The sequence below is a fragment of the Mobiluncus sp. genome (genome assembly GCF_034180645.1).
Classification (GTDB): Bacteria; Actinomycetota; Actinomycetes; order Actinomycetales; family Actinomycetaceae; genus Mobiluncus.
Window position 1 is genome coordinate 1 of record NZ_JAXFNY010000014.1, and the last position, 57,671, is coordinate 57,671.

The following is a 57,671-nucleotide window of genomic DNA, read 5'->3' on the forward strand; positions in this document are numbered from 1 at the left end:
GATTCCCAGCTGTATCCGCGTGAACGCCCGGCCTGGTCTAAGTATACCAAGGATTATGTGAACTGATTCCCAGCGCTTTTCGAGTGGCTCAGGGACGAAAACTAAGTATACCAAGGATTATGTGAACTGATTCCCAGCGTCAGCCCGGAATGGCGAAGCCCGTGGATAAGTATACCAAGGATTATGTGAACTGATTCCCAGCTGTCCGGCTATCTTGTCCCGGTGTGTGGTAAGTATACCAAGGATTATGTGAACTGATTCCCAGCGTATCCATCGTGTTATCGAACGGCACGATAAGTATACCAAGGATTATGTGAACTGATTCCCAGCCACATACAATCCGTAACAGCCCGAAAGATAAGTATACCAAGGATTATGTGAACTGATTCCCAGCGCGCGGCGGTTTTAGAGACAAGAACATTTAAGTATACCAAGGATTATGTGAACTGATTCCCAGCCGATGATTTCGGTGAGTGGCGGTACTATTAAGTATACCAAGGATTATGTGAACTGATTCCCAGCGTTTGACGGACGTGACCACATAGCCCTATAAGTATACCAAGGATTATGTGAACTGATTCCCAGCCGTGGTTCTGTCATGATCGCCTTGGATATAAGTATACCAAGGATTATGTGAACTGATTCCCAGCGAGCGCGGACGCTTTCAACTCAGCCTCATAAGTATACCAAGGATTATGTGAACTGATTCCCAGCCCGAACACGGTATCCAGGGCGCCAACTGTAAGTATACCAAGGATTATGTGAACTGATTCCCAGCATGCCCATTGCCTTATTTACCGTTTCAATAAGTATACCAAGGATTATGTGAACTGATTCCCAGCCTTATCGCGGCGGAGGACTGGGACGACCTAAGTATACCAAGGATTATGTGAACTGATTCCCAGCGCCGCGAACCTTTTGAAGAAAGGCCACATAAGTATACCAAGGATTATGTGAACTGATTCCCAGCCCCTGCTTGACGCGGCGTAAAAGCTCCCTAAGTATACCAAGGATTATGTGAACTGATTCCCAGCTTGCGTCCCACCAGGGGTTTCAAGGGGGTAAGTATACCAAGGATTATGTGAACTGATTCCCAGCTATGGGCGGAGCCGCCGCCGATATGCAATAAGAATATATGAGATTATGCTGAATAATACTCGACGGCGCTGGCGGTTACGTATGTATTATCCAGTGAGTGTTGTGAACCCAACCCCCGGGGAGCCAAAGTATCGGCTTTCGGAAAGGGACAAAAGTTAGGGGAGCTCCACCATCTTGTGCAGGGAACGGGCCGCTTCCGTGATGGTGCCGGAGATGGAGGGGTAAATCGTGAAAGTATTAGCAAACTGATCGACCGTCAGGCGATTCTTAACCGCGAGGGTAAGCGGAAAAATGAACTCCCCGGCATACTGCAGGCAAATGACTGCCCCGGCGATAGTCCGGGTGCGCCGACGGGCTAACAGTTTCACGAAGCCCTCGTCAATGCCGCGCATCCGGGCGCGAGCGTTGCGGGCAATCGGGAGCGTCACGCTCACACAATCGACCTCACCGGAATCGACTTGTTTCTGGGTCACTCCCACGGCCGCAATCTCGGGGTTGGTGAAAATATTGGAGGAGACCTGGTCCAGGTTCAGCGGCTCCACCGCGTCGCCCAAAGCATGCGCAATCGCAATCCTCCCTTGTGCAGAAGCCACTGAAGCGAGCAAGAACACGCCGGTGCAGTCCCCGGCGGCGTAGATACGATTCGCAGTCGTGCGCGAGACTCGGTCAATCTTAACGAACCCGCGCTCGTCGAGCTCCACACCGGCTTCCTCCAGACCCATCTGGTCCGTGTTCGGAATCGCCCCGACCGCCATCAACACGTGAGAACCTTTCAGCTCTCTGCCATCGCTCAACGTGACGACCACCCCGTCGTCGACCACGCGGGCAGCTTCGGCTCGGGAGTTGGCGCAGATATTGACCCCGTTCTTGGCGAAGACTTCCTCGATGAGCCGCGCCGCATCCGGGTCGTCATTGGGCAGCACGTGTTCGCGAGAACTCACCAAGGTGACCTTTACGCCCACCGAGTTGAACGCCGAGGCAAACTCGGCGCCGGTAACGCCCGAGCCGACCACGATGAGGTGCGACGGAACGGTCTTGAGAGAATAAATCTGTTTCCAAGTCAGGATGCGTTTGCCGTCCGGCATGGCTTTGGGAAGTTTACGCGGGCGCGCCCCGGTAGAAACAATGACCGCGTCGGCTTCGAAGCGACGTTCGCCCACCGTCACGATTCGCCGTCCATTATCAGCGGTTTCCGGCGAAATCGAGCCGCGTCCGCGAATCAGCTCCACCCCGGCTTCGCTCAGGCGGTGCGTAATCTCGGCGCTTTGTGTCCCCGCCATGCGTCCTACCCGGTCAAAAATACCCAGCACGTCAGCCGTGTAGGAGCTGCCTTCCTCCACAATGTTGAGTTCTCCGGCACGCCGCACGTTATCCATCCACACTGAGGAGGCAATCAACGTTTTCGAAGGAATCACATCGGTGAGAACCGCGGAACCGCCGGGACCCTGTTCCTCAATGAGAATCGTGCGAGCCCCGTGAACACGAGCCTGAGCTGCAGCTTCGTAGCCGCCAGGACCGCCGCCGATGATAACCACTGTTTGATCTTTACTGGACATGGTTTCATTGTCTCAAAAATCAAATGCGTGCGTGGCGCCAAACCGCGCAAACCTGTTTGACGGGGTGGTAATCCAGACAAGCGCTAGGCTTTGGATTTTTCGGTATTTTGAGTGCTGATTGTAAAGGTACGTGCATGAGCGACCGATTTCAGGGTGGGAGTTGTATTTTTGCCGACATCATATTTTGTAAAGATGCAGGTGAGAGTAATTTGGGTTTTAAAGAATCGGGTGCGAGTGAAGTGAAATCGGTCCTTCGTGCAACTTGTCTCTGATTCAGGCGCTAGAGAGTCCGGGTGCTTGCAATCCGCCGTTTTCACGGCGGCTTGCGCACCCTCCCTCGTTTTGTCACTAGGTCCGGGTGCTTGCAATCCGCCGTTTTCACGGCGGATTGCGCACCCCTTAGCCGAAGCGGCAAATGCCTTGCGGCTTTTTCGTGGCGGGCTTTGCCCGCCGCGCGCCTCTCTCAACAAGCCGCTTACGTAAGCAAGCTTACGACGCGCTTGTCGAGAGAGGCTCCGCCTGCTGCGCAGGCACGAAAACGCCGGTCAAGGCATGCGCCTTGACCGGCGTTGGGGTGGCTGACGAGATTCGAACTCGCGACATCCTGAACCACAATCAGGTGCTCTACCACTGAACTACAGCCACCATCGCTTGCGAAAAGCAACCCCACTATCGTACCGGATTTTGGCGCCCAGGCGAAACTCGTGCCCCGCCTACTGAGGAATCCGCCATTGGCGGCAACCTCACCGAACGTGCTTGTGCGCAAACACCATCCGTTTACTTGAAAGGCGAAGTCTGCACAATCCGGGCGGCCGCGGCCTGCAGTTCCTCCGTGCTGGGGCCCTCGCCCGCCGGCATCAGCACCGAACGGTAATAGCGCAGCTCATTGAGTGAATCGATGATGTCTCCCAAAGCCCGGTGATTGCCGGTCTTTTCAGGAGCCAAACCGTAAACCTTCGGATACCAGCGCATCGCCAGCTCTTTCAAGGTGGACACGTCAATAATCCGGTAGTGCAGCCAGTTGATGAGTTCCGGCATCTGTTTCGCCAGGAACGCTTTATCAGAATGCACTGAATTACCTGCCAGCTGCGCTTTTCCGGGTTCGGGGACATAACGTTTCACGTACTCCAAAACTTGGCGGCCGGCTTCCTGAACGCTCAAACCACCGTCAAGCTCGGCCAGCAGTCCCGACTTAGTGTGCATTTCACGCACGAATTCCCCCATGTGATTCATTGCGGTGGCACTGGGCTTTATCAGCAAATCAATACCAGAATCCAGCGGGTTCAATTCGGCGTCCGTGACGATCACGGCAACTTCAATCAGCTCGTCAACGTCCAAATCGAGCCCGGTCATCTCGCAGTCAATCCACACCAAAGAGTCGGTTTTTTTGTTTCCCATACTGTACTAATCTCCCATTCATTAATCGTATCCGGCGGCGAAATTTTCACCCACCGACCAAAGGCTCAGTTGCTTTCGTCATATAAGAATCGCTGCAAAATCGCGTCAAGATCCACCATCGAAACCGCTTTCGCCATGGCGCCGCGCAGGGGAGCAGACGAACCCAAGGCGCTCAAATGCAAGGTGGCGTCGGCTGCGCAATCGGGCAGGGCGATTTCGTTAATGGTCTCACGAACCTGGTTTAAGAAAGCCTCGCCCGCATAGGACAGCTCACCACCGATGACAATCATCTTTGGGTTTAAGATGTTGCACACTTGTGCCAGTACGTAGCCGATAGCGCGGGCGGCCTCGTGAATGCGTCGAGTAGCACGCACATCGCCTTCCTCGATGAGTCGATAGAGGTCATTCAATGTGTGCACCGGCATCCCCAGGCTGCGCAGCGAAGCCATAATCGCACTGGCAGAGGCCGTCATCTCCAGACAACCGCTGCCACCGCACTTGCACAACTCATGATGGTTCGGAATCGGGAGGTGCCCGATTTCACCTGAAATCCCGCCGGTTCCGTACAGGATTTTGCCTCCTGCCATGATGCCCGCGCCGATACCGGAAGAGGCCTCAATATAGACGAAATCATCGACGTCCTTCGCGGCTCCCCACATGTGCTCAGCCAAAGCACCGGCATTCGCGTCATTTTCAGTCAGAATCGGGAAAGGAGAAACCTCTTGGGCAATGTCCTCCAGGTTGATTCCGCTAAGCCCCGGAATCATAGCGGTGTAGTTGGACAAGCGGCCATCCGAACGAACCGCGTCGGCAACGACGATGCAGCCAGCCACAATCTGAGCATTTTTTAGCCCCTTGGCGGCCATCATCGAGTCAAACAGGTCAACCGCCATTTCCTTGTTGATGTCGGCGGTAGTTTCGGGCGGCAGCGGGATGACTCGCGTGTCTACAATCTCGTGATCCAGGGTAACAATCCCAACCCGCACCTGTTCGCGTTCCAGCGACACGCCCATGGCATAGCCAATATTAGGGGCAAACGCAATCGTGTTGCCGCGCCGGCCGGAAGCGGCTTCTGCCAGGCGTAAAATCTCGGCTTCAGTCAGTTCGCGAACGATGTTAGACACGGTTGCTGGAGCCAGCCCGGTGCGGCGGCTGATCTCGGCCTGAGATATCCCCCCCGCATCGATAATGGCAGCTAAAACGCGCTTTTGGTTTGCTACGCGCAGTGATGAAGGGGAACCGGGGCCTACAAGGTTTTCCATAGTCACGAGCCCCATTTTAGTAATTTTTTTCCTTTAAAAGGTTAGCCTTCCCCAGCAAATACACCTTTGGCTTCGTTTGTGTGCTAGCGCCCTCGGTGGGACTCGAACCCACATTGGGCGGTTTTTTAGACCGTTGCTATTCCGCTAAAAAGTCGAGTTTTCGTTGGTATTCCTTGCAAATGCCATATTTCCATGATACTGTAGAAACACGTTAAAACGCAAGATTTTACGGTGGCTTATGTCCTGTGTATGTCCTGCGAAAACCGGACTTTTGAGCAGCAAGGAGCGGAAAAGTGGCGGGCAAGGTCAGAAAAAACAGCTTTGGAAACGTGGATAAACGCCCCTCTGGCAATTATCGAGCGCGATACGCTAACCCGCGCTACGGGCTAGACGATAGCGAACCGCAATACATTAGCAGGACTTTCACCCATAAAACCAGCGCTCACGACTGGCTACACCAACAGAAAGCAGACATAGACCGGAATGTTTGGTTATCCCCCCTGCAAGCCCAGCAGCGCCTAGAACAAGAACGCCGGGAACGGGAAAGCAGTGAACGCAGTTTCGCTAGCTATGCGACCCAGTGGCTAGAGTTCAAGAAAACCGACTGGAAAAACAGTACGTCAGCCAGATATGAATGTGTTTTCCGTGACTATGTGTTGCCATATTGGGGCAAGCGGACAATCAGAGGAATAACTAAAGCTGACGTGCGCACCTGGATAGCCAAAGGCATCTCTAAAACAGACAAAGACGGTAAACAAGTCACCTATCCGAATAGCGCTAAGAAAGCCTATGAAATGTTCCGTGGCATTATGCTAGCCGCCGAATCAGATGAAGTAATCGACCGTGCACCATTAACCCCGGACATGATAAAGGTGCTGATTAAAAACGAACGTGAGTCACCTAACAGGCGTTCGCAGCGTGCCCTGACAGGCGAAGAACTCCACCTACTGGCGTACGGCAAAGACACTATAAACCAGGACGGCGAAAAGGTTCATATCAAAGGCTTACCCCCGCAATACGCCCTGTTTACCCTGTTTATGGCAGTCACCGGGCTACGTATCGGGGAGGCTGTAGCGCTACGCCGTAGTGACTTCAATTTCAAAACCAACACTTTCAAGGTTTCCAGGCAGTACACGCGCAACCAGATAGACACCCCTAAAACGAAAACCAGCGCTAGAACCATGCAAATGGCAGACGAACTAGCCGAAATGATGAAACAACACCTAGCAGCGCTACCGATGACCGGGAAAGACGGCCTAGTATTCCCCGGGAAAAACGGGGGTTTTATCGTCAGTAATTCTTATATTGAATCCCTGGACTATGCCACCAAACGCCTAGGGTTGGAAAAGTTCAGACCGCACGATTTACGCCGTACAGCGATAACTAATCTGCTGCAACAGGGCGTGTCGTTGAAAGACGTGCAAGACTTTTCCAGGCACGAAACACCCTCTCTCGTGTTACGCTACGCACAGGCGAACACGGCACAACACAAAGCGACCGCAACTATCGCATTCCAGGCCGCGCTAGCCACTACAGACAGCAACGTAACCCAGCTACCAACCGCGGCGAACAACTAGAGAATGAAGGACGATGGAGTATTCAACGATAACCCTTGTGCATAGTTACAAGGACAGGGAAAACACGTGGCATTTTAAGCACGGAAAAACAGTCATAGCGACCTTGAAAAAGCTTACAGCACTATACCCAAATGAAGAGGTGGGAATGTTCAGGGATGGGGAAATTTTTGAAGTATATCAGTTGCCTATAGAGATTGAACCTGTGCCTGGATTGTCGGAGTTGGCAAAAACCCCACGGTTAGAGACGCTAAAAACAGCCTCAGAGCTAAATCCAGACCTGACAGAATACGTTGCGGAACTGTTAGCGAAACAAGAAACGTGGATACCGAGAACCGGGGGCAAACAACCAACCCAGGAAGCAGGCAATTGGGGTTATGAACGTAAGAGAATGCCGCCAAGGTATTCAACGCTCACCAAGCAGAGAGAGAAGATCCAAGCAAGACTATTTGATGACGGGCTAGACCGGGCAAAAGTATCAGTGACCGTACCCGATTATGGAACCGTCGATTTTGACTTGCAAACGGTAGATACCCTGCACGTCACCTGTAAATGTGGGTTTGAAGTAATCCACCCTTTAGACGAATACAGAACGCGAATGATGGAAGATTACGGGAAAATCTACGCACAAGAACGCGAAATACCGCTTTTCTAAACACGCGAAACAACATTGGTGTAATATAAGAACGTAACCGCGTAACCCGGTGGCGGAAACTAACCGGGCGTGCTCATAAAATCGCGTGGCACGAACCCCCCAGCGTAACCGCGTAACCCGGTGGCGGAAACTAACCGGGCGTGCCTTTCAGCGCATGAACCCCCCCTAATGACGGGTGAAGTGTGCGCATTTTCGGCAATCTAGCAAGCATCTATCATTAGGTGTTCTTTTGCGCACGCGGAATGCAGAACAATGTCTACTAATCAGACAGCAACACTCACCCCCAAGGACTCTGTTCCTAGGGCTATGTACTCCCTGAAAGAAACAGCCCAAATATTGAATGTTTCTTACCGGGCTATCCAAGATTGGCAATATGCGAACCGTATCAAGACCGTGAAACTGGGTCGGCGTGTCATGGTTCCAGCCGCGGAAATCGACCGTATCGCTGTAGAGGGGGTGAAATAATGCGTTACAAATTCACTCTTTCCGACTCGATAGGCACTCTCGTTAGCGTCGATGCTACAGACCAGGCAACTACCGCGGAGGTTTTACATTGGCTCAAATCCTCACCCCTTGCACAGGTTCGTTGCATGGTTAGGGAACTCGAAACGGCAATCCTGGAAGATGAAGCCCACGGGTTAGAGTCGTTCGTCCTGACTCTCGAAAACGTTGAGGGGGACGAATAGATGAACAACGAAACGAACACCCCCGCCGAACAGTCAGCGGGGGCTATAAAAGAATTTTCGCTATACTCCAAGGCTACCACGATGCGGGCTGTAATATCGCAAAATACCGCGGCCGCGGAATGCTATATCAGGCAGGGTTGGAGGGTAACACCGTTCCTAGACGGGTTCAACACGGCAACCCTTAACGCTGACCAGGTTAGAGGTTATGGCAACGATTGGGGTAACGGTGTTTACGGTGTTCCACCAAAGGGGACGCTAATAATCCATGTAGACCCCCGTTGTGGCGGTTGCCTTAAACAGTTAGCGGATATTTGTGGCGGGCGTATTCCTCGGACGCTTATAGCGAAATCTGGAGACTTCGGTTTTTCCTGTTATGTGTTTTTCCGGTGTGACCCAGGTGTTAAACCGAATCTGCACCCGGTAACACAGTTAGGTGAGGTTTTCCCTGGTTTGCACCTATATAAGGGCGGGGAATGTTTAATACCTCTTCCGCCTACGATGTTTCCTAAAACCCTTGTGTCTGGCAGTTGGGACACGGGCAAACCTAACACCGTAGGGATACCCAATAATTTGGCTTCCTATATTGGTTCAGCCTCTGGGAGCCTTGTGGACGCTGTAGAGGGGTATTCAAGGCTGATGGATAGATATGTTTGCCGAGATGACCGGGTTGCTCCTTTTGACGCGGCTAATGCGCGGCTCATTGAGGCAACACAAGGAACACCTGTAGCGGGGATACAGATAGGCCGGGCGGTTGGGGACGCGGTGGCACGCAACCGGGCGGGGCAAGGTGTGGGCTTGAGACCCGAACAGGGGGCGGCTCTGGCTTGCGGTTTTCCCGCGGACTATTTGCCTAGCCTCTACCGTGAGGGGGTGCAGCTTTGAGTAAGAGCATACAGAATAATCAAGAGGTTTTCGAACAACCTGAGACACCGCCGAAACGGTACAGCTTGAAATGCATGGCTGATATTCAGATGGAACAGCCGCGATTCTTTTGGGACGGTTTTATTCCCGCTAACACGGTTGGTTTTATTGCCGGTGCGGGGGGTTGCGGTAAATCCACTTTTGTCTCCTGGATAGTTGCTAAGTTTACGCGAGGCACGCTACCGGGAGCCTATGAGGGCATACCGGGGCGGGTGTTGATGGTCAGCCCTGAAGATTCGCCCGCGGCTACCACAAAGCCTCGGTTGGAAGTGAACGGTGCTGATTGTACACGGATACAAATGCTGACGACTAAAGTGTTTGCCGCCGGGAAAGAACACGAGCGGGAACTAACGCTCCCTAGAGATATGCCAGACATTACTCAAGCGGTAACCGATTTTCGTACATATTACCCTGACGAGCCTTTACTGGTTGTTTTAGACCCGATAACAGCAGTCATGAGTGGGGACGAAAACAAGGCTCCAGACGTGCAAGCAGTTGTCTACCCGCTCAACGCTTTAGCTCAGGACTACGGTGTGACGATTATAGGAATCAAACACAACCGTAAGGGGGTGGGAATCGCTAGCGAGATGATGGCAGGGGCGAAAGACTGGCAGACAGCCGCGAGATGGGTGATAGCCGTTGCAAAACGGACAGACCTACCCCCTGGCTCAACTGACACTAGCGTGTTTCAGGTTGCGAAACTCAACAGTGCAAAGAAGCCAGAAACCGCTTACGAGTTCACTATCACCAGCGAGATAGCTGGTGTTGATGAGTCAGGAAAACCGGTAGAGTCGAGCAAGGTTAGCGACCCGGTGGAATCTCAAACAACTTTCGAAGAGGCTATCTGTTCCGAACGCGACATTTTGATAGACGGGGAAACCCAAAACGAGAGGCAAGAAATCGCCGATTACATTAGGGAACGCCTCCAGGCTAAGGGTGTGGTTTTAGCCATGGAACTAACCAAAGAATGTGTAGAGGTTTTCCCAGTAACCGATAAAACTGTAAGACGTGCGTTCAATCAGTCAGGAGCAAAACGCTACCGGACTAAGGAAGTGCCTCCGAAAATAGTTTGGTATTTGCCGGAAATGTTTTCCTCGGAGGAACAGCTGAAACAGTATCTATCCGGGAACACAAAAGTTGAACCGCCTACCCTTATAGATGAGGGGGGTGTCCGTACTGGGAAAAATAGCCCCGAAAACGGGGTAAATGCCCAGGTGGTTCCTGAAAGGACAGGGGGTGTCCTTACTGGGAAAGATTTAAAGGGAAAACAGGGTAAAACCCCAGGTCAGCCCAGCAAGGACGGGGTAAAAGGTAAAACCCCAGGTCAGCCCAGCAAGTCCAGCACGGACACTCATAGCCCTAAGGAGGATATTGGGAACCTCACCCCTCTACCCTTTGAGGAAATAGAAAACTAGCAACCAACGAACAACCCCCCAAGCGGGTTCCGGCCAACCAAACTAAGAGGGCTGAACCCGCTGAGGGGCGTTCGACAAAACAAATACCTACAGGCATAAAACCCGTACAAACTCCGTGCGCCTATACGCGGAAGCGGTCTTGCTTGGGTTTGGGGTAAGCCCCCCTGTAGGGGTTGCCCTCAAGATTGACCCCGCCGGTGAGGATAGAATTTTGATATGGGAAACGAGGTACCGCGGCCGTGGGAAAGGCTACCAGGGGAAACGAATACCGCCTGGGAGGCTTTTCAAACGTATCTCGGTCTAGGTGAACAACGCACCTATGAACAGGCCGCTAAGAAACTGGGTAAGTCCGTAGGCACTTTGCAGCATTGGACAAAACGGAACCGGTGGAAAGAACGCGCCTGTGAGTTCGACTGGTACAACTGGAAACTAGAGAACCCACAAGGTGAGAACAGTCTGCTATTCCAAGAGGGATTTTCACGTGGCTACGCCAAGGGTGTTAGGGACGGCAACCGTGAGAGGGTGAACCTGTACATGACAGACGAAGAATTTGAGCTGAGCAGAAAACTAACCGCTGTTCAGGTGAAAACCTACCGCGGTAGAAAGCCCCGTTGCAGTTTCCTAACATGGCTGGAAATACAACAACGACTCGAAGAGGAAACCCTAGCGCGAAAGATTATAAACATGGGGCTAGGGCATCTAATCGGGGTGAACCCCGAAACAGGGGAACAAGACCCCGAATTTATTGGCTAGATTCAGTTCGACACAAAACGTTGCGCTAGAGGCAAAAATACCGCAACTAAAACCCGCTTAAATGGCGTACCCGGAACCAGGGAGTAAAACGGTAGATACGACAGACCGAAAACCCAGGAAAACAGCTACTCTTTGCAACAGGGAAACCGGCCGCGGGCAACGCTTAAATCATGGGGTAAAAACCACCCTAAAACTACACAAAAGTTCAGTTCCAGAAAAAACCCTGTGGACAGGGGCAAACAGACCTCTCTCGAACCGTATCACGAGGGGCGTAGACGAAAACAGACCCGTTAGCGGCCACAAGGGGCACGAGTGCCCGTTCACACCGTAGAACAGCCACCGCCGCTCTTGTGGAGGCAATGCCGGGGGTAGGGGATACCCACCAGGGAGGTCGTGGAGCGGTGTGGTGAAATGCCACCCCCTTGTAATGGTGATACCTAGGGTTTCAAGGGGGTAACGAAACGTAACCCCCTTTTTTTCTAGTGTGGGTCTGATGAGGGAACGAAACAGTCCCCCTTGGTTGCTGGTTGCGCTACTTGCGCTATAGACAGGCCGGTTAGGGAAACAATCTCAGCTATTAGTTTCAGGTTAGGTTCCGTGGTGCCCTCCAGGCATTGCGCTAGATAGTTTTCGTCAGCGTCTAACAGGCGTGCCACTTGGCCGATGTCGTGGAGGTTATGGGCGCGTTGAATATGGTGCGCTATGCCAGGGTTGAGTTTCACACCGGGCACGGGGCGGGCTACTTCAGAGTTCAGGTAGTCAGCGTTAGCACGGTTTGGGGCATTGTGGTCTTGCGTTCCTGTGGTGGCTTTGACTGTTTGCGCGCGTACCGGCCGGGTGTAGGTAGTTGTGGTATCGGCCGCGGTAGGGGCGGCGGGTGTGAGTGTGTTCATTGTCGTTTTCTTTCCGTTGTTTAGGGACGGAACACCGTAGACGAAAACTGTTTCGCTTATGTCCTGGGTATGTCCTGACAGGGTATCCAGGTTTATCTAAACATGACTTTCTAGCGTTATTGCAACGTTTATAGTTGCGCCCTCGGTGGGACTCGAACCCACAACCTACGGATTAGAAGGCCGTTGCTCTATCCATTGAGCTACGAAGGCTGGCCGGTTAACCAAAAATCTGCTAACTCGACCAGTTTAGCTTATTTCCGGCATTCTCGCCCCTGTGAATAAATGGGTTATCCACAGGTAAAAAAATCTTGTCTTGGACCATTCGAGTCTTTGCGAAACCCTCGAACTGAGAGCTGTTCTATCTGGCAGCTATCAACAGTTACGAACGCCGGGGCGTTCGGGAAAGGAAAACAATAATGAGCTCCATGACAGTAACAGTAAGCGGGTATTTGGGAAATACTCCTGTCTTGCGCCAGACCTCCGCCGGCACCCACTGGGTCCGGTTCTCTCTGGCCTGCAACGCCAGTTATCGTGACGCCAACGGCAACTGGACCAGCGGGGAAACCACGTGGTTCAACTGCAAAGCCTGGGGGACTTTCGCTGTCAACATTGCGGAGTCACTGCACAAGGGCGATCCGGTCGTTGCCCAGGGACGTTTAGTTCCCGGTACTTACGAACATACCGACCAGACGACCGGTGTCGTTGAAAAACGGCCGGAACTCGCTTTGCACCTGACCCATATTGGGGTTGACCTGGTGCGGACCACTTCGATAAACATCAAGTATGCCAAGGAAATCGCCAGTGATGAGAACTGTGCAAAACCGAGCAAATTCGATATTTCCGCGGACTCTCTGAATACCGTGAAGGGCGCGGAATTCGCGCAGACGGAGTCGGACCTCGTCGAGAGCGCGGAAAGTCTCGACGAACTAGACGTTGAAATCGAAGCCGCCGATGAGGAGTCTTTGGTCGGCGCGGGGGCTGATGGGGTTCCGTTCTGAAAAAGATTCGCGATTTCCGTTAGCATATTGGGGGTGCGGGTATTAGACCCCACCCCCAATAGACCTCCGGGCCAGATGCTGCTCGGCTCATCGAAACTGTAAGGAAGTTGCATGTCAGAGTACATTTATTCAATGCTGAAGGCCCGTAAGAAGGTCGGCGATAAGCTCATTTTGGATGACGTAACGATGGCTTTCCTGCCGGGAGCCAAGATTGGCATGGTGGGTCCCAACGGTGCCGGCAAGTCGACAATCCTGAAAATCATGGCTGGTTTGGACGAGCCCAGCAACGGTGAAGCTATCCTCAGCCCAGGGTATTCGGTCGGTATCCTGCTGCAGGAGCCCCCGCTCAACGAGGACAAGGACGTGTTGGGCAACGTCGAGGAAGGCGTGTGGGAAATCAAGGCCAAACTGGACCGATATAACGAGATTTCAGCCCAAATGGCCGACCCGGACGCGGATTTTGATGCCTTGATGGAAGAAATGGGTCAGCTCCAAGAAGCCATCGATGCCGCAGATGCTTGGGACCTGGATAATCAGTTGGAACAGGCGATGGACGCGCTGCGCTGTCCACCGGCAGACGCGGACGTGAAAACGCTCTCGGGGGGGGAGCGCCGCCGAGTCGCCTTGTGCAAGCTGTTGCTGGAAGCTCCGGACTTGCTGCTGCTAGACGAGCCGACCAACCACCTGGACGCCGAGTCGGTGCTGTGGCTGGAGCAACATTTGAGCCAGTACAAGGGGGCAGTCATTGCTGTCACCCACGACCGTTATTTCCTGGACCACGTGGCGGGGTGGATTGCGGAGGTCGACCGTGGCCACCTGTACCCCTATGAGGGTAACTACTCCACCTACCTGGAAAAGAAACAGGAACGTTTGGAAGTTCAGGGGCGTAAAGACGCCAAACTCCAAAAACGGTTGAAGGAAGAGCTCGAATGGGTGCGCCAATCCGCTAAGGGGCGTCAAGCCAAGTCGAAGGCCCGTTTGCAGGCTTATGAAGCGATGGCTGCGGAAGCCGAGAAGTCTCGGAAACTTGATTTTGAAGAAATCCAGATTCCGCCGGGGCCGCGATTGGGCACGTTGGTACTGGAGGCGACCAACCTCAAGAAAGGTTTTGGGGACCGTACTTTGATTGACGGCTTGAGCTTTAGCTTGCCGCGAAACGGCATCGTGGGAGTTATCGGGCCTAACGGGGTAGGGAAAACGACCCTGTTTAAGACCATTGTCGGGTTGGAACCCCTCGACGGCGGCGAGCTGAAAATCGGGGAAACCGTGAAGATTTCTTATGTCGACCAGGCTCGTGCGGGCATCGACCCGGACAAGACGCTGTGGGAGGTCGTCTCGGACGGGGCTGACTATATCGAGGTCGGCAAGGTCCAGATGCCGTCGCGCGCCTACGTGTCCGCTTTCGGGTTCAAGGGCGCTGACCAGCAGAAACCCGCGGGCGTCTTGTCAGGTGGGGAACGCAACCGCCTCAACCTGGCTCTGACCTTGAAAGAGGGCGGAAACCTGCTGCTGCTGGACGAACCGACGAACGATTTGGACGTGGAAACCTTGGGATCGCTGGAAAACGCCCTGTTGCAGTTCCCCGGCTGTGCCGTGGTCGTCACCCACGACCGCTGGTTCCTCGACCGAGTAGCGACCCACATCTTGGCTTATGAGGGTACCGAGGAAAACCCGGCCCAGTGGTTCTGGTTCGAAGGCAACTTTGAAGGCTACGAAGCCAATAAGGTCGAGCGACTGGGACCGGAAGCCGCCCGCCCGCACCGGGTGGTTTACCGGAAACTGACTCGCGGGTAAGGGTAGCCATACCGGGGAGATACAGAAAAATGTTATAGCATCCCGCGTGTTTGCCCGCTATCAGGCCGGAGCGGTTAGAATTCGTTAAAGTAAATCGTCTGGCGTCGGATTTCGGCGTGTGGAGAAAAGCAAACGGATTTTTGAGGATTCGATAAAGTGGCCGAAACAACGCACTATCTTGAAGGTTATTTTCCCCAAGTCCAGGACTTAGCCCGTCGGCTGGGGGTGGATACGGACTATTGGGATTTTGCGGGAAACTACCACGAGGTGCCGCAGTCGACTCTGGTTCGGGTCATCGACGCTCTCGGCTTCACGTTGCAAAGCAGCGATGATATCGGGCGTGCTTACGAGTCGATGGACCGGGAATACTGGTTTTCCACCCTCCCGAAAGGGTTGGTGGTGCGCCAGTCCCAAGGGGCGAATATCCCGGTTCACGTGCCTGACGGTACCAGCTTGGAAGTCTGGTTGGAAACCGAGAACGGTGATACTAGGCCGCTGGAACAGCTTGATATTTGGGTCCAACCCCGCGATTTTGGTCCCGAAGGCCGGCGCGGCGAGGCAACGTTCCGACTTCCTGAAGGCACCGAGTGGGGCTACCATACCCTGCACGCCAAGACAGTCGAAGGCGAGTTTGCTCAGCAGGTTGCGGTCGTCCCTGACCGGCTGCCGCTGGGGAATTTAGAGCATTCCCGCTCCTGGGGCGTAATGACGCAACTGTATTCGGTGTCCTCCCGCGGTTCTTGGGGGATGGGAGACTTCCACGATTTGGGTCATATCGCCGAAATCTTCGGACGCCAGGGCGCTGACTTCGTGCTGACCAATCCGTTGCATGCGGGCGAGCCCAACGTGCCTATCACGCCTTCCCCTTACCTGCCCGTGTCGCGGCGCTTCTTGAACCCGCTTTACATTCGCCCTGACGACATCGCGGAATATAACCAGTTGGACTCCACCTCTGAATCCCTGGTGAAAGTCGCTTTTGCCCAGGCCTCCAATGAGCTTTTCCCGGTCGATACCGCGAAGCAGATTGACCGGGATCGCTCCTGGAAAGCCAAACGTGAAGCCTTGGAAGTCATTTTCAAGGTCAAGCGCAGCAACTCCCGCGAAGCCGAGTTCCACGACTTTACGGCATCACGCGGCCAGGATCTGGAAAACTTCGCCCTGTGGTGTGCCCTGTACGATCGTTTCGGTCAAGGGCCGTGGGACGACGATGTTGCCGATGTCTCCAGTCCTCGCGTGGCGGCGTTGCGGGAGGAGCTTGCCGAGCAGGTTGAGTTCTATTGCTGGCTGCAGTGGATTGCCTCTACCCAGCTTCACGCCGCCCAGGAATCTGCGACAAATGCCGGCATGACGATTGGCATCATGAATGACCTAGCGGTTGGGGTGCACAAGTACGGTGCCGACGTGTGGTCCACCCCGGATGCTTACGTGAAATCCATGAGCGTGGGGGCTCCGCCGGATATGTACAACCAGCTGGGGCAAGACTGGACCCAGCCGCCGATGAATCCGCGCTATATGGCCACCCACGATTGGGAACCCCTGCGGGGGATAATTCACCGCGCTTTGGCTAACTGCGGCGCTTTGCGTATCGATCATGTGATGGGACTGATTCGCCTGTGGTGGATTCCGCGGGGAGCTGACCCCAACGAGGGTACCTACGTTCGTTACAACCACGAGGCCACCGTGGGCATCATGCTGTTGGAAGCTGCCCGAGCCCACGCCGTAGTGGTCGGGGAGGACTTGGGCACAGTCGAGGACTGGGTTCGCGATTACTTGCGAGACCGCGGTATTCTGGGCACTTCGGTGCTGTGGTTTGAACGCAACGGTAGTGATTTCAGACCTCCGGACCAATACCGCGAAATGTGCATGGCTGCAGTGAACACTCACGATTTGCCCCCTACCTTGGGATTCCTCCGCGCGGTACACCTGGAAGTCCAAGATCGCTTGGGAATCTTGCCCCAGCCTTTGGAACAGGCCAAGGACGCGTTGTATGACGATGTTGCGAAGCTGGTGGAACAACTGCGGAACATGGGGCTGCTGGAAAACGATTATCCGACCGAGTCTGAACTTATTCTGGCGCTGCACCGTTTTATCGGCAAGACCAGGGCAAAGCTGTCCGTGGTCAGTTTGGTTGACGCGGTAGGAGACCTGCGGATGCAAAATCAGCCCGGTACCAACAACGAATACCCGAACTGGCGCATACCGCTGTCGGACTCCTTGGGACGCTCGGTCAAAGTGGAAGAATTGGAATACTACGTGGGTGTGGGCGAAATCTGTGAAGCGATGCGCGAACTGGTGAATCCGCAGCTTCCAGAGGACAGCGAAAGTTAGCTCTGTCTGAGGGTAATCGCCCCGAGAGTTGTATCCTCGCTCAGGTGAGGGCAAATCCCAGCACCTGGAGAGGCTCCTGATTGCCACGTAAAACACGTTTCCTGCGCTGAATTTATGGCAAAATTGAAAATGATGTTGGCTGAGGTATCTGTGACTACAGTCTGACCTGGAGATGCTGAGGAAAGGAAGTGCCAGCGTGGCGGGCAAGGGCAAAGCAGCCAAAGCAGTGGTCGATGCTGAGTCAAATCGCATCTCCGCTGCTCAGCGCCGGGCCGACAAAGCTAAGAATAAGTCCGAAAGAGCCCGTGAAGTGAATAAACCAGCAAAGCGTCCGAAAGAAGCAAAACCCCCTCGTGATGCTGTAAAGCGGCAGCGTTTCGCTCGTTTCCTGACGCCGGGGTGGTACGAACGTTTCCTGCAGTATTTGTTCGTAGCGCTGTTGCTGCTGTGCGCCGCAGAATTGTCCCTGCGTTTGGGGCAGGGGCATATCCTTGGCGACCAGGGCTTAGGCAAAGTTTTTCCTGCGATTTTGCCGGTGGCGGATATTTTGTACTATGTCGGCACCACAATCGAGTCGTATTTTCCTTTGATTGTGGCATTTATGTTGGCTTTTGCAGCGGCTAAGCGCCCCAACGCGGCCATCGGAATAGCGGTATTGGCGGGTTGGTCCGGTTACCTTGGCGCCACGATGGCTCTGTCTCGCTACAGTACCGCATCTTCCCAAGGGGAAGTTTCCGGCGTTGACTTGGGGCTGATGGGCGGCGTTTTGGTGGGATTCCTGGTCGCTGGTTGCTGGAGTGAGTTCCGGTTCCGCAAAGTCGTTTCTTGGGCTCGAATGGTCAGCGGGATTCCCTTGGTCGTGGTCATTTGCGCGACTGGCGGAGTGGTTCTCGGCATTGTGGTTGGCGTGGTTTATCAGCTGTTATACCTGATTATTACCGTGGCTGTCGGCACGGCGATGATGGCGGCACCAGGCCCCTTAGGGGCGGCACTCTACGGTTTGCTTCACCCTATTGCGGAAGTCACTGGAATCAGCTCCCTATTGAACATCGTGCCTTACAACGTATATGGAAGTTGCCAAACCACCCAAGGCGACACTCTCAACGGTTCTTACCGCTGCTTCGTGTACGGCGGTACGCAGATGGAGGGTCAGCAGGCCTTGTTCCTGTCCGGCGGGTATCCGGTGGTCGCGTTTGGGCTGGCAGCGCTGTTCTTGGTGCTGTTGTTGCAGCTGAAGGGAAGCAACCGTCAATACTGGCGCATTATGTATTGGTTCCTGATTGCCAGCACGTTCGCCGTCGGAGCCGAAAAACCGGCACTGTATCTGCTGTTTTTTGCGGCTCCCGCCCTGTTGCTGGTACACGCTGTCGCCTCGGCATTTTCTTACGCTATCACCGCCGTCTTAGGCGTCACTATTGGCTGGGCGGGAGGCCCTGGCGTGGTGGATCTGCTGCGGTGGATGGGAACCGGAGAAGGCATCCTCGTGCTGCTCATCATGGGGGTGCTGTATGCTGCCATTTACGTCATGATTGCCACTTTCGTTATAAAGATCAAAGGGAAACGGTTGAATCTGGGTGGATTCGGTGTGCCCTATATCACCAAGCCGTTTATGGGCATCCCCAACAACTCGGGGGACGTGAAGTTTGCCCCTGCTCTCGCGAGCCCGAAATCGGACAATGCCAAGGACACCCTCGAGACTGGTGAGTCGACTTCGGCTCGGGACGAAACCCCCGTTGCTTGCCCTGCTCCGGAAAAAACTGTTCCGGCGCAACCAGCTTTGGTTGAACCAGTTGCCGCCGACACCGCTTCGGATCAGCCCGTCATTGCCGAACCTGTGACCGCTGAACCTGTTTCAGTTAATCCTGAATCGATACCTGAGCAGCCGCTGGTGCAAACTGAACCAGTAAACGAGTCCACTGCCCAGCCATCGCAGCCCGTAATACCGTCGCCTGAGGCTTATCCAGAGACCTACCCTGAGGACATCGCCGCGCCAAACCCCGCTTATCCTCCGCAGGGATACGCCCAGAACCCCTATGGTTGCCAAGCACCAGGCTATCCCGAAGCATACCCGGCCTATCCCGAATACAGACCAGAGTACGGCGGCGGATATAACCACCAGCTCTATGGCTACCAAGGAAACGCCTACGGTTATCCCGCAGCCTATAATCCTGCAGCCATGCCACAGCCCAACCCGGCCGTTCAGAATTTTTCCGCACCCCAGCCTCCGGTCGTCCCGCCGGAAATTCCTTCCGAGCCAGACTCTCGGCCGCGCCCACAGTAACCGTTCGCAGCGTCAGAACCGTCACAACTGCCCGGCACAGCGGGCAAGAGGATAAAACCAGAGGTCCCAGGAGCAAACAGCTACTGGGCTAACGGTGTCAGCGAGCATCCTTCGTACGGTTGCGCAGGCTGAGATTCCCGCAGGGCTTTACCCCTCGCGGTCGCGCTGCTGAGCTTTCGCGATGCGTTCGGCGCCGGATTGATTCTCGCGCATCATCCGCAGCAGTGCCGCGGGAGCGTCTGCATTATTCGAGAGCCATTCCTGGGTGAGCGTCAGCACGTCCACGCCGCTGGACTCCAAGCCCACCAGCGCGGCAGGATACATGCCTTCGATGAGCTGTTCACCAATCTCGTGGGTGCGTGTATCGTAGGTCTCCCGTAGCGTCTCAAAGTAACGCTGTGCAAAAGGAGCTAGCAGCAGTGGATCTTGAGCCCGGTTGAAACCGGCAATGATGGACGCCAGTTGGTCGTTGGTCAGAGCGGTGTCGCTGTATGCACGGTCAAAGAACTCGGCTTTTACCGCAGGATCAGGCAGCGAAGCTGCGGCCTGCAGGACACGTTCGCGCCCATTTACGGTGTCGTCATTATTTAGTTCTGCCTCGACAGTGGCGCGGTCTACGTGTCCCACTGCCGCCAAAGACGTCAATAGGTTCCACCGCAACTCCGTGTCAATCCGCAGACCCGTGAGGGTTTCGCTGCCATTCAGAAGGGCGGCGCTGGCGGCGATGTCTTCGGGCGTCCGTGCCCGGCGAGCGGCGGCGCGCACCAGCTGCAGCTGCGTATCCGAGTCAGCCTTGGCCAGGCGGGACAGCATCCGCAGACGTGAGGAGACGTTTCGGGCTGCAGCTTCGCGATTTTCTACGGCCAGGTAGCTTTCGATGCAAGTGTCCAGGTTACGCAAAGTGACCGAAACTACCATGGGGTGAGTCTCTACCATGAGAGCCTGCAGGGCGGCATCAACGTAGTGAGAGGCGCCAACCTCGCCGTCACGTACCATGTCCCACAGAATGGACAGAATCTGGGAACGAGGCAGCGAATCGGTGAATGCGTCGATGTGTTCGCAAGCTGTGCGCAGAGACTGCTCGTCTAACCGAACCTTGCCATAAGCCATGTCTCCGTCGTTGACCAAAATGACATCGGGACGCGGCCCGTTAAAACCGGGAAGGTTGTATTCATCGGCCTCCATGTCAAATTCCTCGCGGTGACCGGGAACAAACACGGTCTTGCCATCGCGTTGTTCCAGATTGTAGGCGCATACCGCCATATGTTGAGGTCGCGGGGTAGCGTCGGCATTGAAATGCTCCTGGACAATGCGCAGGGAAGTAATCGCCCCGCTGTCGTCCGTTTGGATTTCAGGACGCAGCCACGTCATTCCGGCTTCTTCCAGCCACTTGCGCGACCAGGCTTTTAGGTCCCTACCGGAAGTTGCCTCCAGTTCGGTCAACAGGTCCGTCAAGGTGGCGTTGGACCACTCGTGTTTGGCGAAGTATTCCTTAATCCCCAAGCGGAAGTTATCCCAACCCACGTACGTTACCAACTGGGACAGCACGCAGGCACCTTTTGCGTAGGTGATGCCGTCAAAGTTGACTTGGACATCTTCCAAGTCGTTGATGGTGGCCACGACCGGGTGAGTGGAAGGCAGTTGATCCTGGCCGTAGGCCCAAATCTTTTCCGAACAAGAGAAGGTCGTCCAGATGTCTTTCCACTCAGTCGCTTCCGCTGTGGCTTTGGTGGACACAAACTCGGCAAAGGATTCGTTCAACCACAAGTCGTTCCACCATTTCATCGTGACGAGGTCGCCGAACCACATGTGAGCCAGTTCGTGCAGAATGGTCACGACACGGCGTTCCACCCGGGTTTGCAGGGGACGGGACCGGAACACATATTCGTCACGGAACGTCACGCAGCCCACATTTTCCATGGCTCCGGCGTTATATTCGGGAACAAAAATCTGGTCATATTTACGGAAAGGATAGGGGCGCTCAAAGGAGGTTTCGTAGAACTCGAAACCGGCGCGGGTGATGTCCATGACTTCGGCGGCATCCAGGTGTTTCAGCATGGAGGCGCGGCAATAGACGCCGAGGGGAATTCGTCTGCCATCGCACGAGGTCACTTCGCCGGTTTCTCCCACGTATGGGCCCGCGATGACGGCGGTCAGGTAGGACGAGATTTTTTCGGTGGGGCTGAAACGGTACGTGCGCACACCGTCAGCGGCGATTTCAGGCTCCGGGGTGGGTGAGTTGGAAAACGCGTTCCACTCGGGAGGAACCACGAAAGTAAAGGTAAAGTCCGCTTTGATGTCGGGCTGTTCAAAAACGGCGTAGACGCGGCGAGAATCCGGCACCTCGAACTGGGAGTATACGTAAGACTTGCCGTCCTCGGGGTCTGTGAAACGGTGCAGTCCCTCGCCGGTGTGCATGTAGACACAATCAGCTACCACCCGCAGATTGTTGTGTTCCTGCAGATCTGGCAGGAAAATCCGGGAATCTGCGTAATTCGAGAGGTCCAGTGCTGTCCCGTTCAAGGTCACTTCTGTGACGGAATCGGCAATGAGGTCGATGAAAGTCGAGGCACCGGGTTGGGAGGCAAAGTCAACTTCCGTCACGGAATGAAAGATGCGCTCTCCTTGGGTCAAATCGAGATGTACACGGTAGTGGACATCACTGACGATTCCCGAGCGCTGCTCGGCTTCGATGCGGGTGAGGTTAGTTCCTGGCATTTACGCTCCTTTGAGTTTGCAATCGGTATATATTCTTCCATGTCTAAGCCCTTTTCGATGAAGTTTCAGCGTAAAGATTGTAGTTAAACTAGACTTAAGTTATGGTTCATGCGCCAATGACGAGGGGAGGTATCTGCGTTGAGACGGAATACCGTGTGCAGCTCTAGCTCTCAACTCTCAGCCTCTAAGCTCCGCCGGTTGCGGCGTTCCCTGGTGGGAATCCTCTTAGGTGCCGTGGCGCTGAGTGGGTTGAGTGCCTGCGCAAAGGAAGAAACCAAGACCCCCACTCAGTGGAACGCTACCATCGTGACCACGCCTGCTCCGGAGGGCTGGGTTAACGGCAAAGACGGAGCTTTTCGGGTGCAGATTCCGCCATCTTACCTGGATGCTTACGAAGCTATTAGCGGTTCCAAACTGCCTGACGCGCAGGTGGTGCTGTCCCTCCCTTCTGATAAAGCCCTGAACGGCTACGTTCCTGTCATGGTCATTGACCACGCGAAAGCGACTTCCGACCCTGACGAGGTGGAAAAGAACCTGAAACAAGACCCCATCTACAAGGGCTACAAGAAGTTTACGGTGCTGAACCCGACCCAAGTTGAGGGCTTGAACGTGCTGGAGATGAAGTGGAACTACGTCTATCAAGAGGTCGAGATGACGGCCTTCATGACTTTGGTTTCGGGGAACAATCACGCCTATGCCCTGAAACAGGACGTGCCGGATTACGCGTTGGAAACCTACCAGCCGATTATTGATTCTGTGCTGAAAAGCTGGACTTGGAACGAACCGGTGAAGGGGACCAAGCCGAAGCCAAGCCCTTCAGCTACCAAATCCTGACTCTCTGGTCCGGTTCCAACCACAGGGCGTCTCCAGGCTTGGTTTGGAAAGTCGCCGCAAACAGGTCGAGGTTCGCTACCACCCCGTTGCAGCGGAACTCCGCCGGGGAGTGAGGGTCAATCGAAATGAGTTGTTTGGCCATTTCCGGACGCACCTTCGTCTGCCAAGATAGCGCCCAGGACAGGAAGAACCGCTCGGCTGCACTGAGTCCCTCGATGACCGGGGCATCTGCCGGGTCGTCAATGCCCTGCTGTTTGAGCTCCAACAGGTAGGCTTTCCACGCGATGTCTAGTCCGCCCAGGTCGCCGATATTTTCTCCGATGGTCAGCGCGCCGTTGACATGGAATTCTTCGGGCAGCCCCTGGGGGACGAACGCGTTGTACTGGTCGATAAGCGCGTGGGTACGTTTTTCAAATTCCGCCAAGTCCTGGTCGGTCCACCAGTTTTCGACTTTGCCAGTGCCGTCAAACTTGGCGCCCTGGTCGTCAAAACCGTGCCCGATTTCATGGCCGATAACCGCCCCGATGGAACCGTAGTTCACTGCCGCGTCCGCGTCCTTGTCAAAGAAAGGAGGCTGCAGGATAGCAGCGGGAAAAACGATTTCGTTTTCGGTCGGGTTGTAGTAAGCATTCACGGTTTGCGGGGTCATATGCCAAATCGTGTGATCGACTGGCCCGCCCAGCTTGTCAATCCAGTAGTAGGTGCCAAAAATACTGGCATTGTGAACCTTGTCAACTAGCGTTCCGTCTCCGAGCTGGAGTTTCTCATAATCCCGCCACTTGTCGGGGTAGCCGATTTTGGGTGTAAACTGGCGCATTTTTTCTAACGCTTTGTTCCGTGTTTCCGGTCCCATCCAATCTAAAACCGCGATGGAATCCTGGTAAGCCTGAATCAGGTTCTCTACCAGGTGGCTCATCGCCGCCTTGGCTTCGGCGGGGAAGTGACGCTTCACATAAAGTTTACCCAAGGCTTCGCCCATCACTGAGGATGCCAGGGAAACCCCGCGCTTCCACCGTTCCCGCAGCTGTTCCTTGCCCGCCAGCTTTTGCCCGTAAAAATCGAAGTCCGCATTCACGATTTCGCTGGATAGCAGGGAAGTATGTCCGTTCAAGGCATGCCACAGCATCCACCACTTGAGCGTCTCAAAGTCGGTGGAATCCCACAGCTGGTCCATGTTTTCGAGGAAATCCGGTTCGCCTACGTTGACTTCCGTAAACATTTTGTCGGGCAGCCCGGAAGCCTTCCGCCAGGCTCCCAGGTCAAAGCGCGTCAGCTTGGCCGCCAGTTCGTCCCATGTCATCGGGTTGTTTGTCGCGTCCGTGTCGCGAGTTTTCACGTTATCCCAATGCAGCTGGGCTATCTCGGTCTCGAAGTCAACGATTTTACCGGCCACGTCCGGGGCTGCAGACTGCGAAGCATATCCGGACAGGGTGAACATGCGGGCGATGTGTTGGCGATACTGTTCCAACAGGTTCGCGTGCTTTTCCTCCAAGTAGTAGGCGCGTTCGGGCAGTCCCAGACCGTCTTGGCCGAAATAGTTGACGTAGCGTTCGGGATTGTTCACATCGATGTCAATGCCGGTATCGAAAAATCCTTCGTAGGTGCCTTCGGCAAAAGTCCGGGCCCACAGGTCGCGCAAATCTGCTTTGCTGGTGGCCTGGTCCAGAGGAGCCTTTAGCTGCTGTAGGCTGGGGGCGCTATCCGCTTCCACTGTGGCTTCATCCATAAAAGAGCCGTAGAGGGAGGCGACTTTGCCCGCCAGGCTGCTCAGTTCCCCGGTGATTCGACCCGCGACACAATCTTCGATAATGGTGCGCACCTGTTTTTCTGCTTCTTCAGCCAAGAGGTGAAATGACCCGTAGCTGGCCTTGTCAGCAGGAATTTCGGTGCGGGCCAGCCACTTGCCGTTTACGTAACGGTAAAGGTCGTCCTGCGGGCGGATAGTTTCATCAAAGTCAGCGGGATCCAGCATCCCCAACAGTGGGTTCTTTGTCATGGGTTCAACCCTACCGTGCTGCACCAAAAATTTCCGAGCGACCCTGACGGCGCAACCAAACCCTCTTGTGACAGGGGTTCCGCTGGGTTTAGCGCGTGGAAAACCCCAAGGCGTCGTAGAGCTGCATCGCCTCGGGGGCGGCGGATATATCCAGTTGCAGGGTCAGGGCCTCGCGACCCAACGCGTCCACGGCTCGTGAAGCGTTAATGACCAGCCCCGAACCGATACCTTGACGGCGATAGTCGGGATCCACAAACAGGTCAGCAATGTAGGGCTGGTCGCTGTTGCCGTCCGTGATGCACCATTCATCGGGAGCCTGGTCCAACACGATAACCACGCCGACCAGTTTGTCCTCGTGCCACGCTCCGAGAGTCGCCTCGGACAACAGCGGACCGTAGGCGCCGTCCCAGAACAAATTCAGCTGGCTGGCAGCACTCGATCCGGCATCCCGATAAGCAACCGCGTGCAACTGGGACATCTGGACCACGTCGTCGCGGGTAATCGGACGGTAGGTAATCTTGATTTCCGGGTCTGGCTCTGCTTCCGTCAACTCATCGGTGGACGGGGCCTCTAAGGACAGCTTGGACATACCTCGATTGTCCCATGTTTCGTACCTGCTGGGAAGCCTTTGAAGGCTATTGAGTCGAAATAAGTCTGGCGGTGTGGGTCTGATAAATGTTGAGTCGCTATCGACCTCGGGCGAGAACAGAGTGAGACCAGACCTTCTATTCTGTGCGAGTTTGCCAGGGTCGGTAACATGGTGGGGTGGAAAACAAGTATGAGGACACGCATCGAGACCGTCACGCGCACGAGCATCAACGCCCGGCGGTGACCTCCGAAGATTTGTCGGTAGACCCGGATTTGATTCCCTACCTGTTCGCGGCCCGAACCCCCGCCGAGCCAGAGGACAACGACAATCCAACCGGGGAACCTTTGGACCCAGAAAACCCCGCCGACTCCCGGAAAGGTCCCGTTGATCGCTTTGGCACACCATTGAGCCCCGAACAGCGCGAACTCGTGGACGAACTGGGCGAACGGCAACGCCCGACCTCGGCCTTGGGCCCATCCACGATGGAGGACCCGAAAGCCCGAGCTATCTATGAGACTCTGCTGACGCGCCGCGCCGAACACCAGATTGAGCCCAGCTTGGAACCGGTGCGGGGCGTGCTAGACTACCTGGGCAATCCCCAGGAGCTGTTCCACTCCATTCACATCACCGGCACAAACGGCAAAACTTCCATCGCCCGAATGATTGAGGCGCTGCTGGCGGAACTGGGGTATCGGACCGGGCGTCTTACCTCCCCGCACCTGGTAGACGTGCGCGAACGCATCTCAGTGGACCAAACCCCCCTGACCGTCGAACAGTTTGTCCAGGCTTATGAGGACGTGGAAGCGCAGCTGGCGCTGTGGGAAAACGCTCACCCCGAACACCGGCTATCGTTCTTTGAGGTCATGACCGTCATGGCATACGCCCTGTTCGCAGATGTGCCGGTGGATGTGGCGGTGGTTGAGGTCGGCATGGGCGGACGCTGGGACGCTACCAATGTCATCGATGCAGACACGGCCGTCATCGGGCCGATCAGCTTGGAACACGAACAGTGGCTGGGCCGAGGATTGGCCAACATTGCGCGGGAAAAAGCGGGGATTATGCGTCCCCAGCGAGTGGCGGTGGTGGCGAAACAGCCCGATGAGGCTCTCGCGGTCATTCGTGACGCTGCTCATGCCGAGGACGTGACCCTGCGCTATGAGGGGGACGATTTCGAGGTGCTGCAGCGGGTCCCGGCAGTCGGGGGGCAAGTCATCGATATTCGCACGCCCGCGGCTATCTACCGGGATATTTACCTGCCCCTGTATGGGGAATTTCAGGCCGAGAATGCAGCGCTGGCGCTCACGGCGGTGGAGGCGCAGCTGGGCGGAACGGCGCTGCACGGGGAATCTGTGGAGCGTGCCTTTGGCGGGGTTCGTTCTCCCGGACGCCTGGAAGTGTTGCACGCCACCCCGATGATTGTGGCTGACGCGGGGCATAATCCGGGTGCGGTCGAGGCCCTGCGCCGGGCGATAGAGGACGATTTTCGTTTTCAACACACGGTGGGGATTTATTCCGCCATGGCCGATAAAGACATTGAAACTGTGCTGGGGATTGTGGAGCCGACCATTGATGAGTTGATTGTGACCCAGATGCCCGGTGAACGCGCGGCGAAGATGGAAGATATCCAGGTCGTGGCCGCGGAGGTGTTCGGTGACGATCGTGTCTACGCTATTGATTCCCTGCCCGAAGCGATTGCAAAAGCCGGGGAAATCGATGATTTGCAGGGGGGAGTTCCCGGATCCACCGGAGTCGTGATTTTCGGTTCCGTGGTACTCGCCGGAATGGCACAGGACGTGCTGGGCAAAGACAAACTACAATGAGCACGACCGGCCTCACACGGCAAGACCTCGGCCGGATTCGACCGCGAAAGTTTAGGTCAGTCAGAAAGGAGCAGCTGTGAGTTTGAATACACAATGGGTGCTGCGCTGGATGGATGGCTGCGCTCGAGTTCTGGAACAAAACCGCGAAATGTTGGAAAGTTTGGATGAGGTCATCGGGGACGGGGACCACGGGGACAACATTTCACGAGGCTTCTCTGCCGTGGACCAGCGGTTATCCGGGATTGTGGTGGAGAGTCCGAAGCAGGCGCTGCGGGTAGCGGCAAATACTTTGCTGGCGGCAGTAGGCGGAGCTTCGGGGTCTTTGTATGGCACGGCATTTTTGCGGGCGGCGCGTTCGGTGAACGTGGAGAGTCTAGAGTCGCAGGATGTGGCGATGCTACTGGTAAAGGCGGCTGAGGGAATCGCGGAACGCGGCGGAGCCCAGCCGGGGAACAAAACCATGCTGGACGCGTGGTATCCGGCCGCCACCAACGCCGCTGCTGCCGTGGCGAAAGGTGCTGACCCGGAAGAAGTCTTGCGTGTTGCTGCTGACGCGGCCGCAAAAGGGGCGGAAGATACGGTTTCGATGAGCGCCGCAAAAGGGCGGGCATCGCTTTTGGGGGAGCGTTCCATCGGCCATAAGGACCCCGGTGCCGCCTCCAGTGCACTCATTTTGGCTGAGGCGGCGAAAGCTGCTGAGTATTGAGTACTACTTCGGAAAAACCTTGGTGAAATCCGGTAGGATGCACACGTATTTACAAAACTTGGAGTTGCGCTCGGTGTCGAGCGAAACTTTTGGCGAAAGGAAAGTCAATGGCTGACTGCCACATCCCCTACGATCCGCAAGAAGAACACACCCTGGTCATTATCAAGCCTGACGGCTACCGGCGCGGACTCATCGGTGAAGTCATTAGCCGGATTGAACGCCGCGGATTTAAGATTGTGGGTTTGCAAACCAAGACTGCGACCCGGGAAGAACTGGAAGAACACTATTTCGAGCACAAAGACAAGCACTTCTTTGAAGATCTGGTCGAATACATGATGAGCGGCCCCATCGTGCTGATGGTTATCGAAGGCTCTCGGGTCATTCAGGCTTTCCGCAACATGATGGGAGATACCAACCCCGCGGTGGCTATGCCCGGGACGATTCGTGGAGATTTGGCTCGGGATTGGGGTCCGGACGCACAGATTCAAAACATCGTTCACGGTTCGGACTCGGCACAGAGCGCCGACCGGGAAATCGCGCTGTGGTTCCCCTACATGATTGACTAAAGGACGGTAGCGAGGCGTTTCTCCTGGCGTTGTTTCTCTGCGTTGCCCAAGGCCGGGAAGGCTGTTTTTTAGGGTTCGGGGGGTTGCGCTAGGGTAAGTGTGTGTATTTAAAGTCCCTGACCCTGAAAGGCTTTAAGTCTTTCGCGAACACGGTTCACATGAGCCTAGAACCGGGGGTGACCTGTGTCGTTGGCCCTAACGGTTCGGGCAAATCGAACGTGGTCGATGCGCTGGCTTGGGTGATGGGTGAGCAGGGTGCCAAAAATCTGCGCGGCTCACAGATGTCGGATGTCATTTTCGCCGGCACCAAAACGAGGGCTCCGCTGGGACGTGCGGAAGTCCAATTGACCATTGATAACACCGATGGTGCGCTGCCTATCGAATACTCTGAGGTGACGATTTCGCGCACCATGTTTCGGGCGGGCGGTTCCGAGTATGCCATCAACGGAACCCCGGTGCGCCTGTTAGATATTCAAGAGCTGCTTTCCGACACCGGGATGGGTCGGGAAATGCACGTCATTGTGGGGCAGGGGCAACTCGATCGGATTTTGAGTGCCTCCGAACTGGAACGGCGCGCTTTCATCGAGGAAGCTGCTGGAGTGCTTAAGCACCGGCAGCGTAAAGATCGGGCGTTGAAAAAACTGGACAACTTGGCGGTCAACCTCTCCCGCGTCCAGGACCTCACTAATGAAGTCTCGAAACGGTTGGGTCCCCTAGGTAAACAGGCCGAGGCGGCCCGGAAAGCCGCCCGAGTCCAAGCCGAACTCGCTGACGCGACCGCCCGTTTGATTGCAGACGCGGTGGCGCAAAACAAAGAAAAAGCCGGGTCGCAAACCGCCTCCAAGGAACAAATTTCGGCAAAAATCGCGGATTTGGAGACCCGTCTGCAAGAGGTAAACACGAAGCTGAACGTGGCGAAATCGAGTTTCGACGAGGTTAGCCCGGAGCTGGAGAAACTCACCCAGACCTGGGCTGAGCTGAGCACCTTGGCGGAACGTTTGGAATCTTTGGCGAACCAGGCCCGAGAACGCGCCAATGCTTTGGAAGAAACTGCGGAACTAACCCGGACTGCCGACACCACCGAGCTGGAAAAACGGCTCGAAAAAACTCGTGAGGAGATTACCGAAAAACAAGCCGCCGTAGCGAAAGCCGACGATGCGGTCACCCAGACCAAAGCAGCCGAAGTGCGAGCCAAAGAGCGCGAATTCGCGGTGCGCTCTCAGATTGAAAAAGTGCAGCGTGCCCGGGCGGACAAGAGAGAAACTCTGGAGCGGCTGCGCGGAGCGGTCACTACCGCCGCCTCGCTTGCAGAGGAAGCGGCGGGGAACCTCAGCCGGATGGAAGAAGCCCTCCAGGCCGCCGCGCAACGCGAAACAGCTTGCGCTCAGGAACTCAGCAAGGTTGAGGCGGAACTTCCTCCCGGGGTGGCAGACGGAACTTTGGCAGCTCAAGAGGAAAAGCTCGCTACGGCCGTGGCGACAATCCAAGAGAAAGTCTCGCAACTGACCAAAGAACTCGGCGAAGCCCGGGAAGAGGCCGCTTTTTGGGAGGCGAAACGCGAGGTTTTGGCGAAAACCTTGCAACCCGAAGACGCCGCCGGCGCAGTAGTGAAAGCGGGGCTGAACGGCGTCAACGCGGCGCTTTTGGAAACAATCCTGGTTGATGCTGGATGGGAAGACGCGATAGGGGCCGTGTTTGGACAGTGGTCTAAAGCGCTGCTGACCTCGGGGGTCGAATCAGCCGCGGACGCGCTGCGTTTTGTCCGTCAGCAGTCCGCGGGTCAGGTTCACCTGCTGGTCGCGGACGGTTCAGAAACTTCATTCGGAGCTCAAGGTTCGGATAGCCTGGAGAAAGCGAAACTTCCAGCCGAGGTGTGCTGGGCAAGGGAGCTGGTCAATGCCCGGAAAGGGAACACTTTGCCCCCGGTGGTGGCGACTCTCTTGGCGGGGGTGGCGGCCTGTCCGGATTTGTCAGAAGCTCGCGATTTGGTGTTGACCGGGAAGGTTGCCGCGGCGGTGACTCAGGCAGGGGATTTTCTTTCGTCTACCCGGATTGTCGGTGGCGGGGATCCCGATGCGGGGATTTTGCGGCGCGCCTCGGAATACGATGCGGCGGCGGCACAGGCTGAAGCGGCGGCTGTGGCGGCTGATCAGGCCGATGGTCAGTTGGCTCGAGCGACGACCGAACTGGCTGCGGCGCGGGAGGAATACGATGCGGCGGCGGCACAGCTCAAAGCTCAAGATGCGGCAGCAGCAGCAGCAGCTGCAGCGGTAGCGGCTGCCAAAGCGAAGCGTGGGGCGGCCCAGGCAGAAGTCGAACGTGCCGGGAAACACCTGGAACAGGCTCGTGCGGAAACAGAGAAACGCCAGGAGGCTCTCAAGCAAGCACAGGATACTTTGGACGCCAGCCTGAAAGCCCAGGACGAAGCTGGGGAGGATGAGCCGGATTTTTCCGCCGAACTGCAAGCCGCAATCGAAGCGGTATCGGAGGCGCAAACCGCGAAGTCGGACGCTCATATCGCGGCGCATGTGGCTCGTCAAGAACTGGAATCACTAGAATCGCGCGCCGCCTCGCTGCAGCGTAACATTGCGGCAGAACAAGCCGCCGCTCAAGCAGCAGCCAGCCGGGCGTTGGTGCGGGAACGGCGCCGGAAACGGTCTGTCTACGTGATGGAACAGGCTGAAGCTGCCCAGCGGTTGGCTCACGTGGCGGCGGCCAGTGCTCAAGCCCAGCGTCAGGCCAGTACCGCCAGCCGGGAACAGCTGCAAACTGAGATGGAGACGCTGCGCGCCGCCGTGGACGACCTGAGTCGTCAGCGTACCGACCTCAAGGATGCTTCCATGCGCGATGAGGTTGCTTTGGCGGAGGTTAACTCCAAGTTGGCACGATTGCTGGAACAAGCCCAGCAGGAGTGCGGTCTGGATGAGCCCACTCTGCTGGCCGAGTACGGTCCGCACAATCTGGTTCCCGTATTCGACGAGTCTGGTGAAACCATCGAGCACGTTCCCTTTGTCCGAGAGGAACAGGTAGAACGCAAAGCCCAGGCACAAACCGAACTGAAACGGATTGGCAAAGTGAATCCCTTGGCGTTGCAAGAACACGAAGCCTTGGTGGCGCGACACAAATTCTTGGCTGACCAGCTGGCTGACCTGAAAAAGTCTCGTGACGACCTGATGAATGTGGTGGCGGAAGTTGATCGCCAAGTCGAGGAAGTATTCGGCAAAGCGTTCGCAGACGTTTGTGCCGCTTTCAAAGATATTTTCCAAGTCCTGTTCCCCGGTGGGGAAGGCAAGCTGACCTTGAGCGACCCGAAAGACCTGTTGAATACCGGCATCGAGATTGAAGCGCGTCCTGCGGGCAAGAACGTGAAACGCATGTCCCTGCTCTCGGGCGGGGAACGTTCCCTAGCAGCGTTGGCTTTTCTGTTCGCGATTTTCCAAGCCCGACCCTCACCGTTCTATGTGCTCGATGAGGTCGAGGCCGCTTTGGACGACGTAAACCTGTCTCGGCTGCTGGGGGTTTTCGAAATTTTGCGTGAAAACTCGCAGTTAATCATCATTACTCACCACAAACGTACGATGGAAATTGCGGACGCGCTGTACGGGGTAACGATGAAGGAGGGAACAACGGCGGTCATTTCGCAGCGCCTGGTGAAAAACCCCGGCGCCAACGAGTGACAAATCCTGCGAGATGCAGCCGTGAATTAGGTAAACCTACCGAAGTTAGAGATAGGATAGCACCGAATGTTCAAGCGGATGAGAGACGTTTTTACGCGGTGCTACGAGAGACGTTTTGGATGGAATCAATGAATATCCTTAGTACAACACTAAATAATTCACAGGGTCTGGAAGGCTACACTGATCCGCTCATTTTTATGATTCCGTTGGCTATTGCTTTCGTGGTTATCGTTATCGTTGCCAGCGCCTCTCAAATTGACTCGAAGCAACGCAAGATTCGCAACGAGGATCGCCTGTTGGACACGTTGGAGCGGATTCGTGATGACAGCAGTAAGGACGGAGAAAACTCTGACGACGCACCGCCCATCCAGCTGCAACAAGGTGAAAAAGAACTGAGAAATATCGTCGAAAAGACCATTCGAGCCAATGGTCACAGCGATAATCAATCCTCTGATGATGACGTAGAACTCGAGCCGACTACCTCTGAGACTGACCATTTTGCGGATGTGGGCGCGGATGACGTTGGCCCGGATGATGAAGACGACTTGGTTGAGGCGCAAGGTGACTGGGGCGAGGAGGATGATGACTTCGATGCGGAAGAAGTCATCATAAAGCCTGATGGTGTCTATTGCGACCCGGACGGGCTGTGCTTCAAACCGCTTCCCGGTCAGAGCGTAGAAGAAGCCCGCGCCGCAGCTCGAGCCGCTATGGAAGCGGCGGAAGCGGCAATGACAGCGGACGCAGCAGAGGAGGACGCCACTTCGGAAACGGAGTCGGAGCCGGAATCTGCAGCGGCAGTCTCTGAGGAACCAGAACACTCCGAGACACCGGAGGACGCCGCGGATTCCGAGACTGCAGAGGAACCCGAGCCAGACGCACAGACTGATCAGTCAGTTTCTGACACTGCCGAGCAGACCGAATCCGAGGTTGAGGAAATCGAAAAACCGGAATCCAAGACCTCCCGGATGCGCCGCTTGAAGGAGCGCTTGGCCGGTAAGGGCAAGTTCGGGCGGGCCATCCTCAATGTGTTGTCCAGCGCTGATTTGGAAGACTCTGATTGGGAAGCGATTGAAGACGAACTGTTGGCTGCCGACATGGGCGTTGAGCCGACCGTGGAACTCATTGGCAAACTCAAGGTAAAACAAAAGGTCGCGGGTGAAAAAGACGCTACACAGGTGCGGCGTATGGCCAAGCGGATGCTCACCGATATGCTCGACCGGAAAGCCGAACGTAGCCTCAACCTGGAAGTTCCCGAAGGCTCTCCCACCAAGACCGCCGGTATCTTAATGGTTGGTGTTAACGGCGGCGGTAAGACGACCACCGTGGGTAAACTCGCTCGCCTGCTGGTGGCTGACCGCAAGACTGTAGTGTTGGGCGCGGCCGATACGTTCCGTGCAGCCGCCGGGGAGCAGCTGCAAACTTGGGGCGACCGAGTCGGCGTGCCGGTGGTGCGCGCCGAAAAGGACCAGGCTGATCCTGCCTCCGTGGCTTTCGACGCGGCGAAAACTGCTCGTGAGGCCGGTAGTGACGTGGTTTTGATTGACACCGCCGGACGCTTGCAAAACAAAGTCGGTTTGATGGACGAGCTGGGCAAAATCAAGCGCGTAGCTGAAAAACAGGTTCCCATCACCGAAGTCCTGCTGGTTATCGATGCCACTACCGGGCAAAACGCTTTGAACCAGGCAAAAATCTTTACCGAAGCGGTGGGCGTGACCGGTATCGTTTTGACCAAGCTGGACGGTTCTGCCAAAGGCGGAGTCATCGTGCCTTTACAGCGGGAACTGGGGATTCCGGTGAAGCTCGTTGGTTTGGGTGAAGGCCCCGACGATTTGGCGCCCTTCGTGCCCGGCGATTTCGCCGACGCCCTGCTGGATGCCTAGATTCGCCTGGCAGTTTCCGGTTCTTTCGGAAGATAACGGCGTTTACCGCCGGTCTTTTTCGCCAACGTGTCCTCCGCGGCGCGCCCCAACCCCCACTTTTGCCCGAAATCTTGCCTCACTATAAAATCAACGTGTGTTCAATAATCTGCAAGACCGCCTGACAGAATCGTTTAAGAACCTTCGCAAGAAAGGCAAGCTCAAAGACTCCGACGTTGACGCCACCGTCAGCGATATCCGCCGCGCCCTGATTGAGGCTGATGTGGCCCTGGAAGTCGTCAAGGATTTCACCGCCACCGTAAAGAAAAAGGCCTATGGGGCGGCCCGGTCTGAGGCTTTGAACCCGGCCCAACAGATTGTGAAAATCGTCAACGACGAGTTGATTAACATTCTGGGCGGCGAAGACCGGGAACTGCATTTCGCTAAGCCCGGCAAAGGCCCGACCGTATTCATGCTGGCCGGCCTGCAGGGTGCTGGTAAAACGACTCTGGCCGGGAAACTCGGCAAATGGCTGACGAAAGAGGGCCGAAAAGTCCTGCTGGTCGCGGCGGACTTGCAGCGTCCCAACGCGGTCAACCAGTTGCAGATCGTGGGCGAACAAGCCGGGGTCACCGTTTTCGCCCCCGAACCCGGCAACGGGGTGGGAGACCCGGTCGATGTGGCGCGGCGCGCTCTGGCGCTGGCCTCCGGTTCAGGCTATGACGTGATGATTGTCGATACCGCCGGACGACTGGGCGTAGATGCGGAACTTATGGCCCAAGCCCGTTCCATTCGCGACGAGGTGCAGCCCGACGAGGTCTTGTTCGTCCTGGACGCGATGATTGGCCAGGATGCGGTGCGAACCGCGCGGGCTTTCCAGGAGGGCGTGGATTTCACCGGTGTGGTCCTGACCAAACTGGATGGTGATGCCCGCGGTGGTGCAGCTCTGTCAGTTCGAGGTGTCACCGGGGTTCCGGTGCTGTTCGCCTCGACCGGGGAGGGCTTGGACGACTTTGAGCGGTTCCACGCCGACCGGATGGCGTCGCGGATTTTGGATATGGGCGACCTGCTGAGCCTCATCGAAAAGGCTCAGGAAACGTTCGATATGGAGCAGGCCGAAAAGCTCGCCGGCAAGATTCAGCAGGGCCAGTTGACTTTGGAAGACTTCCTCAGCCAGCTGCAACAGATTCGCAAACTCGGTTCGATGAAGAAACTGCTGGGGATGATGCCGGGGGCGGGCAAAATTCGGGAACAGCTGGATCAGTTTGATGAGCGCGAAGTCGACCGGATTGAAGCTATCGTCCGCTCGATGACACCCGCGGAACGCCAGGATGTAAAGATTCTCAACGGCTCGCGCCGTGCGCGGATTGCCGCCGGGTCTGGCACTACGGTCGCGGACGTGAACGGTTTGGTCGACAGGTTCCAGATGGCGCAAAAGATGATGAGCGGCGGCGGCATTCCCGGGATAGGAGGCGGCGCAGACGGAATGGGAATGATGCCCGGATTCGGCCGGATGCCGGGCATGGGCAAGCATTCGAAAGCGAAACAGACGGCAAGATCTGGCAAAAAATCCAAAGCCCAGCGCAAAGCAAAATCCGGCAATCCTGCCAAGGCAGCCCGTCAAGCTCGGGAAGCGTTGGAGGGGATTTCCTCCACCCCCATGAGCGGGACCGGCGCAATGCCCAACCTGCCCGGTTCTTTCCCAGCTAGTTTGGGCGGGCTGAAAGGCATGGGCGGTCTCGGTGGGTCGCCGCAACAGTCCGCGCCGGCCACCCCCGCCCTGACCCCTGACGATCTGCCCGACGACATCAAACGTATGTTGGGCGGCTTGTGATGACACCCCTAGGGGCGACAAACCCGGATAACCTGCACTTTACGGGTACTTTCCTGTGGTCGGAACACCCCAGTGTAGAGGGAGAATACACCGGTCAGGCGACGACAGTATCTTGTGAATCCCAGTGGGTACACGGCGACCTGTATATTCACGACGGCATCGTGAGCCGAACGGCAAAACCCGCGCTGACCTACCGAAAGGTCAGGGGCTACGCGATTCCCGGACTGGTGGACGTACATTGCCACGTTGGCGTGACCCACGCGGGCAGCGTACCGGTCGAGACTCAGCGGGAACAGGCCGAATTGGCGTTGAGTAAAGGCACGCTGCTGATTCGTGACTGCGGGGTGCCCTCCGATACCCGCTGGATTGACCAGGTGGCTGAGCTGCCGAAAATTATTCGCTGTGGCCAGCACCTGGTGCGGCCCAAACGCTATATGCGCTACTACGGGTTGGAGCTGGAAAACGAAGCCGATTTGCCCGCGGCGGTTGCCCAACAGGCCAAACGCGGCGATGGTTGGGTGAAAATCGTGGGGGACTGGATTGACCGCTCCGATGGGGCCCAATCTGATTTGCAGCCGCTGTGGTCTACCGCGGTGCTGCGTGACGCGGTGGCGGCCGCGCACGAGTTCGGAGCGCGGGTGACCGTGCACACTTTTGCCCACCGCACGATAGAGGGCCTGTTAGATGCCGGGGTGGACGGGATTGAACATGGCACCGGCATGGATTCGGACGAAATCCTCGAAGCGCAACGCCGCGGTATCCGCGTGACTCCGACCATGTTGCAAATCGCGCGGTTTTCCGATTTTGCCGCCCAGGCGGGGACAAAATATCCGGTGTATGCCGCCACGATGACCGCTTTGGATCAGTCACGGGTGGCTCATCAAGCCGCGTTGTATGAAGCGGGGGTGCAATTGCTTCCGGGCACCGATGCCGGTGGCTATCAGCGCCACGACGCCCTGCCGCAAGAGCTGCGGCAGTGGCTGGAATTGGGGATTTCGGCTCCCGAAATTATTGACCTGGCCACCTGGAAGGCTCGGGACTTCCTGGGTGCCCCCTCGCTGTGGGAGGGTGCCCCCGCCGACCTGGTGTGGTACGACTCTGACCCGCGCGCCGACCTCAACGTTTTGGAGCAGCCCGCCGGAGTGGTTCTGCGCGGAACTCTCATGGCCGGGGCGGTCAGGGAGGCCGCACACCGTGCCTGAAGGTCATGCTATTCACCGGCTGGCCGCGCAGTTTGCCCAGGTCATGAGTGGTGAGGTGGTCGCGGCTTCCTCTCCGCAGGGACGTTTCACCGCGGGTGCCGCCGAGTTGGACGGGCAACGTCTGGTTGAGGTGCAAGCCTACGGGAAACATATGTTTCTCGGTTTTGCCCCGCGTCAGACCGACCCCGCCGCGACCGTTGCCGAGCCCAAACCGACCCTGACCTGGCTGCATATTCACTTGGGGATTTATGGTTCCTGGCGATTTTACGGGGACTCTCAGTTCATTGCCCGGCACATCGGTTCAGCACTGGACCTCGCTGAGACTGCGCAGCCAGTCGCGGAAATCATAGAGATTCCGGTGCATACTCACAGCGATGACTCCGCTTTTGCGCCCCACGAACATTTCGCGGATCGCTGGTTTTGGACTCCCGCGCCTTTTACGGCGCCCCCGCCCTACGGGACGGTGCGTCTGCGCTTAATCACCGCGCACGGGGCGGCCGACCTGTCCGGGCCAAACACTTGTGAGCTGCTGGACGATGCGGGCGTCGCCGCGGTGTTTGCCCGGCTGGGACCCGACCCGCTGCGTCCCGACTGCGACTTTAGTGAGTTCGTGAAACGCTGTGCCACCCGTCAAAAGGGTATTGGGGAGGCTCTCATGGACCAATCCGTTATCGCCGGGGTGGGCAATATTTATCGCGCCGAAGTGCTGTACGCGGCACGTTTGAACCCGTTTACGCCCGCCCGCGAGGTGACGTCGCGTAAACTGCGCCGAATCTGGAACTGGCTGGAAGAATACCTACCCCTCGGCGTGGAATCGGGACGAATCACCACCGCGGATCCTGACGATTACGCTACTTTCGTGGAACGCGAGTTGGCCGCGGGACGCGAACCCCAAGCTATCGACTCCCGATATTACGTCTACCAGCGCCAAGACCGGCCCTGCCTGCGCTGCCGTGCTAGCATCAGGCTCAAAGTAGCGGGGGGACGAAAACTCTACTGGTGTCCGCGCTGCCAACGCTGAGGGACACGGGAAACCGTAACCCCGGCACAACCCAAGCCGGAAAAACCACCACCCTAGCGACCTTGTCGGGGAATCCTGCCTGGTGCGAGTGCCACGCAAAGGTGGAATAATCGAGGACGTGAGTGAAGTAAACCTGGGGATGCCCACCAAGTCTCTGTCCGCCCGCGAACCGTTGGCGCCGCGCCATCAGACCCGCAAAATCCAGGTCGGCAGCGTCGCCGTGGGGGGAGACGCCCCGGTGAGCGTCCAGTCCATGACCACCACCCTGACTTCTGACGTGGAAGCGACCCTGCAGCAAATCGCCGAACTGACGGCTGCGGGCTGCGACATCATCCGGGTGGCGTGTCCTTCCGCGGACGATGCGGCGGCGCTGCCCGAAATCTGTAAACGCGCCACCATCCCGGTGGTGGCGGACATTCACTTCCAGCCAAAGTATGTGTTCCAGGCTATCGAGGCCGGCTGCGGGGCGGTGCGGGTGAATCCCGGCAACATCCGGGCTTTTGACGACCAGGTGCGCGAAATCGCCCGAGCCGCCACCGACCACGGCACCGCGCTGCGCATCGGGGTCAACGCGGGGTCTTTGGACAAACGCCTGTACGAAAAGTTTGGGGGAGCCACCGCAGAGGCGCTCGCCGAGTCCGCCATATGGGAGGCGTCTCTGTTCGAGGACGTGGATTTCCATGACTTTGCCATCTCGGTGAAACACCACAACCCGGTGACGATGATTCAGGCCTACCGCCTGTTGGCCCAGCACGGGGACTGGCCGCTGCACCTGGGCGTGACGGAGGCCGGCCCAACTTTCCAAGGCACCATCAAATCCGCTACCGCTTTCGGGGCATTACTCTCCGAAGGAATTGGCGACACGATTCGGGTTTCGCTTTCGGCCCCGCCGGTCGAGGAAGTCAAGGTCGGGTTAGAGATTTTGCGTTCTCTGGGCCTGCGGAAACGCAACTTTGAAATCGTGTCCTGCCCGTCCTGCGGACGTTCCCAAGTCGACGTTTACACTTTGGCCAATGAGGTTACCGCCGGGCTCAAAGACATCACCTACCCGCTGCGGGTCGCGGTGATGGGTTGTATCGTCAACGGTCCTGGTGAAGCGCGGGAAGCCGATTTGGGTGTGGCCTCCGGCAACGGCAAAGGCCAAATTTTCATCAAAGGCCAGGTCATCAAGACCGTCCCGGAAGCGGAGATTGTGCCGACCCTGATAGCCGAAGCGAACCGGTTAGGCCAGGAGCTGGGCTTGGAAGCGGGCGAGCCCCAGGTGAACGTGGCCGGTTGAGGCCCGACGGTGCGGCGACCGGTTTCGTGGGGTCGCTCGGGGTTTTACTTTCCCAAGCGGGGTTGGCGGGTTATCCGCGAAGATTGCGTAGCTCTGTCACGGGGCACTAGGCCGGTCGGGCTGGGTTTCCGGTTTGGTACAACCGGGAGGTGGCGAGAGGCTAGGATAAGAGTTACTACTTAGATTTACCGAGGAGTTATGGAAAATGTGTGAAACCGCGTTGCAAAAAGCTACTATTCCTTTCGATGGTCGGGTGCAGTCCGGTGTGGAACAGCCTCCGCAGGCCCATCTGGAAGTTTTGGGGATGAACCTGGAACCCAGCCTGGACCAGGCAGCGTTCATTGAACTGCTAAAAGACCTGACCGCCACCGCCCGCCAGCTGACCCAAGGCAACCCAATCCCGAACTTCTTGGCTCCGGAAATGGTCGCGGTCACCGCCAATCTAACCATCACCTGCGGTTTCGGGGAACGAATTTTTGATTTCTTGGGTAAGCCGGAACTAAAACCCGAGGGCTTGCATGACATACCCGCTTTCAAACTCGACCAGCTGCAGGAACGCTGGGGTCAGACCGACTTGGTGTTCCAGATTTGCTGCGACGACCCGGGTACCCTGTTCGCGGCGGGTCGCCTGTTACTGGCCAAGTGCCAGGGCAAGGCCAAGTTGCACTGGATGCAAAAGGGCTTTACGTACGCCTACGGTTCCGCCCCGCGCGGCACGACCCCGCGAAATCCGTTCGGACAGGTCGACGGTACCGTGAATCCGTCCACCGCGGAGGAATTCTCCGAGCAGGTGTGGCTGGACGGTACTGGAGAACAGGCCTACCTGGACGGTTCCACCATTATGGTGCTGCGCCGGATTCAAAACTTCCTCGACCCGTGGGAGCTGCTGGACCGTCCCGCCCGGGAGCGTGTCATCGGCCGCAAACTCTCCGATGGCGGTCCGTTGAGCGGTGGTGGCGAGTTCGATGAGGAGGACATGGACGCGGTAGACGAAGCCGGTAACTTCATCATTGATCGGCGCTCTCACCTGGCGCTGTCCCGCGAACATGAAGATGACGGTTCCGACAAGCTGCGTCGCCGCGCTTTTGCCTACGACGATGCCCCGGAACCGGGACAGTCTGACCTGACCAACAGCGGTTTGGTGTGGATTTCTTTCCAGCGCAACCCGGATTATCAGTTCACGGCCATTCAAAAGCGCCTGGATATGCACGACTTGTTGAACAAGTTTATTTCCCACATCGGTTCGGCAGTTTACTGGATTGTTCCGGGAACCAGCGCGGAAACCTATTGGGGACAGGGTTTGCTGGAAAAATAGGCCAGAGTGTTTACGAGTTCGCGTCCGTACCCAGGGGCAAATTTTCGGTTCCGGTGGCGATGGATTGACGAATGGCGCGCAGCAGCCCGCGTTGAGAGGTTTCGAGTTCCTGCGCTAAGCCGTGTAGGCGCCGCAGGGTTTCCGCGTTATCGGTGTCCGTCAGTGTTTCCGGTGCGGGATTTTTCCCCAGGGACTCCAGGAAAGCCATTTCACCAGCCCATTCGCGCCGCTTGTCACGCCACTGCTGCAGCGGCGCTACCAGGTTCGGATCCTTCGGGATGTAGCGCACTGCCTCAATGACTTGGTTATCCCGCACGATGACACGGTCCGCCGCAGAGAGGGTCTCTTCATAAATGAGTTTGATTTCATCGTGCCGGGGGACTGCGTCTGGAATGACGGTGTCGCCGTGGAAGTGACGAATCAGCCACACGACACCCAAGGTCAGAGCGATAGTGCCCACCACTATCAGGAAATATACCAGGTTTTGCGTAGCTGTCCACTTGTCTTGGGGAATGACCCGAACGGGTACCATCATGACCCCAAACGGCACCAGCAACGAACTCATGACTGGATTTTAACAAACTTTCGCCTCCTTGCACTGCCGGCGGACCCGGTTTGCCGCGGAAACCCCAGTTTTCGCCCGAACCACCGGAATTGCGAGGTGTGGGGGGAGATAAATTTTTTGGTAACCTTATAAAGGCAGCGACTGGCGATGCCTACCAGACCCCGGATTGTTTCGCGGGGACAGTGGGTAGGAGGAATAACCCTCCGGGGAGCGCATTTACACAATCGGACGCCTGGGTTGTGCTCGCAAAACTATGGAGGAACTATGACTGAAGTCATGAACCAGCCCCTATCTGAGGTTGATCCGGAAATCCAGGCCGTGCTGGATGCTGAACTGAATCGTCAGCGCGACACCCTGGAAATGATTGCGTCGGAAAACTTTGTGCCCCGCGCCGTATTGCAATGCCAGGGCAGTGTTTTGACTAACAAATACGCCGAAGGCTATCCGGGCAAACGCTATTACGGCGGCTGCGAAAACGTTGACGTCGCCGAGACCCTGGCCATTGAGCGGGCCAAAAAGCTGTTTGGAGCCGATTTTGCGAACGTGCAGCCCCACTCTGGCGCCCAGGCGAACGCGGCGGTGCTCTCGGCGCTCATTAAGCCCGGAGCCAAGATTATGGGCCTGAGCTTGGCACACGGCGGTCACCTCACTCACGGCATGAAGATTAACTTTAGTGGTCGGCTCTACCAGGTCGCGGCCTACGGGGTGGAACAGGATACCAAGCGTATCGACATGGATCGAGTGCGTGAACTCGCGTTGGCTGAGCGCCCTGATGTGATTATTTCCGGCTGGTCCGCCTATCCGCGGCATCTGGATTTTGCGGCTTTCCGCTCTATCGCGGACGAGGTCGGGGCCTATCTGTGGACCGATATGGCGCACTTTGCGGGTCTGGTCGCCGCTGGTTTGCACCCCTCCCCGGTGCCTTATGCGGACGTGGTTTCCACGACCATTCACAAGACCATCGGCGGGCCGCGTTCGGGTCTGATTCTGTCCCGTGATGGGGAAAAGTTTGGCAAGAAGATTAACAGCTCCGTTTTCCCCGGTCAGCAGGGTGGGCCCCTGATGCACGTGGTCGCGGCGAAAGCGGTGGCGCTAAAGATTGCCGGCACCCCTGAGTTTAAAGAGCGCATGCAGCGCGTCATTCAAGGCGCCCAAATTTTGGCCGAACGCCTGATGGCTCCCGATTGCCAGGCGGCGGGCATCGACCTGTTGACCGGCGGCACCGATGTTCATTTGGTGCTGGTGGACCTGGTTAACTCCAACCTGGACGGGCAGCAGGCCGAGAACCTGCTGCACGAAGCGGGCATTACCGTGAACCGTAACGCAGTGCCGTTCGATCCGCGTCCACCGGCGGTCACTTCCGGTCTGCGTATCGGCACCCCGGCTCTGGCTACCCGCGGCTTTGGCGAGGCGGAGTTCCGCGAGGTCGCCGACATTATCGCCTCCGTGCTGGTGGACGGTGCCGCGGGGGAATCCGCGGTGGACGTGGCCAAGTATCGGGCTCGGGTGGCGAAACTGACCGAAGCCTTCCCGCTCTATCCGGGACTGGTGCAATGAGGGCGCCCTGGGAGGGGCCAGCTCAGGTCCTGGACGGCAAAGCCACCGCTGGCGCTATCAAAGCCGAGTTGCAGGCGCGTGTCGCCGCGGTGCGTGAGCGCGGGGTCATTCCCGGTCTGGGCACTATCCTGGTCGGTGAGGATCCCGGTTCCGTAACCTACGTGGCTGGTAAACACCGGGACTGTGCGGAGGTCGGCATCGAGTCCATTCGGGTCGATTTGCCTGCTACCGCCAGCCAAGACGAGGTCATGGCGGCGGTGCAACGTTTGAACCAGGATCCGGCCTGTACGGGATATATCGTGCAGTTACCGTTACCTAAGGGTATGGACACGAACCGGATCTTGGAAGCTATCGACCCGGATAAAGATGCCGATGGCCTGCACCCCACGAACCTGGGTCGTCTGGTGTTGCGGGTGTCAGAGCCGATTACTTCGCCTTTGCCCTGTACTCCCCGGGCTGTCATCGAGCTGGGTCGTCGTTTCGGTTTGGATTTCAATGGTAAAGACGTGTGCGTGGTGGGCCGCGGCACTACGGTGGGTCGTTCCATCGGGCTGCTGCTGGGGCGTAAAGATGTCAATGCCACCGTGACTTCGTGCCACACCGGAACCCGCGATTTGGCCGCGAAATGTCGCCAGGCGGACGTCATTGTGGCTGCTTCCGGGGTCGCGGGCATTATCACCGCGGACATGGTCAAGCCCGGCGCTGCCGTGTTTGACGTGGGAGTGTCTCGGGTTATCGACCCGGATACCGGCAAGTCTCGATTGCACGGTGACGTGGCGGACGGGGTCGACCGGGCGGCAGCCTGGTTGACGCCCAATCCCGGCGGGGTCGGGCCCATGACCCGGGCGTTGTTGCTGGTCAACGTGGTCGAAGCCGCGGAACGCGCAGCCGGACTGGCATAGTTACTCCCATAATTCAATAGTGTTCCGATCGGAAAACCGAGCGGGAACACTATTCTGTAGGGTCTGTGGTTAGCGGCGAGCCCGGCGGCGAGACGCGACCATCATGGCTCCGCCGGAGAGGAACACAATCATAGCTCCGCCAGCCAGCGTTTCGGCAGACGAACCGGTAGCTGCCAAAGCCTTATCCGGCCCTTGTGCCACCGGAATTCGGGGAGCTGCCGGGGTAAAGACTCCCGCGACCGGGGGCTCGGGAGCTGCCGGGGTAGTGGTAACACCCGCGACCGGAGGTTCGGGCTCGCTGGGAGGAATCACAGTCCCTCCCGGAACGAGATTGGGGACAACACTCGGCGTATCCGGGGTGACCGGCGGATTCGGATTCGGGTTCTCGGGTTCTGCCGGAGTGGGTTTCGGCTTGATGTCCAAAGTCAAGGAAACAACGTGTCCATATTCCTGTTTGGGATCGGAGTCGTCATAGCCGAGACCGCCCTGGCCATGGTCTTGCTCGGCACACAAATACCTGTAAAGTCCCGTGAAATGACCTAACCACCTTTGTTCGCGCGAGGCGCCGCTGCCGAATCCATTTGATTTTGAGTATCAGCATCGCTGGAAACCGGGTCGGTAACTGGGGTGAGTGCCGCAGGGGATTCCTGGGAGGGAACCTCAGGAGTGGGGGTTTCGGTTGCGAAAGCAGCCGGGACAAAACCGGTCATGCCCAACCCCAGAGTCAAAGCGGCTGAGGAGCCGATAACCAGAGCACGGTTGGTGAAACGAGTCAACAACCGGGGGTCACAGTGAGAAGTTTTCAAATTTGTTGTATTTCCTCTTTCTTAGTTCGCCTGGGTCTTTTCAGACATTTCCCAGACGATTCACACCACGTTCTCTCATTGTGTCGTCATTCTTCCCACATTCTTAGAAATTTGTAAGAAATGACCGAACAATTCTTAAAAACAACTGAATGTGTGAGTTTACTCCGCGAAATTGTAGGCCACCGTGAGCGGGGCATGATCCGTGAAACGGGCATCGTAAGCCGGTGCGCGATAGACCGCGGCCGATTGGGCTTTTCCGGCCAGTCCGGGGGTAGCCATGTGATAATCCAGGCGCCAGCCAGCGTTATTGTCGTAAGCCTTACCGCGCCACGACCACCAGGTATAGGGACCGTCCGTGTCTCCCGCCAAGGCCCGTCCTACATCTACACAAGGCAGGCCGTCCCGCCCAGAAAGCGTGTCGGACATCCATGCGTCCAGGAACGCAATCTCTTCATCCATGACCCCGGAGGTTTTATTGTGATTAGGTTTCCAGTTCTTAATGTCGCGGGCGGTGCGCACAATGTTGAAATCCCCGCAAATCAGGGCCTCTTGCGGCGTGTTGGAGCCCGCTCCCGCCACAGCGCGCACCCCCAGCTGGTCCACCCGCTTGCCAACTCGATTGAGGTAAGCCAGCTTTTGTTCCTGCTTTTCCGTGTTAAGCTCCCCGGAATGCAGATAGGCGCTGACCAAGGTAAACGTCGCCCCGTTGGGTCCGTGAATCTCACCTTCCAGCCAGCGTCCGGAATCTACGTCCGGTTCCCCGCCAATCTCTGCATAAAAATCCGGGGGGAGCCCTTCGGTAATCGAACCAATCTCCCAGCCGGAATCGCGCCTAGCCCCGAGCGCCACCCCTGCGCGGCCTTTCACTCGGCAGGGCCATACGTGCACGTCCCAAGCCGGACCGAACAAATCCTGGGTGTCTGATGGGGTGGCCCGCACCTCTTGCAGACACAGCAAATCCGAATCGTCATTATCCAGCCAGTCCCCAAACCCTTTGCGGAACGCCGCCCGGACACCGTTGACATTGACAGTGGTTACTTTCATGTATTACCTCCGATTCAGTTTCCGGGACGCAGTGCCGGGGCCACCGGATGTCCCGACAGGGGTTTGTCGGCCGCGGTTTCCCGGCGATTTTTGCTGCCCCAAATGACTTGCTGAGACAAACGCCAAGCGGCTTCTTCCTGGGCGGGGGACCAAATCCGGCCAGAAAGCGGATCGTGGGGCCAGGACAAACTGGCGGGAGCCGAAACCGTCACGAAGTTCGGACGCTCGGAAAAATGCGGGAAGTCCGCCACCGGTGCCGGAGCCGCCGGAGGGTTCGCAATCCAGCAAGACATATACAAGAACAGGCGGCCCAACACGTTGACCCACAGGATAATGGTCAACACCAGCGTAAACGGGGCGTAGGCGGGGGGTACGCTGGCGGCCAGGTAGGCTCCTGACATCTGCAGAGCCGTAGACAAAAATCCCAATGCCCCCGTCCCAATCCACAAATCGCGGCGCGGAGCCCGCACCAAAGCCAGGTAGCGCAGTGTGAAAGCCAGAATTAAAGTTGTCAAGACACTGGTCAGGACGAAAGCTCCGGCATTTATCAGACCGGGGGGAACCGGCAGAGCCAGCGGCAGCCGGCGCTGCAAAGTACGAACCACAACGATGGAACCCGAACCCAAAACCGAAGCCAAAATCCCCCCGAGACACAAAGCCAGGAACATACACGCATCCCGCAGCGCATTTTTCCACCCTGCCCCGGGGCGCTGCGGCAGTCCGAAGACGGTTTGGATGCTGACGCGCAAAGCCGCGACCACCCGGATTCCCGCCATGATGGACACGACCAAAGCCACCAAAGTTCCCCAGGTAAAGCTGGGTGTCGCAATCGCGGCGGGGTCAATCAGACCCGGCTGCCCATCAATCCTAATCGCTCCGGGAATCCATTGATTAACATCCTGAAAAATCGTGTGACTGGTCAGAGGGAAAGCAAAGATCATGACTTGCGCGGTCATGATAATCAGGGTCACTATCCCCGCCATAGAAAACAGGGCGGTATAGGCGATGCCGCCAGCCAATAGGTTCGAGGAGGCGTTTTGATAACGCAGGTAAGCCCGCATAATTCGCGTGGTATTGAGCCACTCCATGAAGGCCTTCATGAGTTCCACCACTCCCTCGGGGGCAGCGGGCTCGGCTGGCGGGGAATCAAGTTGCTTCGTCACGGGGCCTCCGCACTTTCAAGTGTGTAACTGAGGGTGGGCGAAAATTTTGGGCAGTTCGCCGGTGACACTTTTGGGTATTCCCGAGCCCAGCGGGAGGATGGCCAACTGTTCGACATGGTCCGGTTCAATGAGCGAACAATCAACGCCGTCAACCATGAAAAAGCCGTGGGAACGCTTCGACAGGGCCGCTAGCCGATCCAGGTCCTCATCGGTGACGTTGATCCCCAAGGTGATGTGCGGATAGTAGGGGAAGCGTGACTCGGTGTCCAGGGGGCCGAAGCGGAGCCGTTTCGCCAATTCTTTGCAGGCCTCATGCCCGCGCTGCACCTCGATATAGACGACCGGGGACACGGGCCGAAAATCTCCGATGTTGCCGAAGCTGATGACAAAAGGTGAAAAGGACCGGCAGATTTCAGCAGCCTGAGCCTGAATCTCAGGGACTTGTTCACGATCCACCGCGCGCGGCTCCACGACGGTGACGTGCGGGGGTACGCCGTCAGTTTTCGTGACTTTCTGCAGCTCGCCAGCGTAGGGTTCGGGCACGGGAATAATCATGCCCAAATAAACCTGGCCTTCTTTACGAGGGGGTAGATACACGAGGTAAAGCCTACTCTGTTCAACGCAAAAACTCACGCCTGGCCTCCAGTAGGATTTGTTTTGTGGAAATTCATGCGATAGTGCCTGCCGGAGGATACGGGCGGCGGCTGTGGCCCTGGTCGACGGCGGCGAAGCCAAAGTTCCTGCTCAACATCAACGGGACGCAAAGCCTGGTGCAGCAAACCGCGGCACGTTTGGCGCCGATTTGTCAATCCTTGACTTTCGTAACCGGCGCACCTCACCAAGAGGCTTTAGCCGCACAAGTCACTGCTCTGGACTTGTCGGTTCCGGTGCGTTGCGTGGCGGAACCTAGCCCGCGCGATTCTATGCCGGCCATAGCTTTGGGAGCTGCTCTGATAGAGCAGCGTTACGGAACCTGCGTGGTTGGGTCTTTCGCGGCAGACCATCTCATTGCAAACCCTGCGGCATTTTGTGAAGCCCTCGCCCGGGCTGTCCCAGCTGCCAAAGCCGGATGGCTCACGACCATCGGGATTGTGCCGACCGAACCGGCGACCGGGTTCGGTTATATAGAGGTGGGACCCGCCCTGGACGGAGAACTCATCGGGGTTCGTCGGGCGCAGTCCTTCACGGAAAAACCGGATGCAACCACCGCCAGCGCTTGGCTGGCGACCGAGAACTACCTGTGGAACGCGGGTATGTTTGTGGTGCGCAGTGATGTGCTGCTCGATGCTTTGGAGGCACGAGTGCCAGGGTCAGGCGCAGCGGTGCGAAAACTTGCCGCGGGATGGGAAACGTTGAGTTCGGACGCGAAAACTGCATTGTGGGAGGGTGTCGTTGCGGCGCCGATTGATACCGTGTTGGCAGAACCGTTGGCACGAGACGGACGAGTTGCGGTGGTGCCGGCCCGCCCGGACTTGGGATGGTCAGACGTGGGCGATTGGGAAGCGGTGCGCCGCGTCGTCAGTAACGCCTCTGAACTGGCGAATCTGAGCCCGGAAATCCCGGTCTATACCGATGCCGCCCCCGCCGCCCTGGTGAGGGCAGAAAACCTGAGAGGTGTCGCGATTATCGGAATCCCCGGCGCTGTGGTGGTGGAATCCGCAGGTCAGCTGCTGGTGACGACCCAAGAGTTTGCCCAAAACGTTAAAGTTGCTTCCGGCGCTGCTGATAATTGGTGATACGGTTGCCAAGCAAGGACAATTCGGCAGGATAGCCAAGGCCAAGGGCCGCTGGCGAAAGAACCGAAATAAGGACTAGGTATGAAGACTTTTTTTAACCGGCATCCCCGGGGCGGGATGCAACGGGAACTGGCGGATCAGGCTTTGCTACGCTCGAAAGTCGATCCGAAGTGGACCGAAGAGGACCCGTGGCGAGTCCTTAGAATCATGGGGGAGTTCGTTGACGGTTTCGAGTCTCTGGCGGATGTCGGTAAAGCCATCACGGTGTTCGGTTCCGCCCGAGTCGAACCCGGCACGAAGTACTATCGGCTCGGCGAAGATATCGGCAAAGTTTTTGCCCAAGCCGGGTTCTCCATCATCACCGGTGGCGGTCCGGGGCTGATGGAGGCGGTCAGCAAAGGGGCACGCCGCAACGATGGAATGACCATCGGTCTGGGAATCGAGTTACCTCATGAGCAAGGAATCAACGAGTACGTTGATTTGGGGATTGACTTTCGGTACTTTTTCGTACGCAAGACCATGTTCGTGAAATATGCCCAAGCCTTCGTGGCTCTGCCCGGCGGTTTCGGGACTCTGGATGAACTTTTTGAATGCGTCACGCTGCGTCAAACCAGCAAAATTCAGCAATACCCGATTGTGCTGGTCGGGCACGAGTATTGGGACGGGCTGATGAAATGGGTTCGTAAGTGCCTGGTCGAGGAAGGGATGGCTAGCACCGCGGACGCCTCCATTATTCAGGTGGTTGACACCGCCGAAGAAGCTCTCTATGTGATACAGAACACTTTGCCGAAAACACACTGACCGAAGCTGAGCCCGCGAAACGGCGCATTTGCAATACCTGTCTGAAAAGAATTCCCTATCAATGCCGGAACTTCCCGTATAATAGAGAGGTAAAGCCGTTTTTGAAAAGAGGAACAAATGGCAGCCATGAAACCCCGCACCGGGGACGGACCCCTGGAAGTCACTAAAGAACCGCGCTGTAACGTGATGCGTATTCCTGCAGACGGGGGCGGTCGTTTGGTTATTGAACTCAACGATGAGGAAGTCGCTACCTTAGCTAAGGAACTAGAGAAGTTTTTGAAATAGTGCCGCGTTTTAACGAGTCTCAAATTTCCATCGATAAGACCTCGAGCTGGTCCTATGCGGAAGATTTTTTACCGGAATCTGAAACTATAGCCATCGCCAGGCAGCGAGGCAGAGAACTCGGTTCCGTGCCGATATCCCCCGGAGCAGGGGCGACACTACGAATGTTGGCCGGGGCTTCTGGAGCTAGGTCCGTGCTGGAGATTGGTACCGGAACCGGGGTGTCCTCCCTGTGGACACTGGCCGGAATGCCCGCGGATGGGGTATTGACCACTATTGATGTCGACCCGAAGCTCCACGCGGTCGCCAAGGAAATCCTGACGAGAGCGGGTATCTCACTCACGCGAGTACGCATGATCACGGGACGCGCCCTGCAAGTCCTCACGCGCCTCAGTCGGGGAGCCTACGACATGGCTGTGGTGGACGGGGATCCTGGCGAAACCCAAGCCTATGTCGAGCTGTTAAACCCGGCTCTGCGCCCAGGAGGGCTACTGGTCATAGTCCACGCCATGTGTAATGACTCGGTGGCTGACCCCGCTCGGCGTGAACCGGACACCGTGGCGATGCGCGAAGTGCTGCGTCACATTCAAGAATCCGAACAATGGACCGCAAACCTGCTGCCAGTCGGAGACGGGCTGCTGGTAGCAATTAAAAACCGTTAATTATCCTACGGAACGCTCCTACGGCGGGCCGGGAATCTACCATTCCAGACCCGCCCTGCAGACCCGATGTTGCCACTATTTTACGGTGACGTTCAAACGATGACCTTTCAGGCTGCGTGCCCGTTTGCTCAAAGTAGCGGCCGCGGAACGCAAAGCCGCCCCGGCGACGGATTGTCCGTTCTTGGCGGACTCGCTGGTAGAGAGGGGCTCACCGCCATCGGAGGCTTCCCGATAGGCGACTTCCAGAGGAATCTGTGCCAAAAGCGGAACTTCGTAACCCAAGATCTGAGACAGCCGAGAGGCCACCTGCTCTCCGCCTCCCGTTCCAAAGACCTCGATACGAGAGCCGTCCGGGCCGGTCAGGTAACTCATATTCTCAATCACCCCCACGACCTTTTGGTTCGTGCCCGAAGCTATCGAACCGGCGCGTTCGGCGACTTCGGCAGCTGCGAGCTGCGGGGTGGTCACGACGACGATTTCCGAGTTTGGCAGCAGCTGTGCCACCGAAATCGCCACGTCGCCGGTCCCGGGGGGCAGGTCGAGGAGCAACACATCCAAATCTCCCCAGAAAGTCTCGGACAGGAACTGTTCCAAAGCCCGATGCAGCATCGGACCGCGCCAAACTACCGGCTGTCCGTCAGGAACGAACATGCCCATCGAAATAACTTTTACCCCGTGAGCGGTGGGTGGCATCATCATGTCTCCCACCGGGGTGGGAGCCGCGTCCTCCAACCCGAGCATGCGCGGAATCGAGAATCCGTAAATGTCGCAGTCCAAAACCGCCACTTTCAGGCCGGAATCCGCCATTGCGGCCGCTAGGTTAGCGGTGACCGAGGACTTGCCGACCCCGCCTTTTCCAGAAGTAATAGCGTAGACACGGGTCAGGGAGTCCGGTTGAGTAAAGGGGATTACCGGCCTAGCTCCCAGTAGCTTTTCCTTCACCCGGTCCAGTTCCTCGCGGCTCATGACACCCATTTCCACTTCCACGGAAGTCACGCCGGGAACTTCCGCCAGGCGCGCTTTGGCGTCTTGCTCAATCTGAGCCTGCAGGGGGCATCCCGCGATAGTCAGGGCGATGCGGACAAAAACATGGCCCGATTCGTCAATTTTCAGTTCCTGGACCATATCCAAATCGGTGATTGACCGGCGAATCTCAGGGTCAATGACTTTCTCCAGGGCTTTCATCAGTTCATCTGTAGTGGGTAATGTCATACCTTCATGCTAATGCCAGCGCTGGGTTTTTTCACACTAGGGCGATAGGCTTAACCCTTGTTATATACGCGGCAGCGATGAGGGGGTAAGGTGCTTTTCAGATTCGACAAGTTCCAGTCCAGTGGGCATCTCCACCCCGTCGCGCCGCCTCATCCACCGCAAGGACCTCGCCCGGAGCAACCGGCAGTATCGGGAGAAACCCGCGTTAGCGTCTCTGGAACCAGCGAGGAAAAGCCCCGCGTGTCCCCGCGCAACGCCACATCCCCCCAGGCCGAGACAACTTTACAATCCCCACCAGACCCTGCTTCAACAGACCCGAAAATGCCGCGCTACCAGCTGCGCGGCTTGGATGGGATTCGAGCACTGGCGGCTTTGGCGGTGCTGGTTTACCACGTGGCTCCGAACTGGCTGCCGGGAGGATTCCTGGGGGTAGACGTATTTTTTGTGCTGTCTGGATTCCTGATTACGGCCCTGTTAGCGCGTGAACAGCGCCTCACCGGGCGCATCGATGTCCGTGCTTTTTGGCTCCGGCGCTTCCGGAGATTGGTTCCCGCCGTAACCTTGATCGTACTGGTGACCGTGCCGCTGGCAGCCTTGGTAAACCGGGATTTCCTAGTGGGCATCTGGTATCAAGTCCTGGGAACTCTGACCTATACCTATAACTGGGTCAATGTGGCTTTTGGGGGCTCCTATTTTGACCGGACCAACCCCCAGTTCCTCGCTAATATGTGGACTCTGGCGGTAGAGCAGCAATTTTACCTGGTGTGGCCCTTGATTTTGTTGCTGGCTTTCCTGATTCCCACCCGGCATCGGTGGTTGGTGCCCGCGCTGCTGGCTTTGGCTTCTGTAAGCGAAATGGCGGTGTTAAAAGCCGGGGGTGGGAACCTGACCCGCATCTACGAAGGCACCGACACGCACGCTTTCGGGCTGATGCTGGGGGCGACTTTGGCTTTGCTGTTCCCCTTGGCGTTGGAAAACACCCCGCATTACCTGGATCGTTCCACAGTCCGGTTGCGCGGCTTGGCGGCTTGGGTAGGCATGGTTGGGGTGTTCGTCAGTTTCCTGATGCTGCGTGACAGTGACCCCTTCACCTATCCGTGGGGAGTGTTGGCGGTTAGCGTGTTGACCATCGGGATTATCCAGGCTTGTTTGGAGGAAGTCTCCGGCGTGAGCGGACCGGGTCAGGTCCTGGTCGAATTCTTGTCGTGGCCTCCCTTGCAATGGCTAGGTGTGCGCTCCTATTCCCTGTACCTGTGGCATTGGCCAGTGTTCATGCTGGTCAACAACCTCTGGCGGGGATTGCCGCAGTGGGCGGCGCTGGTGATTATTGCCGCGGTATCGATATTGGCGGCATCTGTGAGCTACAAATATGTCGAAAGACCCATGCGGCACAACGGTTTAATCGTCACCTGGAAACGTTGGTTTGCGCCGCGTTCGCAAAAGGCCGTGAGCCCGGCGGCTTCCTCCCGGTTGCGGGTATCGTGGTGGCGGCGCTCCCTGGTTTGGACGGCGGCTGTGGTCGCGGTGCTGCCGCTGGTCATCTCTATCGCCATAGCCCCAGAAAAAACCGCTGCCGAACAACTTGTTGAAGCCGGGGCGAACTTTATTCATAACGAAAAGCCGGGGGACAGCCACGACTCGAAAACTGGTGCGGAGGAAAAACCATCGGAGCCAACTCCCCAAACTAAGCCAACCACGTCAACCAAGCCTTCTGAAGCTAATGAGCCAATCTCCGGGGACCAAGTCGACATTATTGGGGACTCGGTGACTCTGGCTGCGGCACCGAAACTCGTCCAAACTCTGCCCGGTGCCACCATAGACGCGGCGGTATCACGCAGCTCAGCGGCAGGTGTGGGCATCATGCGGGCCCGTCAAGCCCAAGGCACGCTACGTCCCTACGTAGTCTTTGCTCTCGCGACGAATTCGACGTTTCGAGTTCAAGATGGCGAAGCTCTGCTCGCCGAGTTCCCGCAGACGAAATTTGTGTTCGTGACCGGTCACGGCCGGGCCTCCCAGGAGTGGATTCAAATCTCGAACCAGACCATGTATGCCCTGGCTGGCGCCCACCCTGACCGGGTGAAAGTCGCCAGCTGGGACAGTGCTATCGCCGGTCATACGGACCTTTTGGCCAGCGACGAGGTTCACCCCGGCCCAGCCGGGCAAGATATCTATACCGCGACCGTTCAAGCAGCACTGCAGCAGTTCCAATCCAAGGCCGGTAGCGGTTCTTAGCTCAGCGGCAGCTCGCCTAACAGCGGGCTGGCACCCGCGGCGAGAATCTGGCGCAGGCTGGCTTCGGGCATGGTGTTTTCCCCCAGCTGATTAGGCTTGCCCGCCCCGTGGTAATCCGAAGCCCCGGAGACAAACAAATCTAGCTCCCGGGCCAAACCTGTGGCCAGTTGGCGGGCGGGAGCATCATGTTCGCGGTGGTTGACTTCAATGCCCCGCAGGCCGTTTTGAGCGAGTTTGCGAACTATGGCGGGGTCCAGCCTCCGTTTGCTGCGCGTCAACGAAAACGGGTGAGCCAGCACGGGAACCCCGCCATCGGCGCTGATAGCCTCCAGGACGGCGAAACTGTCAACAATCGGGCGCGAAACGTAATAGGGGGAGCCGGGATTGAGGACCTTTTCGAATGCTTCGGAGCGGGTCTGAAAGTAGCCTTTCCGCACCAGGGCATCGCCGATATGCGGTCGACCCGGGGTCAATCCGGTAATCTCTGCCTGCACGTCTGACCATGTCAGCGGATAATCCTGGTTGATTTTCGCGACCATGCGCCGCATGCGTTCCAAGCGATCGTGGTGGGCATTTTTTAATATTGCTCGGACGCTGCCGCGGTGGGGATCCGGCAGATAATTCAGCAGGTGAATAGGGTAGCGGTCCACGCTCGTGGAGATTTCCGTACCTAAAATAATCGCGGGCGGACGAGCCCCTTCGGCCGTTAACTCGGCACGGGCGGCGCGAAATGGCTCCCAGTGCTCGAACGTATCGTGATCGACTGCCCCGATGACATCCAACCCGGCAGCGCGTGCCTTGTTTAGCAAATCACGTGGAGTATCCGTGCCATCGGAGAGCGCGGAATGCACGTGGGGGTCGATTTTCAAGGCCATATCCACATCCTAATGATTCGCCGGCGAAGCCGTCCTGGCGTGCGGGGTCACGGGGATTCTCGTGAGCGTCAGACAGAGCCGGAGCCGTCCGAACTCGGGACAGTCGCGGCGCTATTCTGCCTGCACGCGGGCAATCCAGGCTTCCACGTCAGCCACGGTGCGGGGGATATTCTGTGAGATACGCTCGCATTTGCCGCCGGGTCCCACCAAAATGTCGTCCTCGATACGCACGGAAATGCCCCGATACTCCGGGGGAACTGCCAAGTCGTCTTTTCGGAAGTACAGTCCGGGCTCGATGGTGAAAATCATGCCGGGTTCCAGCCTGGCCCCGTTGTACATTTCGCGGCGTGCCTGGGCGCAATCATGAACGTCAATGCCCAGGTGGTGTGAAGTGCCATGCACCATCCACCGGCGGTGATACTGACCGTCCTCCTGCAGTGATTCCTCCCAGGAAACCGGTAGCAGACCCCACTCGTCAAGCCTCTGCGCGATGACGCGCATCGCGGCGCTATGGACATCTGAGAAAATACAGCCCGGCTGATTCGCTTGGTCAAAAGCCGCGTCGGCAGCATCCAGGACCGCTTGATAAACGCGACGCTGCACCTCATTGAAATGACCATTAATCGGCAGGGTTCGGGTGATGTCCGCGGTGTAAAGCGAATCGAGTTCCACTCCGGCGTCAATCAAGATGAGATCGCCTTCCCGCACCACACCATCGTTGTTGATCCAGTGCAGGGTAGCGGCGTGTTCCCCGGAAGCCGCAATGGTGTCGTATCCCAGGCCGTTACCGACTTCCCGAGCCCGCGCTCCGAATGCACCTTCTACCACGCGCTCGCCGCGGAAATGTTTCACCGCCCGCGGGAAAGATCGAATCGCCTCTTCAAAGCCTTCCTTGGTAGCGGCGACAGCCTTGCGCATCTCCTCGATTTCCCAATCGTCCTTAGTCAGGCGCAGTTCAGAAGTTGCTTCCTCCAGTAAATTGTCCAGGTCCTTGGCGACATCGGGGTCAATCCCAGCTTGCTCGCGAACCTGATTCACCACTGACGCGGCCTGGGAATCGGAGGTAGAAATCATCGCAATCTGGACCTGACCAGCATCTTTGGCCAATAAATCGGGCAGTGTCTCCAGGTGGGCACAAGGAATCCCACACATGCGCTCGAACTCCTCCAGCGAGGGACGCACCCCAACCCACAGCTCGCCGTAACGCGAATCTGCGTAAAACTCCTCAGAAGCGCGTGACGCGCGAGGACGGAAAAAGACGGTGGCGGTGTGGGTTCCTTCGCCTTCACCGGTTTCACCTTCCCGAACCGGGTTCAAAACCAATACGGCATCGGGAATCAAGTCAGTTCCCAAGCCGGTCAGGTGGGAAAACGCGGAGTGCGGCCGGAATCGGTAGTCACAGTCATTGTTGCGCACCACCAGGGCACCAGCAGGAACGACCAGCCGCACCCCTTTAAACTTTTCCCCCAGCTTCACGCGGCGGCGCAGCGCGTAAGGGGCAGCGCTAGACCGTTCGTAGCCATCGGTGGGACGCGGACCCCAGTTCTCGCCGATAAACTTCTTAAACTCTTTGGACTGGGGCTGACGGGAGCGGTTCTTGCCGCGGGTATCTATTTGATCACTCATGCCCTCAAGTCTACGCGCTCGGTGGCAACCCGCGGCTGTTTTCCCGTTCACCAAGACTGATATCCCTGTTCGGGCGTCGTCCTAGGGCCGGCGGGTGACAGGCGTGTGGTGCGATTAAGGCAAGTCCGGGGCGGAATCCTCAGGGGGAACTTCGTCAGTCGTCGCGGCGGATTCTTCCACGGCTTCATCCATTCCGTGCAGGGGAGCGGCTTCCTCGGATTCGTAAAGGTCGGGGGAGGCCTGCTTCGCCGCCGCTTCCGGGTCTTCCGGGGGCTTGCGGATTAAAGCGTTCAAAGCTGTGCCGACTAATCCGGCGAGTCCGATGCCGATTATGAAAGTCCAAATGACCCGGTTTCCGCCATTTTTGCCCAGGTCGGAAAACACAAAGAACTTCATCAAACCGGCAATCAGTGCTGCGACAAAGGAGATGACATACAAGCCGCCGGGTTCGCGATGCACCAGGGCGCGCACCAGGGCAATGACTCCGCCCCAAAAACCGGCTGCCAACAGGCAAGCCCCAACGGTCTGGGTATTTTCTTCAGCCGAGAGCATCGAGAGGATGCCCAATCCTATTAAAGCGCCAAAAATGACACCTTCATAGGGAGAAAGGTGATCAATCATCAGCGAACCCCCTTACCTTTTCCAGCCTTGTCGGACTTGTGACGACGAGTGCGTTTACGTTGACGTTCCTTCTTTGAAGGTTCCTCGGCGACCCCGCGCTCCGCGGGTTTTCCGCCGTCTTTGAGGCCGTGCTTCTTTTTGTTGTTCTTGTGCGGGCCGCGGCCTTTCTCAGATTTCCGGCGTCCTGAACTGGAGCCCTTACCGCCGCGACGCGACCCGAAACTGCCCGGGTCGCGCCCACCCAAATCCTCCAGTTCTTCGGCTTCCAAACCGGCGCGAACCCGTCGGGACCGCGGCAAGTTTGCGGTAGCGTCCGTGGGAATGTCCAGGTCGGAATAGAGATGTGCAGAGGTATGGTAGGTCTCTCGCGGGTCGGGAAAATTCAAGTCGAGCGTCCGATTAATGACTCGCCACCGCGTCAGGTCCTCCCAGTCCACTAAGGTGATGGCGCTGCCTTTGTTGCCGGCGCGAGCGGTGCGCCCAATGCGGTGAATATAGGTCTTATCGTCCTCGGGACATTCATAGTTAATTACGTGGGTCACGTCATCCACGTCTATGCCTC

At 57.1% G+C, this 57,671-nt stretch carries 47 protein-coding genes, 2 tRNA genes, 1 pseudogene and 1 CRISPR repeat array (1 of these 51 running past the window's edge); of the genes and pseudogenes, 29 read left to right on the top strand and 21 right to left on the bottom strand.

Going from position 1 to position 57,671, the window contains the following annotated elements; all coding sequences use genetic code 11:
• Positions 1-38 precede the first annotated feature (38 nt).
• Positions 39-1,098: a CRISPR direct-repeat array (repeat unit 36 nt; unit sequence TAAGTATACCAAGGATTATGTGAACTGATTCCCAGC).
• A gap of 155 nt (positions 1,099-1,253) precedes the next feature.
• From SPI05_RS05640 to SPI05_RS05655, 4 genes are all read right to left on the bottom strand, one after another.
• Positions 1,254-2,654 (bottom strand): NAD(P)H-quinone dehydrogenase, encoded by a 1,401-nt coding sequence (locus SPI05_RS05640; RefSeq protein ID WP_321076914.1) that lies wholly within the window; start codon positions 2,652-2,654, stop codon positions 1,254-1,256.
• A 570-nt stretch (positions 2,655-3,224) separates the two neighbouring features.
• A tRNA-His gene (locus tag SPI05_RS05645) sits at positions 3,225-3,299 on the bottom strand.
• Between the two features lie 132 nt (positions 3,300-3,431).
• Positions 3,432-4,052: an oligoribonuclease gene (gene orn / locus SPI05_RS05650; RefSeq protein WP_321076916.1), complete on the bottom strand. Its 621-nt coding sequence runs from the start codon at positions 4,050-4,052 to the stop codon at positions 3,432-3,434.
• Positions 4,053-4,117: 65 nt separating this feature from the next.
• Positions 4,118-5,329, bottom strand: a complete 1,212-nt coding sequence (locus SPI05_RS05655; protein ID WP_321076918.1) for an ROK family transcriptional regulator — start codon at positions 5,327-5,329, stop codon at positions 4,118-4,120.
• 278 nt (positions 5,330-5,607) lie between these two features.
• Here SPI05_RS05655 and SPI05_RS05660 point away from each other — a divergent pair, with 278 nt between their 5' ends.
• The 7 genes and pseudogenes from SPI05_RS05660 to SPI05_RS05685 all read left to right on the top strand — a co-directional run bounded on the left by SPI05_RS05660 (position 5,608) and on the right by SPI05_RS05685 (position 11,318).
• Entirely contained in the window at positions 5,608-6,891 is a 1,284-nt protein-coding gene (locus tag SPI05_RS05660; RefSeq protein ID WP_321076920.1) for a site-specific integrase, read from the top strand.
• Between the two features lie 13 nt (positions 6,892-6,904).
• A complete protein-coding gene (locus SPI05_RS05665) occupies positions 6,905-7,543 on the top strand; it encodes a hypothetical protein (RefSeq protein WP_321076922.1) in 639 nt (212 codons plus the stop codon).
• 252 nt (positions 7,544-7,795) lie between these two features.
• The gene (locus SPI05_RS05670) at positions 7,796-8,008 is read left to right on the top strand and encodes a helix-turn-helix domain-containing protein (RefSeq protein WP_321076924.1); all 213 of its coding nucleotides are present in this window, start codon (positions 7,796-7,798) and stop codon (positions 8,006-8,008) included.
• 302 nt (positions 8,009-8,310) lie between these two features.
• A pseudogene (locus tag SPI05_RS08990) lies at positions 8,311-8,628 on the top strand (bifunctional DNA primase/polymerase); the annotation flags it as partial.
• A 237-nt stretch (positions 8,629-8,865) separates the two neighbouring features.
• Positions 8,866-9,111 (top strand): hypothetical protein, encoded by a 246-nt coding sequence (locus SPI05_RS05675; protein ID WP_321076926.1) that lies wholly within the window; start codon positions 8,866-8,868, stop codon positions 9,109-9,111.
• The gene (locus SPI05_RS05680; RefSeq protein ID WP_321076928.1) at positions 9,108-10,565 is read left to right on the top strand and encodes an AAA family ATPase; all 1,458 of its coding nucleotides are present in this window, start codon (positions 9,108-9,110) and stop codon (positions 10,563-10,565) included. The genes SPI05_RS05675 and SPI05_RS05680 overlap by 4 nt, the downstream gene beginning before the upstream one ends.
• Positions 10,566-10,781: 216 nt before the next feature.
• Complete coding sequence (locus SPI05_RS05685) at positions 10,782-11,318, top strand: hypothetical protein (RefSeq protein ID WP_321076930.1); 537 nt, start codon at positions 10,782-10,784, stop codon at positions 11,316-11,318.
• Between the two features lie 479 nt (positions 11,319-11,797).
• On the opposite strand, the gene SPI05_RS05690 is transcribed toward SPI05_RS05685, so the two are convergent.
• Together SPI05_RS05690 and SPI05_RS05695 are read right to left on the bottom strand one after the other, a co-directional pair.
• Complete coding sequence (locus SPI05_RS05690; RefSeq protein WP_321076931.1) at positions 11,798-12,211, bottom strand: hypothetical protein; 414 nt, start codon at positions 12,209-12,211, stop codon at positions 11,798-11,800.
• 137 nt (positions 12,212-12,348) lie between these two features.
• Positions 12,349-12,421: transfer RNA gene (locus tag SPI05_RS05695), tRNA-Arg, on the bottom strand.
• A 215-nt stretch (positions 12,422-12,636) separates the two neighbouring features.
• Between SPI05_RS05695 and SPI05_RS05700 the strand changes: the two genes are divergently transcribed.
• The 4 genes from SPI05_RS05700 to SPI05_RS05715 all read left to right on the top strand — a co-directional run bounded on the left by SPI05_RS05700 (position 12,637) and on the right by SPI05_RS05715 (position 19,612).
• Complete coding sequence (locus SPI05_RS05700) at positions 12,637-13,209, top strand: single-stranded DNA-binding protein (RefSeq protein ID WP_321076933.1); 573 nt, start codon at positions 12,637-12,639, stop codon at positions 13,207-13,209.
• Positions 13,210-13,320: 111 nt separating this feature from the next.
• Positions 13,321-15,003, top strand: a complete 1,683-nt coding sequence (ettA, locus tag SPI05_RS05705; RefSeq protein WP_295027239.1) for an energy-dependent translational throttle protein EttA — start codon at positions 13,321-13,323, stop codon at positions 15,001-15,003.
• A 156-nt stretch (positions 15,004-15,159) separates the two neighbouring features.
• Positions 15,160-17,331 (top strand): 4-alpha-glucanotransferase, encoded by a 2,172-nt coding sequence (malQ, locus tag SPI05_RS05710; protein ID WP_321076936.1) that lies wholly within the window; start codon positions 15,160-15,162, stop codon positions 17,329-17,331.
• Between the two features lie 172 nt (positions 17,332-17,503).
• Positions 17,504-19,612, top strand: coding sequence for a PTS transporter subunit EIIC (locus SPI05_RS05715; RefSeq protein WP_321076938.1), 2,109 nt, complete (start codon positions 17,504-17,506; stop codon positions 19,610-19,612).
• A 147-nt stretch (positions 19,613-19,759) separates the two neighbouring features.
• Here the strand turns inward: SPI05_RS05715 and pepN are convergent, their stop codons facing one another.
• Positions 19,760-22,330: an aminopeptidase N gene (gene pepN / locus SPI05_RS05720; RefSeq protein ID WP_321076939.1), complete on the bottom strand. Its 2,571-nt coding sequence runs from the start codon at positions 22,328-22,330 to the stop codon at positions 19,760-19,762.
• Positions 22,331-22,483: 153 nt separating this feature from the next.
• On the opposite strand from pepN, the gene SPI05_RS05725 reads away from it, so the two are divergent.
• Complete coding sequence (locus SPI05_RS05725; protein ID WP_321076941.1) at positions 22,484-23,164, top strand: hypothetical protein; 681 nt, start codon at positions 22,484-22,486, stop codon at positions 23,162-23,164.
• On the opposite strand, the gene SPI05_RS05730 is transcribed toward SPI05_RS05725, so the two are convergent.
• Together SPI05_RS05730 and SPI05_RS05735 are read right to left on the bottom strand one after the other, a co-directional pair.
• A complete protein-coding gene (locus tag SPI05_RS05730) occupies positions 23,151-25,160 on the bottom strand; it encodes a M13 family metallopeptidase (protein ID WP_321076943.1) in 2,010 nt (669 codons plus the stop codon). The two genes, SPI05_RS05725 and SPI05_RS05730, sit on opposite strands and share 14 nt — an antisense overlap.
• Positions 25,161-25,248: 88 nt before the next feature.
• A complete protein-coding gene (locus SPI05_RS05735; protein WP_321076945.1) occupies positions 25,249-25,749 on the bottom strand; it encodes a GNAT family N-acetyltransferase in 501 nt (166 codons plus the stop codon).
• Between the two features lie 176 nt (positions 25,750-25,925).
• Here SPI05_RS05735 and SPI05_RS05740 point away from each other — a divergent pair, with 176 nt between their 5' ends.
• From SPI05_RS05740 to ftsY, 5 genes are all read left to right on the top strand, one after another.
• Positions 25,926-27,569, top strand: coding sequence for a folylpolyglutamate synthase/dihydrofolate synthase family protein (locus SPI05_RS05740; RefSeq protein ID WP_321076947.1), 1,644 nt, complete (start codon positions 25,926-25,928; stop codon positions 27,567-27,569).
• A 76-nt stretch (positions 27,570-27,645) separates the two neighbouring features.
• Positions 27,646-28,275 (top strand): dihydroxyacetone kinase subunit DhaL, encoded by a 630-nt coding sequence (dhaL, locus tag SPI05_RS05745; RefSeq protein WP_297345865.1) that lies wholly within the window; start codon positions 27,646-27,648, stop codon positions 28,273-28,275.
• A gap of 107 nt (positions 28,276-28,382) precedes the next feature.
• Positions 28,383-28,841: a nucleoside-diphosphate kinase gene (gene ndk, locus SPI05_RS05750; protein ID WP_321076949.1), complete on the top strand. Its 459-nt coding sequence runs from the start codon at positions 28,383-28,385 to the stop codon at positions 28,839-28,841.
• A gap of 101 nt (positions 28,842-28,942) precedes the next feature.
• Complete coding sequence (gene smc, locus SPI05_RS05755) at positions 28,943-32,518, top strand: chromosome segregation protein SMC (RefSeq protein ID WP_321076951.1); 3,576 nt, start codon at positions 28,943-28,945, stop codon at positions 32,516-32,518.
• A gap of 119 nt (positions 32,519-32,637) precedes the next feature.
• Positions 32,638-34,398, top strand: a complete 1,761-nt coding sequence (ftsY, locus tag SPI05_RS05760; RefSeq protein ID WP_321076953.1) for a signal recognition particle-docking protein FtsY — start codon at positions 32,638-32,640, stop codon at positions 34,396-34,398.
• Here ftsY and SPI05_RS05765 read toward each other — a convergent pair.
• Positions 34,395-34,517 carry a hypothetical protein gene (locus SPI05_RS05765; protein WP_321076955.1) on the bottom strand — a complete coding sequence of 41 codons (123 nt, stop codon included), beginning with the start codon at positions 34,515-34,517 and terminating at the stop codon, positions 34,395-34,397. The genes ftsY and SPI05_RS05765 overlap by 4 nt on opposite strands.
• A gap of 14 nt (positions 34,518-34,531) precedes the next feature.
• On the opposite strand from SPI05_RS05765, the gene ffh reads away from it, so the two are divergent.
• From ffh to SPI05_RS05790, 5 genes are all read left to right on the top strand, one after another.
• Complete coding sequence (gene ffh, locus SPI05_RS05770) at positions 34,532-36,208, top strand: signal recognition particle protein (protein ID WP_321076956.1); 1,677 nt, start codon at positions 34,532-34,534, stop codon at positions 36,206-36,208.
• The gene (locus SPI05_RS05775; protein ID WP_321076958.1) at positions 36,208-37,410 is read left to right on the top strand and encodes an amidohydrolase family protein; all 1,203 of its coding nucleotides are present in this window, start codon (positions 36,208-36,210) and stop codon (positions 37,408-37,410) included. Before ffh ends, SPI05_RS05775 begins: the two co-directional genes overlap by 1 nt.
• On the top strand, positions 37,403-38,431 hold the full coding sequence (locus SPI05_RS05780) for an Fpg/Nei family DNA glycosylase (protein WP_321076961.1): 1,029 nt from the start codon (positions 37,403-37,405) through the stop codon (positions 38,429-38,431). Before SPI05_RS05775 ends, SPI05_RS05780 begins: the two co-directional genes overlap by 8 nt.
• A 118-nt stretch (positions 38,432-38,549) precedes the next feature.
• The gene (ispG, locus tag SPI05_RS05785) at positions 38,550-39,710 is read left to right on the top strand and encodes a flavodoxin-dependent (E)-4-hydroxy-3-methylbut-2-enyl-diphosphate synthase (protein WP_414601968.1); all 1,161 of its coding nucleotides are present in this window, start codon (positions 38,550-38,552) and stop codon (positions 39,708-39,710) included.
• A gap of 205 nt (positions 39,711-39,915) precedes the next feature.
• On the top strand, positions 39,916-41,025 hold the full coding sequence (locus SPI05_RS05790; RefSeq protein WP_321076963.1) for a Dyp-type peroxidase: 1,110 nt from the start codon (positions 39,916-39,918) through the stop codon (positions 41,023-41,025).
• A 10-nt stretch (positions 41,026-41,035) separates the two neighbouring features.
• Here SPI05_RS05790 and SPI05_RS05795 read toward each other — a convergent pair whose 3' ends face one another.
• Positions 41,036-41,590, bottom strand: coding sequence for a hypothetical protein (locus SPI05_RS05795; RefSeq protein WP_321076965.1), 555 nt, complete (start codon positions 41,588-41,590; stop codon positions 41,036-41,038).
• Positions 41,591-41,854: 264 nt separating this feature from the next.
• Between SPI05_RS05795 and glyA the strand changes: the two genes are divergently transcribed.
• Positions 41,855-43,147, top strand: coding sequence for a serine hydroxymethyltransferase (gene glyA / locus SPI05_RS05800; RefSeq protein ID WP_321076967.1), 1,293 nt, complete (start codon positions 41,855-41,857; stop codon positions 43,145-43,147).
• Positions 43,144-44,049, top strand: coding sequence for a bifunctional methylenetetrahydrofolate dehydrogenase/methenyltetrahydrofolate cyclohydrolase (locus SPI05_RS05805; RefSeq protein ID WP_321076968.1), 906 nt, complete (start codon positions 43,144-43,146; stop codon positions 44,047-44,049). The genes glyA and SPI05_RS05805 overlap by 4 nt, the downstream gene beginning before the upstream one ends.
• Before the next feature lie 69 nt (positions 44,050-44,118).
• Here SPI05_RS05805 and SPI05_RS05810 read toward each other — a convergent pair whose 3' ends face one another.
• From SPI05_RS05810 to SPI05_RS05830, 5 genes are all read right to left on the bottom strand, one after another.
• The gene (locus SPI05_RS05810) at positions 44,119-44,562 is read right to left on the bottom strand and encodes a hypothetical protein (RefSeq protein WP_321076970.1); all 444 of its coding nucleotides are present in this window, start codon (positions 44,560-44,562) and stop codon (positions 44,119-44,121) included.
• A 26-nt stretch (positions 44,563-44,588) separates the two neighbouring features.
• Positions 44,589-44,855, bottom strand: coding sequence for a hypothetical protein (locus SPI05_RS05815; RefSeq protein WP_321076972.1), 267 nt, complete (start codon positions 44,853-44,855; stop codon positions 44,589-44,591).
• 159 nt (positions 44,856-45,014) lie between these two features.
• Positions 45,015-45,899, bottom strand: coding sequence for an exodeoxyribonuclease III (locus SPI05_RS05820; RefSeq protein ID WP_321076974.1), 885 nt, complete (start codon positions 45,897-45,899; stop codon positions 45,015-45,017).
• 14 nt (positions 45,900-45,913) lie between these two features.
• Positions 45,914-47,062, bottom strand: a complete 1,149-nt coding sequence (locus SPI05_RS05825) for a YihY/virulence factor BrkB family protein (protein WP_321076976.1) — start codon at positions 47,060-47,062, stop codon at positions 45,914-45,916.
• Positions 47,063-47,077: 15 nt separating this feature from the next.
• Complete coding sequence (locus SPI05_RS05830) at positions 47,078-47,695, bottom strand: 2'-5' RNA ligase family protein (protein WP_321076981.1); 618 nt, start codon at positions 47,693-47,695, stop codon at positions 47,078-47,080.
• Positions 47,696-47,721: 26 nt separating this feature from the next.
• On the opposite strand from SPI05_RS05830, the gene SPI05_RS05835 reads away from it, so the two are divergent.
• From SPI05_RS05835 to SPI05_RS05850, 4 genes are all read left to right on the top strand, one after another.
• Positions 47,722-48,798, top strand: coding sequence for a mannose-1-phosphate guanylyltransferase (locus tag SPI05_RS05835; RefSeq protein ID WP_321076982.1), 1,077 nt, complete (start codon positions 47,722-47,724; stop codon positions 48,796-48,798).
• 81 nt (positions 48,799-48,879) lie between these two features.
• On the top strand, positions 48,880-49,599 hold the full coding sequence (locus SPI05_RS05840) for a TIGR00730 family Rossman fold protein (RefSeq protein WP_295028655.1): 720 nt from the start codon (positions 48,880-48,882) through the stop codon (positions 49,597-49,599).
• A 117-nt stretch (positions 49,600-49,716) separates the two neighbouring features.
• On the top strand, positions 49,717-49,884 hold the full coding sequence (locus SPI05_RS05845) for a DUF3117 domain-containing protein (RefSeq protein ID WP_004008170.1): 168 nt from the start codon (positions 49,717-49,719) through the stop codon (positions 49,882-49,884).
• Positions 49,884-50,543: an O-methyltransferase gene (locus SPI05_RS05850; RefSeq protein WP_321076988.1), complete on the top strand. Its 660-nt coding sequence runs from the start codon at positions 49,884-49,886 to the stop codon at positions 50,541-50,543. The genes SPI05_RS05845 and SPI05_RS05850 overlap by 1 nt, the downstream gene beginning before the upstream one ends.
• Before the next feature lie 75 nt (positions 50,544-50,618).
• On the opposite strand, the gene SPI05_RS05855 is transcribed toward SPI05_RS05850, so the two are convergent.
• Positions 50,619-51,755, bottom strand: coding sequence for an Mrp/NBP35 family ATP-binding protein (locus tag SPI05_RS05855; protein ID WP_321076990.1), 1,137 nt, complete (start codon positions 51,753-51,755; stop codon positions 50,619-50,621).
• Positions 51,756-51,845: 90 nt separating this feature from the next.
• On the opposite strand from SPI05_RS05855, the gene SPI05_RS05860 reads away from it, so the two are divergent.
• On the top strand, positions 51,846-53,987 hold the full coding sequence (locus SPI05_RS05860) for an acyltransferase family protein (protein WP_321076992.1): 2,142 nt from the start codon (positions 51,846-51,848) through the stop codon (positions 53,985-53,987).
• Here the strand turns inward: SPI05_RS05860 and SPI05_RS05865 are convergent.
• The 4 genes from SPI05_RS05865 to SPI05_RS05880 all read right to left on the bottom strand — a co-directional run.
• On the bottom strand, positions 53,984-54,862 hold the full coding sequence (locus SPI05_RS05865) for a PHP domain-containing protein (RefSeq protein WP_321076998.1): 879 nt from the start codon (positions 54,860-54,862) through the stop codon (positions 53,984-53,986). The two genes, SPI05_RS05860 and SPI05_RS05865, sit on opposite strands and share 4 nt — an antisense overlap.
• Positions 54,863-54,973: 111 nt before the next feature.
• Positions 54,974-56,488, bottom strand: a complete 1,515-nt coding sequence (locus tag SPI05_RS05870; RefSeq protein ID WP_321077000.1) for an aminopeptidase P family protein — start codon at positions 56,486-56,488, stop codon at positions 54,974-54,976.
• Between the two features lie 114 nt (positions 56,489-56,602).
• Positions 56,603-57,109: a transglycosylase gene (locus tag SPI05_RS05875; protein WP_321077002.1), complete on the bottom strand. Its 507-nt coding sequence runs from the start codon at positions 57,107-57,109 to the stop codon at positions 56,603-56,605.
• Positions 57,109-57,671, bottom strand: the final stretch of a protein-coding gene (locus SPI05_RS05880; protein WP_414601969.1) for a DEAD/DEAH box helicase. It continues 1,033 nt past the right edge of the window; the window shows 563 of its 1,596 coding nt (coding positions 1,034-1,596); the start codon falls outside the window, past its right edge — the gene reads right to left on this strand; its stop codon occupies positions 57,109-57,111. The genes SPI05_RS05875 and SPI05_RS05880 overlap by 1 nt, the downstream gene beginning before the upstream one ends.

What these genes read in the sequence shown, in the direction of transcription:
- SPI05_RS05875 (WP_321077002.1), bottom strand. Translation starts at nt 57,109, where the DNA reads ATGATTGATCACCTTTCTCCCTATGAAGGTGTCATTTTTGGCGCTTTA.
- SPI05_RS05820 (WP_321076974.1), bottom strand. Translation starts at nt 45,899, where the DNA reads ATGAAAGTAACCACTGTCAATGTCAACGGTGTCCGGGCGGCGTTCCGC.
- SPI05_RS05670 (WP_321076924.1), top strand. Translation starts at nt 7,796, where the DNA reads ATGTCTACTAATCAGACAGCAACACTCACCCCCAAGGACTCTGTTCCT.
- SPI05_RS05840 (WP_295028655.1), top strand. Translation starts at nt 48,880, where the DNA reads ATGAAGACTTTTTTTAACCGGCATCCCCGGGGCGGGATGCAACGGGAA.
- SPI05_RS05685 (WP_321076930.1), top strand. Translation starts at nt 10,782, where the DNA reads ATGGGAAACGAGGTACCGCGGCCGTGGGAAAGGCTACCAGGGGAAACG.
- SPI05_RS05790 (WP_321076963.1), top strand. Translation starts at nt 39,916, where the DNA reads ATGTGTGAAACCGCGTTGCAAAAAGCTACTATTCCTTTCGATGGTCGG.
- SPI05_RS05665 (WP_321076922.1), top strand. Translation starts at nt 6,905, where the DNA reads ATGGAGTATTCAACGATAACCCTTGTGCATAGTTACAAGGACAGGGAA.
- SPI05_RS05805 (WP_321076968.1), top strand. Translation starts at nt 43,144, where the DNA reads ATGAGGGCGCCCTGGGAGGGGCCAGCTCAGGTCCTGGACGGCAAAGCC.
- SPI05_RS05690 (WP_321076931.1), bottom strand. Translation starts at nt 12,211, where the DNA reads ATGAACACACTCACACCCGCCGCCCCTACCGCGGCCGATACCACAACT.
- SPI05_RS05735 (WP_321076945.1), bottom strand. Translation starts at nt 25,749, where the DNA reads ATGTCCAAGCTGTCCTTAGAGGCCCCGTCCACCGATGAGTTGACGGAA.
- SPI05_RS05870 (WP_321077000.1), bottom strand. Translation starts at nt 56,488, where the DNA reads ATGAGTGATCAAATAGATACCCGCGGCAAGAACCGCTCCCGTCAGCCC.
- ftsY (WP_321076953.1), top strand. Translation starts at nt 32,638, where the DNA reads ATGGAATCAATGAATATCCTTAGTACAACACTAAATAATTCACAGGGT.
- SPI05_RS05845 (WP_004008170.1), top strand. Translation starts at nt 49,717, where the DNA reads ATGGCAGCCATGAAACCCCGCACCGGGGACGGACCCCTGGAAGTCACT.
- SPI05_RS05775 (WP_321076958.1), top strand. Translation starts at nt 36,208, where the DNA reads ATGACACCCCTAGGGGCGACAAACCCGGATAACCTGCACTTTACGGGT.
- orn (WP_321076916.1), bottom strand. Translation starts at nt 4,052, where the DNA reads ATGGGAAACAAAAAAACCGACTCTTTGGTGTGGATTGACTGCGAGATG.
- SPI05_RS05640 (WP_321076914.1), bottom strand. Translation starts at nt 2,654, where the DNA reads ATGTCCAGTAAAGATCAAACAGTGGTTATCATCGGCGGCGGTCCTGGC.
- SPI05_RS05855 (WP_321076990.1), bottom strand. Translation starts at nt 51,755, where the DNA reads ATGACATTACCCACTACAGATGAACTGATGAAAGCCCTGGAGAAAGTC.
- glyA (WP_321076967.1), top strand. Translation starts at nt 41,855, where the DNA reads ATGACTGAAGTCATGAACCAGCCCCTATCTGAGGTTGATCCGGAAATC.
- SPI05_RS05795 (WP_321076965.1), bottom strand. Translation starts at nt 41,590, where the DNA reads ATGAGTTCGTTGCTGGTGCCGTTTGGGGTCATGATGGTACCCGTTCGG.
- ndk (WP_321076949.1), top strand. Translation starts at nt 28,383, where the DNA reads ATGGCTGACTGCCACATCCCCTACGATCCGCAAGAAGAACACACCCTG.
- SPI05_RS05715 (WP_321076938.1), top strand. Translation starts at nt 17,504, where the DNA reads ATGCTGAGGAAAGGAAGTGCCAGCGTGGCGGGCAAGGGCAAAGCAGCC.
- SPI05_RS05730 (WP_321076943.1), bottom strand. Translation starts at nt 25,160, where the DNA reads ATGACAAAGAACCCACTGTTGGGGATGCTGGATCCCGCTGACTTTGAT.
- SPI05_RS05675 (WP_321076926.1), top strand. Translation starts at nt 8,866, where the DNA reads ATGGATAGATATGTTTGCCGAGATGACCGGGTTGCTCCTTTTGACGCG.
- SPI05_RS05700 (WP_321076933.1), top strand. Translation starts at nt 12,637, where the DNA reads ATGACAGTAACAGTAAGCGGGTATTTGGGAAATACTCCTGTCTTGCGC.
- pepN (WP_321076939.1), bottom strand. Translation starts at nt 22,330, where the DNA reads ATGCCAGGAACTAACCTCACCCGCATCGAAGCCGAGCAGCGCTCGGGA.
- SPI05_RS05865 (WP_321076998.1), bottom strand. Translation starts at nt 54,862, where the DNA reads ATGGCCTTGAAAATCGACCCCCACGTGCATTCCGCGCTCTCCGATGGC.
- ettA (WP_295027239.1), top strand. Translation starts at nt 13,321, where the DNA reads ATGTCAGAGTACATTTATTCAATGCTGAAGGCCCGTAAGAAGGTCGGC.
- SPI05_RS05655 (WP_321076918.1), bottom strand. Translation starts at nt 5,329, where the DNA reads ATGGGGCTCGTGACTATGGAAAACCTTGTAGGCCCCGGTTCCCCTTCA.